Annotated in this window: 40 protein-coding genes and 1 pseudogene (1 of these 41 running past the window's edge); 23 read left to right on the top strand and 18 right to left on the bottom strand. The window is 61.5% G+C overall.

The annotated features are described in order from the left end of the window. The 4 genes from OES25_02290 to OES25_02275 all read left to right on the top strand — a co-directional run. Window positions 1-308, top strand: the 3' portion of a protein-coding gene (locus OES25_02290; protein MDH3626471.1) for an MBL fold metallo-hydrolase. The gene continues 1522 nt to the left of window position 1, outside the view; only the last 308 of its 1830 coding nucleotides appear in the window; the start codon falls outside the window, past its left edge; its stop codon occupies window positions 306-308. Continuing rightward, the gene (locus OES25_02285) at window positions 308-1291 is read left to right on the top strand and encodes a DUF2235 domain-containing protein (GenBank protein ID MDH3626470.1); all 984 of its coding nucleotides are present in this window, start codon (window positions 308-310) and stop codon (window positions 1289-1291) included. The genes OES25_02290 and OES25_02285 overlap by 1 nt, the downstream gene beginning before the upstream one ends. Before the next feature lie 79 nt (window positions 1292-1370). Continuing rightward, on the top strand, window positions 1371-2177 hold the full coding sequence (locus OES25_02280; GenBank protein ID MDH3626469.1) for a GGDEF domain-containing protein: 807 nt from the start codon (window positions 1371-1373) through the stop codon (window positions 2175-2177). Window positions 2178-2309: 132 nt separating this feature from the next. Then, a complete protein-coding gene (locus OES25_02275) occupies window positions 2310-5150 on the top strand; it encodes a hypothetical protein (protein ID MDH3626468.1) in 2841 nt (946 codons plus the stop codon). Window positions 5151-5385: 235 nt separating this feature from the next. On the opposite strand, the gene OES25_02270 is transcribed toward OES25_02275, so the two are convergent. After that, window positions 5386-5823 (bottom strand): hypothetical protein, encoded by a 438-nt coding sequence (locus tag OES25_02270; GenBank protein MDH3626467.1) that lies wholly within the window; start codon window positions 5821-5823, stop codon window positions 5386-5388. 368 nt (window positions 5824-6191) lie between these two features. Between OES25_02270 and OES25_02265 the strand changes: the two genes are divergently transcribed. From OES25_02265 to OES25_02255, 3 genes are read left to right on the top strand one after another with little or no spacing between them, the layout of a single operon-like run. Beyond that, window positions 6192-8609, top strand: coding sequence for a protein kinase (locus OES25_02265; GenBank protein ID MDH3626466.1), 2418 nt, complete (start codon window positions 6192-6194; stop codon window positions 8607-8609). 18 nt (window positions 8610-8627) lie between these two features. Next, a complete protein-coding gene (locus tag OES25_02260; GenBank protein MDH3626465.1) occupies window positions 8628-9095 on the top strand; it encodes a hypothetical protein in 468 nt (155 codons plus the stop codon). 18 nt (window positions 9096-9113) lie between these two features. Next, window positions 9114-9641 (top strand): hypothetical protein, encoded by a 528-nt coding sequence (locus OES25_02255; protein ID MDH3626464.1) that lies wholly within the window; start codon window positions 9114-9116, stop codon window positions 9639-9641. Between the two features lie 18 nt (window positions 9642-9659). On the opposite strand, the gene OES25_02250 is transcribed toward OES25_02255, so the two are convergent. After that, window positions 9660-10178 (bottom strand): hypothetical protein, encoded by a 519-nt coding sequence (locus OES25_02250; protein ID MDH3626463.1) that lies wholly within the window; start codon window positions 10176-10178, stop codon window positions 9660-9662. 372 nt (window positions 10179-10550) lie between these two features. Here OES25_02250 and OES25_02245 point away from each other — a divergent pair, with 372 nt between their 5' ends. The 3 genes from OES25_02245 to OES25_02235 all read left to right on the top strand — a co-directional run bounded on the left by OES25_02245 (window position 10551) and on the right by OES25_02235 (window position 14273). Continuing rightward, window positions 10551-12242: a S8 family peptidase gene (locus OES25_02245; protein MDH3626462.1), complete on the top strand. Its 1692-nt coding sequence runs from the start codon at window positions 10551-10553 to the stop codon at window positions 12240-12242. Window positions 12243-12287: 45 nt separating this feature from the next. Continuing rightward, window positions 12288-12494 carry a hypothetical protein gene (locus OES25_02240; protein ID MDH3626461.1) on the top strand — a complete coding sequence of 69 codons (207 nt, stop codon included), beginning with the start codon at window positions 12288-12290 and terminating at the stop codon, window positions 12492-12494. A 663-nt stretch (window positions 12495-13157) separates the two neighbouring features. Further along, window positions 13158-14273, top strand: a complete 1116-nt coding sequence (locus OES25_02235) for a Fic family protein (GenBank protein MDH3626460.1) — start codon at window positions 13158-13160, stop codon at window positions 14271-14273. A 112-nt stretch (window positions 14274-14385) separates the two neighbouring features. Here the strand turns inward: OES25_02235 and OES25_02230 are convergent, their stop codons facing one another. Together OES25_02230 and OES25_02225 are read right to left on the bottom strand one after the other, a co-directional pair. Next, window positions 14386-14946 (bottom strand): GDYXXLXY domain-containing protein, encoded by a 561-nt coding sequence (locus OES25_02230; protein MDH3626459.1) that lies wholly within the window; start codon window positions 14944-14946, stop codon window positions 14386-14388. Continuing rightward, complete coding sequence (locus OES25_02225) at window positions 14943-16256, bottom strand: DUF2157 domain-containing protein (protein MDH3626458.1); 1314 nt, start codon at window positions 16254-16256, stop codon at window positions 14943-14945. The genes OES25_02230 and OES25_02225 overlap by 4 nt, the downstream gene beginning before the upstream one ends. A 600-nt stretch (window positions 16257-16856) precedes the next feature. Here OES25_02225 and OES25_02220 point away from each other — a divergent pair. Continuing rightward, window positions 16857-18644, top strand: a complete 1788-nt coding sequence (locus tag OES25_02220) for a hypothetical protein (GenBank protein ID MDH3626457.1) — start codon at window positions 16857-16859, stop codon at window positions 18642-18644. Here the strand turns inward: OES25_02220 and OES25_02215 are convergent. Further along, window positions 18587-18847 (bottom strand): hypothetical protein, encoded by a 261-nt coding sequence (locus tag OES25_02215; GenBank protein ID MDH3626456.1) that lies wholly within the window; start codon window positions 18845-18847, stop codon window positions 18587-18589. The genes OES25_02220 and OES25_02215 overlap by 58 nt on opposite strands. Window positions 18848-19087: 240 nt before the next feature. Beyond that, on the bottom strand, window positions 19088-20068 hold the full coding sequence (locus tag OES25_02210) for a M20/M25/M40 family metallo-hydrolase (GenBank protein MDH3626455.1): 981 nt from the start codon (window positions 20066-20068) through the stop codon (window positions 19088-19090). Window positions 20069-20268: 200 nt separating this feature from the next. Between OES25_02210 and OES25_02205 the strand changes: the two genes are divergently transcribed. Beyond that, window positions 20269-22428 carry a protein kinase gene (locus tag OES25_02205; protein MDH3626454.1) on the top strand — a complete coding sequence of 720 codons (2160 nt, stop codon included), beginning with the start codon at window positions 20269-20271 and terminating at the stop codon, window positions 22426-22428. A 125-nt stretch (window positions 22429-22553) separates the two neighbouring features. Further along, window positions 22554-22766, top strand: a complete 213-nt coding sequence (locus OES25_02200) for a site-specific integrase (GenBank protein ID MDH3626453.1) — start codon at window positions 22554-22556, stop codon at window positions 22764-22766. A 378-nt stretch (window positions 22767-23144) separates the two neighbouring features. On the opposite strand, the gene OES25_02195 is transcribed toward OES25_02200, so the two are convergent. Together OES25_02195 and OES25_02190 are read right to left on the bottom strand one after the other, a co-directional pair. Beyond that, window positions 23145-25808, bottom strand: a complete 2664-nt coding sequence (locus OES25_02195) for a hypothetical protein (GenBank protein MDH3626452.1) — start codon at window positions 25806-25808, stop codon at window positions 23145-23147. A gap of 1166 nt (window positions 25809-26974) precedes the next feature. Next, a complete protein-coding gene (locus OES25_02190) occupies window positions 26975-29464 on the bottom strand; it encodes a M14 family zinc carboxypeptidase (GenBank protein ID MDH3626451.1) in 2490 nt (829 codons plus the stop codon). Between the two features lie 445 nt (window positions 29465-29909). Here OES25_02190 and OES25_02185 point away from each other — a divergent pair, with 445 nt between their 5' ends. Together OES25_02185 and OES25_02180 are read left to right on the top strand one after the other, a co-directional pair. Next, complete coding sequence (locus OES25_02185) at window positions 29910-32867, top strand: serine/threonine-protein kinase (protein ID MDH3626450.1); 2958 nt, start codon at window positions 29910-29912, stop codon at window positions 32865-32867. 406 nt (window positions 32868-33273) lie between these two features. After that, a complete protein-coding gene (locus OES25_02180; GenBank protein MDH3626449.1) occupies window positions 33274-33825 on the top strand; it encodes a hypothetical protein in 552 nt (183 codons plus the stop codon). Here OES25_02180 and OES25_02175 read toward each other — a convergent pair. Together OES25_02175 and OES25_02170 are read right to left on the bottom strand one after the other, a co-directional pair. Further along, on the bottom strand, window positions 33822-35393 hold the full coding sequence (locus OES25_02175; GenBank protein MDH3626448.1) for a S8 family serine peptidase: 1572 nt from the start codon (window positions 35391-35393) through the stop codon (window positions 33822-33824). The two genes, OES25_02180 and OES25_02175, sit on opposite strands and share 4 nt — an antisense overlap. Next, window positions 35393-38350 (bottom strand): protein kinase, encoded by a 2958-nt coding sequence (locus OES25_02170; GenBank protein ID MDH3626447.1) that lies wholly within the window; start codon window positions 38348-38350, stop codon window positions 35393-35395. Before OES25_02170 ends, OES25_02175 begins: the two co-directional genes overlap by 1 nt. 498 nt (window positions 38351-38848) lie before the next feature. Here OES25_02170 and OES25_02165 point away from each other — a divergent pair. After that, window positions 38849-39411: pseudogene (locus OES25_02165) on the top strand (integrase core domain-containing protein). A gap of 251 nt (window positions 39412-39662) precedes the next feature. Continuing rightward, window positions 39663-40568 (top strand): cation diffusion facilitator family transporter, encoded by a 906-nt coding sequence (locus OES25_02160; protein MDH3626446.1) that lies wholly within the window; start codon window positions 39663-39665, stop codon window positions 40566-40568. A gap of 306 nt (window positions 40569-40874) precedes the next feature. Here the strand turns inward: OES25_02160 and OES25_02155 are convergent, their stop codons facing one another. Next, the gene (locus tag OES25_02155) at window positions 40875-42581 is read right to left on the bottom strand and encodes a diguanylate cyclase (protein MDH3626445.1); all 1707 of its coding nucleotides are present in this window, start codon (window positions 42579-42581) and stop codon (window positions 40875-40877) included. A gap of 389 nt (window positions 42582-42970) precedes the next feature. Here OES25_02155 and OES25_02150 point away from each other — a divergent pair, with 389 nt between their 5' ends. Continuing rightward, window positions 42971-45661 carry a PKD domain-containing protein gene (locus OES25_02150; protein MDH3626444.1) on the top strand — a complete coding sequence of 897 codons (2691 nt, stop codon included), beginning with the start codon at window positions 42971-42973 and terminating at the stop codon, window positions 45659-45661. Between the two features lie 110 nt (window positions 45662-45771). Beyond that, window positions 45772-47328, top strand: coding sequence for an SLC13 family permease (locus OES25_02145; protein ID MDH3626443.1), 1557 nt, complete (start codon window positions 45772-45774; stop codon window positions 47326-47328). A gap of 277 nt (window positions 47329-47605) precedes the next feature. Here the strand turns inward: OES25_02145 and OES25_02140 are convergent, their stop codons facing one another. Continuing rightward, window positions 47606-48475, bottom strand: coding sequence for a CPBP family intramembrane metalloprotease (locus OES25_02140; GenBank protein MDH3626442.1), 870 nt, complete (start codon window positions 48473-48475; stop codon window positions 47606-47608). A gap of 200 nt (window positions 48476-48675) precedes the next feature. Here OES25_02140 and OES25_02135 point away from each other — a divergent pair, with 200 nt between their 5' ends. Then, on the top strand, window positions 48676-50970 hold the full coding sequence (locus tag OES25_02135; protein ID MDH3626441.1) for a family 10 glycosylhydrolase: 2295 nt from the start codon (window positions 48676-48678) through the stop codon (window positions 50968-50970). 423 nt (window positions 50971-51393) lie between these two features. Here the strand turns inward: OES25_02135 and OES25_02130 are convergent, their stop codons facing one another. Together OES25_02130 and OES25_02125 are read right to left on the bottom strand one after the other, a co-directional pair. Next, a complete protein-coding gene (locus OES25_02130; GenBank protein ID MDH3626440.1) occupies window positions 51394-51729 on the bottom strand; it encodes a hypothetical protein in 336 nt (111 codons plus the stop codon). A gap of 245 nt (window positions 51730-51974) precedes the next feature. Then, window positions 51975-52241 (bottom strand): hypothetical protein, encoded by a 267-nt coding sequence (locus OES25_02125; protein MDH3626439.1) that lies wholly within the window; start codon window positions 52239-52241, stop codon window positions 51975-51977. A gap of 29 nt (window positions 52242-52270) precedes the next feature. Between OES25_02125 and OES25_02120 the strand changes: the two genes are divergently transcribed. After that, window positions 52271-52405, top strand: a complete 135-nt coding sequence (locus tag OES25_02120) for a hypothetical protein (protein MDH3626438.1) — start codon at window positions 52271-52273, stop codon at window positions 52403-52405. A gap of 6 nt (window positions 52406-52411) precedes the next feature. Here OES25_02120 and OES25_02115 read toward each other — a convergent pair whose 3' ends face one another. From OES25_02115 to OES25_02100, 4 genes are all read right to left on the bottom strand, one after another. Then, a complete protein-coding gene (locus OES25_02115; GenBank protein ID MDH3626437.1) occupies window positions 52412-53569 on the bottom strand; it encodes a hypothetical protein in 1158 nt (385 codons plus the stop codon). Further along, the gene (locus OES25_02110; protein MDH3626436.1) at window positions 53569-53952 is read right to left on the bottom strand and encodes a hypothetical protein; all 384 of its coding nucleotides are present in this window, start codon (window positions 53950-53952) and stop codon (window positions 53569-53571) included. The genes OES25_02115 and OES25_02110 overlap by 1 nt, the downstream gene beginning before the upstream one ends. Window positions 53953-53954: 2 nt before the next feature. After that, window positions 53955-54467: an RNA polymerase sigma factor gene (locus tag OES25_02105; protein ID MDH3626435.1), complete on the bottom strand. Its 513-nt coding sequence runs from the start codon at window positions 54465-54467 to the stop codon at window positions 53955-53957. A gap of 775 nt (window positions 54468-55242) precedes the next feature. After that, window positions 55243-55572: a hypothetical protein gene (locus tag OES25_02100; protein ID MDH3626434.1), complete on the bottom strand. Its 330-nt coding sequence runs from the start codon at window positions 55570-55572 to the stop codon at window positions 55243-55245. 227 nt (window positions 55573-55799) lie between these two features. Here OES25_02100 and OES25_02095 point away from each other — a divergent pair, with 227 nt between their 5' ends. Continuing rightward, window positions 55800-56483, top strand: a complete 684-nt coding sequence (locus OES25_02095) for a methyltransferase domain-containing protein (protein MDH3626433.1) — start codon at window positions 55800-55802, stop codon at window positions 56481-56483. 445 nt (window positions 56484-56928) lie between these two features. Then, window positions 56929-57671: integrase core domain-containing protein (locus OES25_02090; protein ID MDH3626432.1), on the top strand; the 743-nt coding region annotated here is incomplete at its 3' end.

Genomic DNA, 57671 nt, shown 5'->3' with positions numbered 1-57671 from the left:
CACGGGATCAGGCGTTTTGTGCGCACGCCATCCACCGGGATGACGTGATGCTCGTACCGGATGCGCTGCAGGACGATCGTTTCGCCGACAACCCGCTCGTCGTCGACGAACCACACGTTCGCTTCTATGCCGGCTGCCCGATTGCGCTGGGTGACGGAAGCCGTGTCGGTACCTTGTGCCTGATCGACCACCGCGCACGGAACCTCGACGACGCGCAGATTCGCATGCTGCGCGATCTCGGAGGGATGGTCGAACGCGAGATCGCGGAGAGTACCTCGGCGGGAGGGGTCCCGCGAGAGGATAGTTGATGAAGCGTCTAGTGATCTGTCTTGATGGGACATGGAACAACGCGGCAAAAGAAAAAGAGCGTAACGATGGATCGCGTGTCTATCGGCCAACCAATGTGCTCAAACTCGCACGAGCCACTCACGCAACCGATGCAAATGGAATTGCCCAGATCACCTACTACGATGCAGGTGTCGGAGCCATGAATCGCGCCCCAAACTTCAGAACCAGAATTATTCGATTTGCGGATAACAAACTCGGCGGTGGATGGGGTGCGGGTTTCGAAGTGAATATTGAGGAGGCCTACACATTCATCGCCAACAACTACGAACCCGATGACCAGTTGTTTGTCTTCGGGTTCAGTCGGGGAGCAGCGCAGGCGCGGAGTCTATGCAACTTCATCGAATGGTGCGGTGGAATTCCTTCGAAGAATGACGTTTACTACGTGCCCAAACTTTTCGGTCAGTACCTGAAAGCGCGAGGCGCAGGTAGCGGGCAGTCACTCATCGCGAAGGTCAACACCCAGAGAGTGGATGCCGGGAAAAAGCCGATTGACCCGTTTCGAATTGCAACCATCGAGTTTCTCGGGGTCTGGGATACCGTCCTGGCACTTGGCTCCCGGATACTGGCTCGCGGGGGATCGACACGGAGAATTAACCGATATCACACACCGCCGACCCCTCCAGCAATCGCAAATAGAGTACGGCACGCACTCGCGATCGACGAGCGAAGACACGACTTCCAACCGGAACTATGGAACGGCCAGGAGCCGACACTAAAGTTCGAGCAGCGCTGGTTTCCCGGTGTTCACTCGAACGTCGGCGGCGGGTTGATCGACGACAGCTTGGCGAACTCCGCTCTGCGGTGGATCTGCGATGAGGCGATCGCGGCAGGCCTGTCAATGAACGCAGAATACTTGCGCTATCTCGCGGACAGGCCTCAGTACGATCGGCAACTTACTGCGGAAATTCTAGAACTGGTGAAGAGTCGCCGCGGTAACGGATAGCCGACGCTTGGCAAGTGGACCTGATCCCAGCCCCGGTCGACTTGACAATCGGGCCAAATCGGAGCGTAATACCCCTATCATGATCGTTCGCGATCATCCCGAGAATCCGCGATCGGGGGACGTCGACCGGGTCCCGACCACCGGACAGGTCGTACTCCGCATCGTGATCATCATCTCCGTCGCCGAGATGTTGATCATGGGGTTCCTCGGCCGCATCCAACTCGAGTTGGATCACGCATCCATCGTCTTCCTCGACGGCGCCATGTTGATTGCGCTATCCACGCTCCCGATCTACTTGTGGGTCATCAAGCCGTTCGTCCGAGCCCACGAACGCAGTTCCCGTCACATCACTCACCTGGCCTATCACGATACGCTGACCGCCCTCCCCAACCGGCGCTTGCTATACGAACATCTCGGCCGCGCGATTGCGGCGTGCCAGCGACACGGCATCTACGGGGCTCTGCTGCTGGTGGACCTGGATGGCTTCAAAGCGGTGAACGACGATCACGGTCATGATGCGGGGGACGTCCTGCTGGCCGAGATCGGTCGCCGACTGGCCGCCGGAAAGCGCAGGGAAGATATCGTCGGCAGGCTGGGCGGCGACGAGTTCCTCTTACTGGTGCAACACCTGGACGCGGATCAGCAGGCCGCGAAATCCAGGGCCGAGACCATCGCACGCAACGTCCAGCAAGCACTGGCCGTTCCCGTAAGATATCGAGAGGAGACGGTGCGCGTGGGGTCCAGCATCGGAATAAGTTTGCTGGGGCCCGAGCGGCAGACGCCGTCCGCCGTGGTTCGGGAGGCTGACGAGGCGATGTACCGCGCCAAGCGAGCCGGGGGCGGCGACGTGATCCTTCACGTCCCGAAGGTCGCCGCCGTATCCTGACAGACGCAACTTTTATGTTGCGCTTCATGTTTCGTTCTTTCAATAATTTGCGTGTCCCCTGCGGATATCATCGTAAGTTGCGGTCAAGCTCGGCAACCACTTCACAGCCTTTCGGACGACAGGAGACACCCGATGCGACGTCGATCAAATCCAGCCCGACCTTCGATTCCCGTCCTCGCCTGTTTGGGACTGTGCGGGCTATTGGCCGTAATCACGAACTCGGCCGCCGACGTACCGGGCGGAACGAACATCGACTTCGCAAGCAAGGCGCTGGTCGGGCCGACCTTTGTCGTCGCCTACAATCCGACGACGCAACACCTGTACGTGGGAAGCCAGCGGGTCGTCAGCGTCTATAACGCGATCAACCCTGCCAGCCTCAGCCTGCTGGGACGCGTCGCGATTCCGCCGTCGACCTACGACGGCGCGATCTTCTCGATGGACTATCCCGGCGGTGATCACGTCATCGTCTCGGTCAGGTCCGATGGGTTGTATTCGATCGACGTCACCGATCCGACTTCGCCGCTGATCGCGGACTCGCTGGCGGTTGGGGGATCGTACATGGACATAGACGGCACCGTGGCCTTCATCGCGGTGAGCCCCCGGACGGTCACCCTCGTCGATGTCAGCGATCCGGAGAATCTTGCGCTGACGGGAAGCTGGACGAAGCCCGGTGGCGAGGGGTTGAACGGCCCCCTGGTGGCCGCCAATGGCCACGCCTACATGATGGCCCAGGACGGGCTGTTCGCTCCTGTCGGCGTGTGGGTCATCGATGGAACGAATCCGTCCGCGCCGACCCAGGTGAACAACCTGCTGTCGGGTTGGGGTGACGTACACGGCATCGGCGGCGACGACAGTCGGCTCTACCTCGCCTCGGGCGGGCTGCGTCTGGAGATTCTCGACCTCAGCACTCCCGCATCGCCGACATTGCTCGGCAGCGATACGCCGGTGATCAGCGGACTGGGCTCGATCTTTCCCGACGGCACGACCGGCTACGCCCCCGTCGGGGACACACTGGCGATCATCGACACCAGCGACCCGAACGACCACGTGCTGCTCGGGTCGACGTCGGACTTCCCGTCCTACGGCGTCGCCGGTGACGTGGCTCTCGGTCCGGCGGGGTTCATCTTCATGGCGGCGGGGGACGGCGGCTTCCAGGTCGTCGACGTGTCGCCCGCGTCGACGCCGTCGGTCGCCGGGTCGTACCCCACCCCCGGTGAAATCTCCGAGGTGACCGTCTCTGGCGCGATCGCCTACTACCTCAGCACCGGCATCGGCATCTTCGCCGTGGACAACACCAACGTCGATCGGTCCGAGATCGTCTCCGTGATCGAGACCTCGGCAAGTACCGTGCATGCCGACGGCGACCGCCTGTACTACGCCGACTCCGCCTTCCGGGTCTCCGACATCACCGATCCGACCAGCCCGACTGAACTGGGAAACCTCACGGTATCGGGAGGGATCCTGGCGATCGACACCGCCGCAGGGCGGGCCTATCTGGCCAAGGGCCTGAGCGGCCTCTCGATCGTGGATGTCAGCGACCCCGCTGCGATGTCCGAGGTAGGAAGCGCGCCGGCGAGCGATGTGGCCGTTGATGTAAAGGTCCTGGGTTCGCACGCCTACGTGGCCAACCGCAGCGACGGTCTGGCCATCTACGACGTCACCAACCCGGCGAGTCCCGCTCTGGTGGGATCGCTGGACACGCCGGACTCCGCCGTCGCGCTGGACGTGGTGGGGCGTTACGCTTACGTGGCCACCGAGTTCTCGGGCCTGCTGCAGATCATCGACGTTCTGGACCCGACCAATCCGATCCTCGTCGGCCAGTACACGACGCCCGGCGCCGGTTTCGCCGGCCGACCCCTGGACGTCGTCGTGGCCGGCGACCTGGCCTACATCGCATCCAATGGCGACGGCTTGCGGGTCGTCGACGTCTTCTCGCCCGTGGCTCCGGTAGAGGTCGCGTCGTACGTCACGGAGGATAATTTTCTCGCCGTCGCGTACCAGCTGGGCTACGCCACGACCGGCGAGCGAGACGGTGGCGCTTCGATCCTGCACTACGTCGGTGGGTGCTTCGACCCCTTCGAGCCCAACGACGACTTCGCCAGCGCGTTTCCCATTTCGGATGCCGCGGTCTACTCGCCGAAGATCTGCGACCAGAACGACCTGGACCACTTCTCGATCGTACCGGTCCCCGGCGACACCCTGGACATCACGATGCAGCCGCCGCCGGGCAGAGACTACAACCTGTTCCTCTACGACGCGCAGGAGACCCTGATCGACGCGTCGGTCACCTCCGGCGACTCCGCGGAAAACATCGTCCAACTCGTCCCGGATGCGGGGCCCTACACCGTTCAGGTCGCCGGCGCAGCCGGGCAGTTCGACTCGTCGTTGTTCTACACGCTGTTCTACTTCCGGCAGGCCTGCGAGCCGCCCGCCCAGGAGGTCTACGTCTACACCAGCGACTTCGACGAGAACTCGAACGTCGTGCTGTTCGTCCAGGACCCGAATCAAGCGGGGACCGTCACCGGCTACAACCTGTACCGCGCGCCCCACCCGATCGGTCCGTACGACCTTATCGGTGAGAATCTAGACGACTTCGACCAGGGCGAGCCGAACATCCAGCTCGTCGACGTCGACTCCGCGTCCTGCGGCTCGCTGTGCTACTACAAGGTCACGGCGGTCAACGGCACCTGCGGCGCCGAGGGCCCCGGCGCGCCCGAACCGCTCGACCTGTGCCCGAGCGTGACGCCGTGCAACGGCGAGTCCTGCGTGAGCAGCGGACCTTCCATCGGCTCGTCAGACACCGGCCTGACGGCGTGCCTGGACAGCCCGGGATCGGCTCTGATTTGCGGGAACCAGACGACCGTACACGTCGCGACGTACGGCTGCGTGGACGCACCTTGTTGCTTCACGGTGCCCGCGTGTCCGTGCTTTATCGGCGGTTGCGCGGACGGCACCTACCTCGAGTGCCAGTGAGGGCGGTGCCTGGTCTGCGCCGGCGATCTTGACGTTTCGAGCGTTTTTGAAACGCTGCCCGTAGTGTCCAAGAACTCGGCCGACCGGCACTGCGGAATCGACGAGTGACAGCAAAAGCACTCTACGCTCTTGATGCCGATTCGGCACGCTCATCCGGTTCGATCAGCCGAAGTCTCTTGCGCCCGAGTTGCTCCTTCAGGACGCGGTTCTCTTCTCGAAGATAGTCGAGTGGAGTCTATTGCATCTCAACGTTTTTGACTGCCGCGTTGACGACGAAGACCCGTGAGTTGTTGCCCGTCGCATCGACCGGCACCATGAAGAAGCCCGACTTGTCCGCGTGGTAACCCATCGTGTACCCGGACATCGTCTCGCCGTCATAGAACGTTACAGTGGCCTTGCGCCCGTGCCCCTTGACATCCTCGAAGCTGTAGACGTTGTCGTGGTGTGGGTCGCCATCGTACGTCCGGACGAAGAACAGGGCCTTCAGTTCCTCGGTCTGAATCTCGACAGCTGAACTCTCGCCGTCAGGGTGGATGTGGAATCGTGCTTTGGTCGGTGCAAAATCCTGGGTCGTTCCCTTGACCCTCCTGCCGTCGCGGAAACGAGCAACAACCATGTTTCCCACGGCGGATGCCGGTTTGGTTGGGGCGGGAGTACCGGTTGGGGTGGTCATGATCGTACCCTCCAAGTGAAGACGCCGCGTTCAGCGGCGGCATATGCCCAATGTGGTGCCTCGCTTCGCAGCACGCAAGTTGGCCGGACCTTCAGGGTCGGCGCCCGGATCGGCCCCAGCCCGTTGCTGATTCGCCAGGGTTTTGATTCGGGTCTGGCCGATGAAGTGGACAGGAGGAAGAGATCGACGCCGGAGGCGCGGCGAAGCCAACCTGGGACCAGCGGATTATGAGTCCGATTCAGCGGTTCGTCGTTGCTGGAGTTTTGCGGTGTCCCTTTGTTCGCGGCGTCCTCGGTGTCCGCTGAAGTGCAGGCTTTCCGTACCCGATGTCACTCTCCGGGCACCTTACGCGTTACGATTGCCCCGACATGAGCATCGTCGGGAATCGCATCCAGCACTATCGCATCATCGAGTCGCTCGGTGCCGGCGGCATGGGCGAGGTTTACATCGCCCGCGACGAGACGCTGCAGCGGGATGTCGCCCTCAAGGCGATCCATCCCGAGCGGCAGATGCATGCCGACGCCCGGCAACGTTTGCTTGGCGAGGCCCGGGCGCTATCGAAGCTCGAGCACCCGTCGATCTGCCGGATCTACGACTACGTCGAGGACGGCGCCATCCACTACCTGGTTCTGGAGTTGATCCGTGGCCGCCCGCTGAACGTCGTGCTCCGGGACGACGTTGCCGACAAGACGAAGTTGCAATGGGCGGCGGAGATCGCCGACGCACTGGTGGCTGCACACGGGGCGGGAATCGTCCACCGTGACCTCAAGCCGTCGAACGTGATGATCGACACGACCGGATGCGCTCGGGTGCTTGACTTCGGTCTGGCCCATGCGGTCGACCCAGGCGTCGCCGTGACAGATGAGCCGGAACCGGTCGCCGCCAAGACGCCGGTCGACAACGACGCGACCGTGACGTCGATGGGGACGCCTGGCCAACACACCGAGGGTACTCCGCTGTACATGAGTCCGGAACAAGCGCGCGGCGAGGCCACGGGCACCCCAAGCGACATGTTTTCGTTCGGCCTGTTGTTGCACGAGATGTTTTGCGGCGAGCGGGCCTACCCGCTGACGACCCACGCAGACTTCCACCGGCTGGTGACCACCGGAGACTCTGCGAGGACGAATACCGACGACGGCGATTTGACGAAGCTGATCGAGCGGTTGAAGACACCGGCGCAAAGCGGCCGACCGACCGCCATCGAGACATTCGAACGGCTGGGCTGGATCCGCGGCAAACCGGCGCGACGGTTGCGACGATTCGTTGCCGCTGCTGTGACCCTCGTCGTCTTTGTGGGCGGCATCAAGTACACGCTGGACGTCCGCCGGGAAAGGGACAAGGCCGAGTTCCATCGCGGCCAGGCCGACGAACTTATCGAGTTCATGATCGGCGACCTGAGGGAGAAGTTGGAGGCGGTCGGCAGACTGGACGTCCTGTCGTCGGTCGGCGATGAGGCACTCGAATACTTCGCAGCCATCGACACCGATGCGCTGTTACCCGCCGACCGCGAGCGTTACGCACGGACCCTGTCGCAACTCGGTTCCGTTCAGGTCGCCGGCGGCGACCTGGACGGGGCGCTGTCGGCCTACTCCGAATCGGTTCGCATCTACCAGTCGCTGGTTGTCACCGACCCGACGAATGCGCCGTGGAAGATTAAGCTCGGCGGCGCTCACTTCGGTGTCGGCAGTGTCCACTGGGAGCGGGACGAACTGGATCCGGCACGCGAAGCTTTCGAGGAGTATCTGGCACTGGCGACCGCTGTTCATCAGCTGGACCCGACGGATCCGACCAATCGCCTCGAACTCGGCTACGCGCTGACGAACGTTGCCGCGGTCAACGAGGCCGTCGACCGCAGCGACGATGCGATGAATCAACTCGAACGGGCGATCGAGATCAAGCGCTCGCTCGTCGAGTCCGATGCCGCCAATCGTGACTATGCGGAGAGCCTCGCCAACACGTTGACCTGGCTGACTTTCTTGCAGCAAGATCGCGGACAGCTTCCGCAGGCGTTGGCGCTTCAAAACGAAACTCTTGCTTTGCGACGCCGTTTCGTGTCACCGGACGATGCACAGACACGGCGATCGTTGTCCGTGACGCTCGGAAACGTCGCACGTATCAACGTCTGGATGGGTCGAATGGAGGCGGCCCGCGATGCATACCGGGAAGACCTACAAATCTCCAGAGCGCTACACGACCTCGATCCGGAAAACGGAGAGTGGACTCGTGGCCTTGTCATCGCCTTGCAGCACTACGCCGAGTTCGTCGCGGAGGATTCTCCGGAGGATAGGACTCGACTCCTAAATGATGCCAACGCACTCGCGGACCGGTTGGTGGCGGCCGAACCGACGAACGTCACCTGGATTAGCGATCGGCTGGCAACCCGTCGATTGCTTGCGAGTGCCGCCTTCGAATCCGGTAACGCGCAGGCTGCCCAACGTTGGCTCGCCGAACACCAGGATGACGAGGCACTCGAACCGGGAACGCCGCTGGCTACCGAACTTGCCTTGGCTCTCGTACTGCGTGCAAAGATTCTCGACAATGCGAATGAGGTCGTAGGGGCACGAGCGGCTCTCGAACGTGCACTCGCTCTCTATGATGACGATGGTTCGTTTGCGTCGCTGCGCGGGAGTTTCTGGGTTCTGGACGCTTTGGATCGCCGTGACGAGGCACGAACGTGTTTGACTCGTCTCGCACAACTCGGTTACGCTCACCGGGCACTTACGGTCTTATTCGAAAAATATGGAGTGGCAGCGCCATCTCATGAAGAGGCGGCGGCGCGACCCTAGGGCCTTGGAGGGCGTAGCATGGGAACCAAGAAGAACACGGATGTTTACATCAACCTCGTCAGTAACGAAGCCGTACTGCAGACGGCAGCCGGCGTCGCCATCGGCAAGGTCACGCTCGATTTTGAGGACACGTTGACGGTGCACGCCGGCACCGGCTTCAGCGGGACCCCCGCCCTGTACAGCGTCGAAGTTTTCAACTGGGTTAGCGGGGCAAAGACGACGAGTGTCGGTTCGTGGACCGGCACGACCACCAACGTCGGCGTACTCAACCTGGCGACCGTCGGCAGCACGGTCGTGATCACCGACAACGACAGCGGTGCCGCGGACAAGGACTACGGCTACTCCGTCACCGCATCCGCGACGAAGAACGGCAATACGACCTACCACTGCGCCGACCCCGAATTGATGGCCAAAAAGAAGAAGACCAGCAGCCGCACGATGGCCGCACGGGATGCATCGACCCGGCCGCCGGAAGCAGGCGCCTAAAACACAAAGGAGAACCAGATGCCAACGACCAACACGGATGTCTATCTCTCACAGGTTAACGTCACCAGAGCGGCACTGGTTAAGCTCGACGGGACTGCGATCGGGGACTTGACGCTCGAGTACGAGGACACGCTGACGATGAAACCCGGCGACTCCAGCGAAGGGAACACGGTCGCTCTGTACGGGATCTACATCCTCAACACCCCAAACTATCTTGACAGCGAAAACGAGATCATCTCAACGGCCCTCGTAGGATCGTGGAGCGGCAGCACTGCTTCCGTCAATATCGGCGTGCTCACCCTGGCGCCTCAAACCGACGGGACTGTCCTGATCACCGACAACGATGCCATCGACCCGAATCAGCCGAACCAACCGGCGGAGGTCGAGTACTGGTATGCGGCTGCGGCGCTGATCACCGATGCCAACGGAGCCGAATCCTATCTGTTCGCCGACCCCGAACTGATGGCCAAGAAACAGCGGACCGGTGGCGGCCGCACGATGGCGGCCCGCAAGGCGACTCGTCGCCCTCCCGAGGCCGACGCCTAGACGATCGGAGCGGAAGCTTCACCGGCGGTCAATCTCCGCAACGTCGGTTCGTTTAAGAACCGCCCGAAACCGCGGCTGGCCGTGACGCTCGAGGTAGTAGGTCAACTCGCTCCCGTCCGCCGACAGCGACAGGAACCACTCGTTAGTTTGAGCCTCGGGGATCAACTTGGCCGTGTGTTCGTCCGCCGGGAACGACTGCGACAGCTCAGTGCCCGCGCTGGCGGAAGTTCCTCCGTACATCGTGACGTCATCCGGCGTCCCGTCTGCGTGTCGATGGTCGTGCTTGAGTTCAAGCCCATCCTCGACGCGAGTCAGGATCCAGGTGCGAGAGGTGTCCTCGCCGACCCGGAACGGGATACGGATGACCTTCTCACCGCAGGTCTCGACCACCGCGACCAACTTCTTGTCCCGGAACGCCTCGCCGGGATCTTCCGGGAACGTCGATCGGCCCTCGAATCGAGCTCCGCAAAGCGCCTGGATCTGCTCGTAGAACGCCGTCTGCGGGTTCTCGACCTCGCCGGCAGCCAGATTTGTCATCAAGAGAAGCGCTAACAGCACAGTCAGTCCTCCACGCGAGTTTAGAGCCTTTGCACTGTAACCAACTGAGCTAGGGGCCCGGCAGACGTGCCGATTCCCGGCCAGTCTAGGCTGAGTTTAGCATCGCGCCGAGTCCTCGTGCGCGGGCAAGTCCAATGGCCATATCCCGGACAACATGACCGATCATCCGACACTCCGACCGATCTCGTGACCACGACACGAAGCCGCGTCCCGATCTCCAAAATGCAGTAAGGCCGGGAATCTCTGACATTACGTGAGGAAATGCGTTTGATCGCGTTCTGGAACGCTTCCTGCAATGCATAGAGGCGAAGTGAAAACTTCGTCCATCCGTCGTGAGCCGGGAGATCGAACATGAGAACTCTCAAAACAACCCTGTTTTTCCTCTTCGTCGCGCTGATCGCGTTGCTACTCGTCGACGCGCCGTCGGAGAAAGACACATCGACGATCTCGACGCAGTCGCTGATCGTTCAGGGCAGCCAAGCGGCCGAACAGGTCCGCGCGGTCGGCGGAGAAATCACGCACGAGCTGGGCATCATCAACGCCGTGGTCGCAGACTTGACTCCGAGCCAGAGAGCTCGTCTGCAATCGTCGAATCCGACCCAACGAATCTACGAGAATCAAGCGGTGGAATCGGCCGGCAAACCTGACAAAGGCGGCTCCACAGATTCGGGCGGACCCGACAAGGATAGCCCGGTCGACACGATCTTTCCGACACAGGTGGGCGCCGATCTTCTTCACTCCGAGGGAATCACCGGCAGCGGCGTAACGATCGCGGTCGTGGATAGCGGCCACTGGCCCTTCAAGGATCTGGACGTGGACACGACGGGCGCGATGCGGCTGCTCGAGGCGCACGTGTCGACGGGCCAAAAAGGAAAGAACGCCTGGGAAGACCACAACGGACACGGGACTCACGTGGCCAGTATTGCCGTCAGCAGCGGCGTCAATTCCGACGGGAAGTTCAACGGGGTGGCCCCGGACGCCAACCTGATCATGGTCAAGGCATTCGACAAGGACGGCATGGGAAGCTACGCGTCCGTCATCGATGGTCTCGACTACATTCTCGCCAACAAAGACACCCACAACATTCGCGTGGCGAACCTCTCGTTCAGTGCCACGCCCTCGTCGTTCTATCGCGACGATCCCCTAGCCCAGGCGGTCATGCGCCTGTGGCAGGAAGGCATCGTGGTCGTGGCGTCCGCGGGCAACACTGGACCCGATCCGATGACGATCGGCGTTCCCGGCAACGTCCCGTACATCATCACGGTCGGCGCGATGTCAGACAACTACACCGCAACCGATCCGAGCGACGACTTGCTGACCAGCTTCTCGGCGACCGGGCCGACCCACTCCGGTTTCATCAAGCCCGATCTCGTGGCCCCGGGTGGTCACATTCTCGGCCTGATGGAGCGCGGCTGGTCCACCATCGCGATGGCGCATCCGGAATTCCACGACACCAAGAGTCACTACCAGATGTCGGGAACCTCGCAGGCCACGGCGATCGTCAGCGGTATTGCGGCGTTGCTGTTGCAGAGCGAGCCGACGTTGACCCCGGACGAGGTTAAATACCGGCTGATGGCCAACGCCCACCGCGCCGAGGACTCTGCGGGAGGTCTGGGCTATAGCGTTTTGCAGCAGGGCGCCGGAATGGTCAATTCCTACGACGCGGTGCACTCCGCGGCGCAGGGCTTCGCCAACGGCGGGCTCGACATCGCCCGTGATCTCGACGGATCCGAGTCTTACGCGGGTCCGGTCCGGGAGAGACCTGACGGAAGTTTCTACATCTACGGTCTGCCGGCGGAATACGACTGGGACGGCGGCTACAGCAGCACCAACGCGGTGCTGTGGAGCGACGCGATTCTATGGAGCGACGCGATTCTGTGGAGCGACGCCATCCTCTGGAGCGACGCGGTGCTGTGGAGTGACGCCGTGCTGTGGAGCGACGCCGTGCTGTGGAGCGACGCTGTACTGTGGAGTGACGCCATTCTCTGGAGTGACGCACTCACCGAGGCGGCCGCCGTCAACGTCTGGGTCGATCAGGAATAGAACTCTGTTACCCGACTCTGGACAAGAGAAGCAAGGTAATAGGCCATGGCAAGTGCAATCCCAACAGGAACGACCGCCGGTACCGTGGTAGAGGGTAAGGGGCTACGAGCTTTTACCCTACTCGTCGTCGTCGCCTCGCTGGGCGTCGCAACGGCGCTGCCCGCGGTGGGTTTGTTCGACCACCCCGGCACCCTGGCGGCCTTGCTGGTCCTGGCCGCAGTCGCGGGATCGCGAACGGTGCAGAGGGGGTAGAGGACGCCGAGAATCGCCCCGGGTGCATCCAGCGAAGCCCTGGCTTCATCGGCTCCATGCTGAAGGCCCGACTCGGCCTCGTTGCTGCACCCCATAGCCAGTGCACCAAGATCGACAGTAGACAGAATCGCAAGTTCGTCCATGAAGTAGCGGAACAATCGACTGACCTCTTCGGCCTAACCGATTCTACCCTGCTGAAATCATTGGTGCCGGAGCCGAGATTCGAACTCGGAAGGAGCAAGTTCCGGGGGATTTTAAGTACTCTCGAGAAGGGCGGCGAACCAATCTTTATTTGATTCGTTGCCCTTTCCCTTTTACGAGGAGTACGAGGAGTGCTCTACAGTCCGAGGGTTATGGACACCCAGGTGGACACCTGAGTCGGCGGAGTTTCGCTATCTAGCCGTTTGCTCACCGAGGTCCGCACACTCAGACCTTAGGCCGAGTACATCGCGTGGGTGCTGGAGTTTTGCGGACTGTCACCCGCTCCCGCTTTAGACGCCACCGCTTTTGGGCCATGCGTTTTGGCGACGATGACAGGACGACTGGAACTATTTGTAATTCTTTGCGGAGAATAAGAGCTCCAATCTCCGCATTTGAGGCGGATTTAACTTGCCAAAGGCGACAAGACAAACTAATCTACGCATATATTGCGGAGGCTAAGTCTTGTATCTGTGGGAAAGGCCAGGCTGGCCATTACTTACATGGGACGAGAGCATCTTGTCCGAGCCGCTGGCGGCTGTCGCACGCCGACAAGGTCTCCTGCTGGGGAGGATGGAGGCCCTCGGCTTCGACCTACGCGACGAAGCTCATCTTAAGACCTTGACGGAGGACGTGGTCAAGTCGAGCGAAATCGAAGGCGAACTACTGGATCGTGACCAGGTCCGCTCCTCCATCGCACGGCGACTGGGAATGGACGTCGGCGGGCTCGTCCCCGCCGACCGCGAGGTCGAGGGCATCGTCGAGATGATGCTGGACGCAACCGGGAAGTTCCAGGAGCCGCTGACCGAAGAGCGCCTCTTCGCGTGGCACGCCTCCCTCTTCCCTTCCGGTCGGAGTGGCATGCGCAAGATCCTTGTCGGTAGTTGGCGCAATGATCGCACCGGACCCATGCAGGTGGTTTCCGGGCCGGCCGGCCGCGAAACGGTTCACTACGAAGCGCCCCCCGCCGAGCGGCTTCCAGACGAGATGGCGAAGTTCCTGAACTGGGTTGAAACTCCCGGCGACGTCGACCCGCTTCTCACGGCAGGGCTCGCGCATCTTTGGTTCGTGACGATCCATCCGTTTGACGACGGCAACGGACGAATAGCTCGTGCCATTGCCGACATGGTGCTATCTCGCTCGGAATCGAGCCGTCGCCGCTTCTACAGCATGTCGGAACAGATCCGTCGCGAACGGAAGAACTACTACGCGACGCTCGAGTCAACGCAGAAAGGCGACGTGGACGTCACTCATTGGCAGAGATGGTTTCTTGGTTGCTTATCGCGAGCGATCGAAGGCGCGCACGACACTCTGGGTTCTGTTCTGGCGAAGGCACGCTTCTGGGAACGCTTCGCTACAGAGCCGCTGAACGAACGCCAGATCGCGATCCTGAACAGATTGCTGGATGGCATCGAAGGCAAACTCACGACGTCCAAATGGGCGAAGATGGCGAAGTGCTCACAGGACACCGCATACCGTGACATCCTCGATCTAGTCCGGCGCGGCGCGCTGAGAAAGGACGCTGGAGGCGGACGCAGCACCAGTTACTCACTCACATGGGGTGAGCCAGACTCAGGTTGATCGACGCGGAATTTCGTTGGTGCCGGAGACAGGACTCGAACCTGAACTCCTTCCCGGCTGGGTGATCTTTCGGTAGAACTGGAACCGCTCCGCAGCACTGCGAGACGACCGATTAGTTAAGCTGACCCCTTAACTCCGACGCCGGCTTTCCGTTGATGTAAAGTTCCACCGGTACGGCCCGGCCGTCCAGGATTCGAACCTCCAGGTACGCCTCCCTCGCGCCTCTGCCTCTCCGGCGCATCGCAGCCTCCGCCTCCGGAGCCACGTTCTCATCCATGTAGAACCGATCGAACGGGAGATCGATGTGGATTTCGCCGTTAGCGAGAGACCGCCAGGCGTATTTCCCGATTTTGAGATGGGGAGAATCCTCCGGCGGATCTGCGAAGGCGCCGGCTACCTGTGCAAATCCGTCCTCTCCTGTTTCGAAGGTAACGAACAGTTCATCGATCCCATGATCCAGATCAGGGATCCCGTCCGCCTGCATTTCGGAGAACCGCAGGGCTACGAACCGTCCACGCAGCAGGTCCACCGGGTCCACCGGCATGCATTCGAAGCGATAAGCTTCGCCGTTCCGGAGGACGGTTTCGTGCCGGGCCAGGAGCCACCCCGGAACCGCCAGCTGGGCGATGACGGCGATGGCGAAAAGAGCGATCATCAGATTACGTGTGTTCATGACGCCACCTCCTTACGGGAGCGCTGATACAACCAACCGTTCACCGCCAGGAACCCGGCGCCTACCACCATGAAGGCGACGCCGCGAACCAGGAACGTCAGGTCAATATCCATGAACCTCGCGAGGAACACCGCCAGCAGCAGCACCAGGCCACCGTTGACCGTACCCAGCTTGTGGTGCTGGAAGCCGTGAATGCACAGGGTCAACCCGACGGCCAGCACCGCCAGGTTGGCCAGAACCGCCATGATCGACGGCGTGTTGGTGAACCGACCCGCCAACAAGCCGATCAGAGCCAGCGCCGGTGTCAGCAGCAGGGCAGCCTGGTGGTAGCGTTGATCCCGGATCAGGCGGTAGCCGCCGAACAGGGCTAGCGCGCACAAGGCGATGCCGATCAGGAACACCGTGAGCACATCGGAAGTTTCGGTTCCGCCCATATCATCGCCCCACATCTCCCGGAACGTGAACAGGAACAGCATCACCGTGAGGCCGATGGCTCCGATGCTGCGGAACGGTGCCCGCCACCATGCGCCGCTTTCCCCATCGATCTCAAGAGACACGCCGAACAGAAACAGCAGGCCGAACAGTCCACTGAGCACCAGCCTCCACGGATCTCCAGACTCGACACCGATCCGGATCGCTCCCAGTGCCAGGGCGAGACCGGCGGTCCAGTTCAACAGCAGCGTCCGCCCTTCATCCCGGTGACTGCGGAACTGTTGCACCATGAACGGCACCGCCAGTGCGGCCAGCGCCAGGTACGCCAGGCCATAGACCAGGTCATCCCGGATCTCCATCTTTGCGAACAGCCACCATGTCGATCCGACCCAGACCAGCGCCGCCGTCATGCGGGAGAGCAGGGCATAGACCAGAGGCGCCATCAGCAGCACCCAGGCCAGCAGGATCTGATCGATCTCCCAGACGATCTGATAGGTCTGGGCGATCAGGGCGATGGAAGCGACCACCGCCCCGGACAGGAACACCGCCGCCCCTTCGGTCCATGCCGCCGAGTCCCGTTTCTTCAGCACGGCGAAGCCGGCAAACAACTGGGCCATGATCAGCAGGGCGAACGCCAGAGCAGCCTTGGTCGGCCGGGTAAGCGCCTCCCAGTTATGGGCGAACAGTAAGATGATGCCGCCGCCAAGGAGCATGGAGCCCAGGGTGCCGAGAAGCACCATCGCCCCGGTTTTCCACGGCGAGCGGGGCGGGGGGCCGTAATGCTGCTTCAGCCGGTCGGCGGCGGCGGGATCCAGAATCCCGCCCTGGACCAGTTTGGGCAACTCTTCATGAAGCCAGCGAACCGGGTGCATGGTCATATCGGTTCCTCCGATCGGTCAGAAGAGCAATCCGCTTGCCATACGATTGTGCCCTAAAACAGAGACAGATCTATTTACCAGGTGCGAACCAGCCTGCGCACTCGCGCATTTCGGGGAGGGTTCCCGATGGGTGTTTCCTTTGGCCCGTTTGGAAGCCTGAGGGGGCTGCACATCATGCCGAACTGTGTCTCATTCCATGCCCTCCGGGCCCGTGCTGTCCAAGTCCTCGGCCGAGCCTCAATCGTTGGTATTCTAGCCCACTCATCATCGCGTCGATCGCTGTCGATCAGTTCTCGATCTGGCTACGATCAGCGAATGTCGACGGTGTGGAGTGCACCACAACGACTTCGAATGGTGGGCCCAGCAGGACTCGACGCCAAAGGCGCGGCGAAGCCAACCTGCGACCAGCGGATCATGAGGGCAAAACATCAGGGCGGCGTTTCAAGCTCTTTAAAGACGTTGCCCTGTTGTTTTGTCCAGGGTTTCCACCAGTGTCCAGGGCTTCCATGGCGTTGCGTAGAGTTTGAGTAGAGTCGCCCGCCATCCTTACATCCTCTCTCTTCGAGTTAACATAACCGCGCTGATAGGCGGAGGCGACTGATGGGCCTGATAAGACGGCATCCGATCTTGCTGGCTCTTGCGGTTGCCGCCGTGCTCTCGATCCAACTCGTGCCGCAGAGTACCTTCTTCGGCGACGACTACATCCAGCTCGGCATCCTGGAGGAAACCACGGAGGGCATCCACGCGACGCCGTTCGATCTCTACGGCTTCATGGACGGTTCGACCGAAAGTGTCAGGAAGAGCATGGAGACCGGACCGATTCCGTGGTTCGTGCACCCGCAGTTCAAGGTCAACTTCTTCCGGCCGGTCAGTTCGGCCTTGCTGGCGCTCGACCATGCGACTTTCGGCCTTCGTTCCTGGGGTTACAGGATCCAGGCGATCCTGTGGTACCTGCTGATCGTCGGGGTCTACGGCATCTGGTTGCGACTCGTGATGCCCGCGGTCGGTAGCGGCAGCGACGTGGAGCGGCCGCGGGGGGCTTTCGGCTCAGCGGCCCTGCTGGCGCTCTTCATCTTCGCCGTCTCCGATCCTCACTGGGTCAATGTCGCCTGGACTGCGGGCCGCTGGGTGCTGGTGACAACCGCGCTGACCCTGACGGGTTGCGTCGCGCACTTCCGCTGGCGGCACGAGGGATGGCGACCGGGCCTTTTTCTCTCGCTCATCCTGTTCGTCCTCGGGTTCCTGGCAGGCGAGCTCGCCCTCGCGATCCTCGCGTATCCGGTCGCTTTCGAGATCGTCGCACCGAAGGCGAAGATCGGGGAGCGGGTCCGAGGCCTCGCCCCCCTCGCGATGGTCACCGGCGCGTACCTCGTCGTCTACAAGGTGCTCGGGCGCGGCGCGTACGGCGGCGCGGAATACCCCGACCCCTCTTCCGACCCACTCGGGTACGTCGCGGAACTGCCGGGCAAGATGTTGGCGATGTTCGGAGAGGTTTTCCTTTGGATACCGGCCGGATGGTGGAACTCCGACCCCCTGCGGGTGTACAGCCTGGCCGCGGGTGCCGGTGGTCTGGTCCTGATGGCCCTGCTCTTGGTGCCCATCTTTCGAAATGGGACGAACGAGATTCGGGTTCTTCTCGGCCGTCTCGCGCTCGGCACCGTCGGCTCAATGCTGCCATTGGCAGCGGGCACGCCCGGAGGGCGTAACCTGATCGTTCCGACCATCGGCGCCGCACTCGTCACGGGGATCACCCTCCATTACTGGTGGACGGAGCCGCGGTCGAGGGGCGCCGCGCTTCGCTGGTTCGCGACCCTTGTCTGTTTGTTCATCGGGTTCATCCATCTGGCCCTGGCCCCCTACCGCTGGGTCACCGGCCCGATCGAATTCCGCCAGAATTCGGAACGGCTCGCCGACCTCGTTCGCTCGACGCCGTTCGTCGACGAAGGAGTACCCGACCAGAGAACCGTCTTCCTCACCGTCCACTTCGAAGTCTGCTGGAACGGACACTTCCTGCGCCGGCTCGAGCGATTACCGATGCCCGAGCGTTGGTGGATGCTTTCGGCGGCGGACGCCGAACACCATTACCATCGGACGGGACCCGACCGCCTTGTTCTCGAGACGGTCGGCGGCGAGATGATGGCCACACGTTTTGAGTCAATGATACGCAGCCGCGAGGCGCCCATTCCGGTGGGTTACGAGGTCGACCTCGACGGTATGCGCGTTCGCGTACTCGAGGTTGGCCGGTTCGGGCCGACGCGGGTCGAGTTCACCTTCGACCGCTCACTCGATGACCGTTCGATGGTTCTGATGGCCGTCCGCGACGGCCGCCTTCAACGGGTGGAGTCGCCGCCGGTCGGAACGACGCTTCGATTACCGAGCTCGTGGTGATCGTGACGTTTGAAGCTCTGCCTCATGTGCTCGTAGATCGACGCGTGCTCGGCGAGGTCTGGATCCGAGGGGGCGGATCCCGTGTAGCTGATCTCGTAGATCGTCCGGCCACGGACAAACGCCACGACGATTCGCGTCGTGTTCAATACCGTCGCAGAGGTTGAGATCTCGATGTGCACCGTCGGCCCCAAACGAGCTGCCACTCATGAACACCGATACGAAAAGAAGATAAGACTGCCATCGACAAACAGCTTCCCCACATTTGCGCTGGATTCCCACCAAGCTATGTATAGGGCGACGGTCGACGCTTGCACGAGAGGCGAAGATGGACCCGTCGGACGTCGTTTTCCGGTGGAAGTGTGAGTTTGCGTAGAGTTGGGCACCGCCTTAGCGCCACACCTGACCGGAAGCTCGCCACCTCGGATTGTCCGATACGTCCCCGGTTACCCGCCAGCCAGCGCTCGCACCGTGCCGACAAAACCCTCGCCCATCCGTGCCATGGCGTCGAGATCCAACGTCGCCGGCTCATCGGTGCTGCGGTGATAGTTGGGATTCCGGAACTCCGACGTATCGGAGATCGCCAGCGCCGGATACCCGCGCCACAGGAACGACGCGTGGTCCCCACGATTGATCTGTCCCGAATCCGTCGCCACGCCGATCGTCGGGAACCGGCATTGCTCTTGATACAACGCCACGACCCGGTCCAGAACCCGCCGGTGCGCCTTGTCGGTGGCGAACACCACGAAGTTGCCGCGCGACGGGAACAGCGCCCGGAGGATCCTCGGGTATTTCTGGCTTCCCTTGTCGTGCTTGTAATATCCAACGGAATCCACGTTGAGCATGAGGACGATGTCGTCACCGCGTTCACGGCTGCGGTCGGCGTGAACACGACTGCCCATCTGCATGCCGCCGGTGAACGGGTCCTCCTCGTTGACGAAGAACACGATCCGCACCGTGCGTTCCATCGGCGTCTCGACTAGCCGCGCGGCCATCGCCAACAGCAGGGCAACACCCGAGGCGTTGTCGTCCGCTCCCGGCGAGCCGATCACCGTGTCGTAGTGCGCGCCGACCAGCACGACCTCGTCCGGACGCGTCGTGCCCGGCAGGATCGCCACCACGTTGGCCACGATCGTCCCCGCCACGTCGATCTCGTCGCGTTCCGGCTCGAGCCCCGCGTCGCGCAGCCGCTCCACGATCCACCGCTCGGCCTCGAGCACCGCGGCGATCGATTGGCCGGCGTGCCGCGGGCCTATGCCGGCGGCCAGCGCGTCTACGTCCCGGGCCAAGTCGTCGCGAAGGCTCGCTTGCGATCGGCTGAGCGCCCCTGCCGGTGATTCATGGCGGGTGACCGAAGAGCGGTGGATGCAGGCCGTGGATAGTAGACAGACGGCGACGAGGGTGAGGACGTGTTGTCGGTTGGCCATCCCTGAGTTTAACTCGTCGAGAGGTGGATTGTTGTATGGCGTAGAAGCCAACCAGGGACTAGCGGATTATGAGGGCAAAACATCAGGGCGGCGTAACACTCGCCGGGCAGGTTCGGGCCCGGGTCAGTGACCTATTGTAGAGGCAGTCCAATAAATGGACCCCACGAGATCCAAATTTAGCCGGTACACTGGATGGGACCATGCACGCTGAACCAGGTCAGACATTCTTGCACTACCGCCTGATCGAAAAGATCGGCGAAGGCGGCATGGGCGCCGTGTGGAAAGCCACCGACACCAACCTCGATCGCGAGGTGGCGATTAAGATCCTCGCCTCCGACGTCGAAGAAAATCCCGCTCGTTTGTCCATGTTCGAGACCGAAGCCAAGGCGGTCGCGGCCCTCAGCCACCCCAACATTGTCACGATCCACTCCATCGAAGAGGCCGCGGGCCTGCGATTCATCACCATGGAGTTGGTCCGTGGGACCACGCTGAACGAAGTTATCCCGTCGAACGGATTGCCGTTGAAGCGATTCTATCGACTGGCCATTCCCATCAGCGACGCCATCAGTGCCGCCCACGAGCGTGGCGTAATTCATGGCGACCTGAAGCCGAACAATTTGATTCTGGGCGAAAACGACACGATCAAAATCCTCGACTTCGGTCTGGCGCGTTTCAAACAACCGACGTCCGCCAAAGACCCGAGCGAACTCACAACCGCTCCCCTTGGCCTCGAGGGCCGCTTCGCCGGAACGATGGCCTACATGTCACCGGAGCAGATCGAGGGCAAGCCCGTCGATCACCGCTCAGATATTTTTACTCTAGGCATCCTTTTCTATGAGATGGCGACGGGACAGCTTCCGTTCCGTGGTGAGAGTTTCGCCGAGTTGCTCGCTTCCATCTTGAAAGACGCCCCGGCACCGTTGACCGTTCTCAAGGGCGACCTGCCGCGTCACCTGGACCGGGTCATTCGACGCTGCCTGGAGAAGGCCCCCTCGCGGAGGGTGCAGACGGCCCTGGACCTGCGCAACGAATTCCAGTTACTGCAGCGCGAAACGGATCCGTGCGGTATCGAATCCTCCCCCTCAGTGGCGGTGCTCCCCTTCGCCGACCTCAGCCCGGAAAAAGACCAGGAGTACTTCTGCGACGGTATTGCCGAGGAGATCATTAATGCTCTGATGCGAATCGAGAATCTCCAGGTCGCTTCGAGAACTTCGAGCTTTCGATTCAAGCGCACCGAAATGAGTAGTCGTGAACTGGGAGATCGGCTCGGCGTACGCAACCTGCTCGAGGGCAGCGTCAGGAAAGCCGGCGATAAGATTCGCATTTCGGTTGAACTGGTCAATGCGGCCGATGGCTATCAGAGATGGGCTGAGCACTACGATCGCGAGTTGAGGGACATCTTCGCGATTCAGGATGAGATCGCCCAACGCACGGTCGAGGCGCTGGAGGTCACCTTGAGTCCCAAAGAGCGCCGCGCCATTCGGCAGGTCGCCACGACTAACGTCCAGGCGTACGACTACTACCTTCGAGGGCGAGATTTCTTCTTCCAGTACCGCACGCGTGGCATCGAGTTCGCTCTGCAAATGTTCTCGAAGGCCATCGAGCTGGACCCGTCCTACGCGCTGGCTTACGCCGGGATCGCGGACTGTTGCTCGTATCTCTATATGAACGTCGAGCGGATCGACGCGAACCGTATGCAGGCCGACGCGGCCAGCCGCAAGGCTCTGGCACTCGATCCCGAACTGGCCGAGGCGCACACCGCCCGTGGGGTCTCGCTGTCGTTGGATGGGCGGCACGATGCGGCCGAGCAGTCGTTCGAAACCGCCATCCGACTCAATCCAAAGTTGTTTGACGCCCATTACTTCTATGCCCGTGACTGCTATACGAATGGAAGTACGGAAAAGGCAATCCGCCTCTACGAGCAGGCCTCCGCCCTCCGCCCCGACGATTACCAGTCCCTACTGCTCGTCGGACAGATCTACGCGGATCTCGGCCACGAAGAGAACTCGCGAGCGGCTCGCCTACGGGGCGTCAACGCCGCGGAGGAGCGCCTGGACCTCAACCCAGACGATGTCCGCGCACTCTACCTAGGGGCCAACGGCCTGGTGGCGCTGGGACAAACCGATAAAGGGCTCGCCTGGGCCAAGCGCGCGATGGAGATCGAACCTAACGAGCCGATGCTGCTCTACAACCTGGCCTGCATCTACTCCCTCGCAGGTAAGCGCGACACGGCAGTTAATTGCCTGGAGACGGCCATCGCTGGCGGCTTTGCGCATCGGCCGTGGTTGGAGAAGGACAGCAACCTCGACGCGCTGCGCGACGACGCTCGCTTTCAGGCCATGATCGAAAAGATCGCCTAGTCTTGAATGGGGACGTGTACGAAAACGGGGCTTCGGGGACAGGAACGCCCAAAGCGCACATGTCGCCGCACGATGACACGATCCCTGAGAACTGGCCCACGGAGTTAGGTTAGTTTCGGCACTCCATGGCCCGTCTGGCAATCAACCACGGAGTCCCGGCGTCGACCGTGCAGCAGATGGGTAACTGGAAGTCGCGGGTCATGGTTCAGCGCTACGCGCACCTCGCCGACGAAGAACTTTGCAAGGCTGCAGCCAAAGTCGCCAATCTGGTCGACATCCGCAACGCCAAGAAACCGGTGCAGAAAAAGAAGAAAGCCGGCAAGACCGGCTCGAACTAATTCGAGGCTGCGTAGACCTCGCCTGGAAGCTCTCATGATTGCAGCTTGGTCAGCAACGACAAGTAGAACAACTGCAATCACTTAGGTTGGTGGGCCCACCAGGACTCGACGCCGCAGGCGCGGCGAAGCCAACCAGGGACCCGCGGATTATGAGTCCGCTCGCGGCGTTTGTGGTTGCTAGGGTTGCTCGAAAAGCCTTTATTAATGATGTCCGTGGTGTCCGTTGAGGTCCAGGTTTTCCGTCCTCAATGTCACTTCTTGGACACCTTTATTAGCCTTCACCAGCGTCCAAGGTTTCCATGGCGTTGCGTAGAGTTGCGCGGCATCTCTATCACCTCTCGACGATCTCGTAGGAACCAAGCTGATCTTTTTAAGCCGTCACTCGCAGGCGTACTGCAGATTCTGCACCGCCGGGCAGGTGACCGAACTCACGTCCTCCGCTCGCTCGAACCCATCGCTCGACTTGCCGTAGGAGCCCTCCTCTGCGCCATTGTTGGCAACTACGACGAAGAAGATCGTCGCCGGGGTTCCGTTGGAAAGCCAGTCGTAGGTTCCGGAGGCACCGAGTGAACATTCCTGTCCGCTCCAGTTGTGAGCTTCCAGATTCGGGCGATTCAGTTCGGAGTATTGAATCGTGTGATCCACGGCCGAACATGTGGAGCCGAAACTGATCGAAAGCATCCCGGTTCCAGTGTCATAGTTGGTGACCAGAAGCGAGTTACCGCTGCCGGCTTCCCCGGGGACCGGAAGCGTGCAATCCGCCGGGCAGTTACCGGCTGTCTCGATATCTTCACATGTGCTGTCTCCGCAACAGTAGGCCAGGACAGGATCCACCTCGCACGTGTTCCCATCACCGGTGCAACGTCCATCGGTGCAGGTGACCGGGCCTTCGCCGGCAATGCCGTCACCGCAACAGTATCGCGCCGAAGGATTGCCGCTCTGTGCGTTGTTGCAGTCCGCCGGGCAACTGACGCAAGTCTCGCCGTCGGCAACCTCGCAGATGTTGTTGCCGCAAACCGGATAGCTGCCGCTGATGCAATCGTTCGGGCAGTTGGCGCAGGTCTCACCCGGCTCGCAACTTCCGTCGTTGTCGCAGACGATACAGGCGTCCCCCACGTCGTCGCATGTCGTCCACGGGCAGGGGACCGGTCCCGGCTGGCAGCTGTAATCCGGACCGCATTGTTCCACACCATTGCAATACAGTCCGTCATCGCAGTCGAGATCGGCGACACAGTCGACACACGAATTGGTCGCCTCGAGGCAGATACTGCCGGCGCAGGGGTCGCCGCTGGATTCGCAGACGCCGAACGCATTACAGGTTTCGAGGCCGTTGCAGAACAGAGCGTCGTCGCATTCGTTGTCCGCCAAACATTGGCAAGCGGGGCAGGGGCCGCCGCAGTCGATTCGGATCTCGCCCGGTCCCAACACGCCGTCGAAGCAAGCGGCGCCGCCGCATGAGCTCGTGCCGGAGTGATCAATCTCAAAGAAGTCCGGTGACAGGCCGGTGCCGGCGGAGAGGCCGACGATGCCGTCGGCTGCGGTGACGTCGAGGTAACTGATGGCGATCACGCTGTTGAAGAAGAGCTCGATCTGGAAGTCGTTGGTAGTGGTCTCGCTGTATTCCGGGACCCCTTCCCAGGTCACGACAACGCGGTCGGCCAGCTGCTTCCAGCTGACCGTTCCCAGTGAGGCCGGGTTGAGATCGTCGAACAACGCAGAGATTCGCGGCGTGTCGAAGTGCTCACCGAGTGTCTCGGTGTAGTCGCTGTCGCCAACCCCGAATGTGATGTAACCGTTACTTCCGACAAAGAACGAACCGTAGCTCGTGCCGTAGATCGAAACCGTGGCACCACCGGTCAGGTCGATCTGAGCAGAGGAGTCGTCGGTAAGGGTGATTGCCGTTCCGCCCGTCGGGTCTGTGGGGAACGAGGCGATCGGATCGTTGCACTCCGAATAGAAGTCTGCCGAACCGTTGGGCATGAACACGAACCGCAGGAAGTCGGTATCGTTGTCGCCCACGAACTCTTCGGTGAAGAAGTTCGGAACCTCGGGTGTTGTGAATGAGTAGCAGGCGCCGCTGTTGTCGTCAGTGGCGATGTTCCCCGCTTCATCCTGGGCTTCGACCGTAAAGTTGTAGGTCGTGTTGAACTGCAGCGGTGAAACCGTGACGTCGTGTTGCGTCTGCAAGGTCGAGCTCATCGCCGTGTTCTCGGGGACGCCGCAGACCTGTCCGTACGGGATGCTTACTTGAGCGTCCTCGTCCACGTCGACGGTTACCACAGCACTGGAAGGATTGACCTCAGATACCGTCACGCCGAGGATCAATGGATCCTGGCAATCAATAACCGAATTGTCCTTGATCGTGACGTTGAAATTTCCGTCGCCGTCATCCGCGTCGAGGTAGTTCGCGGTGATCGCGTCGCCGTCCGTGACGGAGAGCAGGCCGTCGCCATTGGCAGGCGGAAGCGTACTGGTCGGGATCGACCCGGTGTAGCGTCCGACGCCGGGCATGATCTGTGTCAGTGTGACCGTCTCGTCCATGGTTTCTGTGGCCGATGAGACGAGGATGTCGAAAGTTGCCGGGTCTCCCGGAATATTATCGTCTCGCAGCGATATCCCGATCGTATCGGAACAACCGTACTCGTCCCGATCGAACAGGGCCGCTCCTGCCGGTTGGTAGAGGCAGATCGCATGGTCAATGCCATCGACGAACATGGCTCCGCTATTGACCGGGTCAGCCGCCAGCGGGTCAAGCCAATCGGCCAGTCGCGAGGCCGGAGTGCCACCGCCGACCCAGGATGCGTCAATCTTGCCGTATTCGTCATACGTATCGCTGCTACAGGAGGCGGTTCCGCCGTGTAACTGGCCGATGATGCGATGGTTCTGGTCCATAAGCGGTGACCCCGACGAGGCGGGCTCCGTGGTGCCGACCTCATAGGCCAGATGGGCGGGATCCGGGTTACTGTCGTCGATGCGCCAGTGGTTTGGCCCCCAGTTGCTGCCGTCGACCGGCGGGTCGAAATCGTGGGCGATCTTTCGCACGTCGCCCCGGGGATAACTGATGACCGTGCTGGCCGATGCGGGGTTGGGATCCCGACTCCATCCGACGAAGAACGCGTTGTACGACTCGGGGGCGTCTGGTCCATCTCGATCAGGGTGAAGTCGCTGGACGAGAAGCTACCCAGCAACGTGCCACCGGTGAGGGTCTCGGTCGTGATGTTGCCGGGATCCGTCGTGCAGCCGCACGTGGGGCATTCGTAGTTGAAGCCGATTGTTGTGCTAGGACCGTTCTCGCCGCAGTGGGCCGCGGTGAGCATGTAGGTCCGGCAGTCGCCGGCCGTGGTGTTAATCAGTGCGCCGGAACAGTTTCCGGAGCCACCGACCAGGACCATCACCGCGCCGCGCTTCTCGTCCTGCCAGTCGTCTGCTTCTGGACTGCAGGTCGTGTCGATGTTGCAAGAACCGGAATCTCCGAACGCGCGCATCGGATCCTGGTCCATCCCGATATTGCCCCAGGGTTTGTAGCCGTGGGAGACGGTGCCGAGATGAATCGACGGTGTGAGATCGGCCAGTCTTTTGGGCCAGTAGATCTCGACGATCAGTTTGCCGCCGGCGATCGGAGGGAACCAGAGTTCACCGTGCTTGCGGATGTCCGCCGACCCATAGGGTCCCATCACCGTTCCTTGAGTCGAGTTGTAGACGGTCATCAGGCCGCCCGATTGAATTCGGAACTGGTCGAATCCGAGCACGGTCCAGAGTGCGTCCTCGGTCGTAACGCGTAGGCGCCAGAGCCGGTCGCCCCCCGGTAGCTCTTCCCAGGTTCCGCTGTTGGCGGTCGTCAGGTCTACCTGCATCGGGTATCCCACTCGCCAGGGAATTTCAGGGTCGTCTCTATTCTCGTTGTCCTCGCTCAGTAGTTCGTTGACGTCGACGGGGGGCGCTAGCCACTGGTTGACCGTGTCCAGCGGCCGGATCTGTGATCGGTCGCCGGTCCAGGCCAGTTCACCGGCGTCGGTCGCAGCGATGACCGGTAAGCTGAGAAGAAAGCTGAAAAAGCAGGTCAGCCCCAGAATGATGCGTACGTTCGATTGGATCTGGAGCCTGAACATATCGGTGCCTCCCCCCCGGTGGTCATCGTTGATACTGGCGATTACGCTGTCGAACCTCAACTTTTTTAATATACGGTGATTGAGGCCTGTTCGATTGAATTACTCGCCGAAATGGCCCTTCAAACCCTCACCCTGCGGGCCGACGCCCGTCACCAGGAAGTAGGAAATTGGCGCGACGGAACCGTCCTGGAACAAGGTGTCGGTCGCATCGGGATCTTCCGCCGTGACATCGATGAAAGCGACTGCAGAGCTCGGATCGGTGGAGCGATAGACGCGGTAGGAATTCAGTCCAGGATAGGGCCACCAGCGCAGTTGAACTCCGCCGGGCTCAAGGCTGACTTCGCGGAAGAGCATCTGCGGCGGCGCCGCCTCCAGCGGCCGGCCGCAGATCTCAAGGTTCCACTCGTTGAGCGTGCCACTGTCACCTCCTGCACCATCGCTGACAGTGAGTTTCCAGGTGCCGGTCGAGGATTCGTTATTGAGCAACGCCAGCGACTCGGCCGATGTTAAGTCGAGACCGTAGCTCCCGAGGATGTCGTCGGTTCCACCGCCCGTGCGATTGTGAAGCAGAACCGTGGTCCCCTGGGGCGACATCAGCTCCAGCGTCAGGTCGCCGATAAAAGTGTGTGTGATGTCGACGAAGACCTGGAGGTCGTCGATCTCGACGCCGGTCGCAATCGGGATCTCACTGATCGTTGACTGGTAGTCGATGATCGACTGCGGTATGTCTGTCGGTACGCTCGTGTCGCATGCGGTTCCGCCGAGAGCGACGAAGATCGGATCAGAGATGCCGCCACCCTGTGCAGCACTCCACTCCACGGCGAGACCGATTTTATGTCCCGCCGGTGTCGCCGGGTCGATCTGGATCGTGTGGTGTGGCGCGTACGATTCCGACTCCGCCTGATTCGCCATATCCGGGTAAGTCGACTCTGCCTGAAACAGCTCGGCGTACCAGCCGGTCGGGATCAAGCGTCCACCGATCGACGTCGCCAGGCTGCCGAGGTTCTTGAGTGTGATGGCAAGCTCGACCGTCTCCCCGGGGTCGATCCAGCCGTTGCCCGACGGCTCGCTTGCGACTCGTGTCGACACAGGCTGCAGGTCGGAAGGAAGCGGTTGTAGTCCCAGATCGTAGCGCGCCGCGGGGCCGGCCGCGATCACGATCGGCACGCTCGTCGGATAGTACCCGGGTGCCGAGATCTCCAGCGTGTAGCTACCAGGCATCACGATGCGGTGGTAGTCGCCCAGATCCGGGTCGGTATAAACCGCGAACGGATCGGCGTCGACCCGAATTTCCGCGGCGACCGGAACTCCAGTCGCGGAATCGCTGATGACCCCGCGCACGCCCTCGTGCGCTCGCTCGAGATAGGAGAGCATCGATTCCTGGTTTTCACTCCAGAAGGTCGGCAGTTCGGTAGCTGCGGGCCACTTGATGTCGCTGATCTCGAGTGTGACGTCGAACTTTCCGTACCAGGCGTAACCCCAGTCCTGCATGCCTCCGGAGATCGCATACCACTCGGCACCGTTCGTAACGCCGTCGGCAAACGAACTGCTCGCATCCATCGGTGGGTTGTTCTGGGCGTAGGTTCTCGAGATTGAGTAGAACGCATCGTGGTCCGGCACCGGCGTCGGGCTGTACACACTGCTCGCGGTCGCGTTGCTGTCCCAGGGATAGTTGACGACAAGCGCGCCACCGTGAAAGTTCGCCGAGAGGTTGATGCTTTGTTCCGCGACCCAGTTCATCACGGCGAAAGTTTCCGGCTGCCGGCCGGCAGTCGTATTGACCGGATCGTCAAACCAGTCGGGGAAGTCCCGATTCAGGTCGAAGCCATTGTAGTTATATCGCTCGCCCGCTTCGGTACCGTCCGGATTCATCGATGGCAGGATCCAGATCTCGGTGTTGTCGACGAGGTTGGTCACGCGAGAATCGGTGCCGTAGTTGTCGAGAAGATAATGGATGAACTCGATGCATAGCTCCTTGCCGACCACTTCGTCGCCATGCATCGCGGCGATAAAGGCCACTTCGGGCTCGTCTTCTTCAGCGTCCGGGTTGTCCGAGATCTTCATCATCCAGAGTTCGCGTATCGGATCCGGCGGTCGCGAGGCGGTCTGTCCCAGGCTAGTCAGCCGGGTCAGGGTCGGATGTGCCGTCGCAATCGCATTCAATTCGGACGTTAGCGTGTCGTAGGTATGGTAGGCGGATGAGATCCCTCGGTCCGTCGTTTCGTCGGTCTGGGAAGGAGTCGAGAGTTCGACGGCTCTCGATGGCGGGAGCGGGGAGAGGGCGTAGCCCATTCGCCGCAACTTCGTCTCTTCTTCCTCGGTCAGGTAGAGCCGTGCCCAATTCTCGAAAACCGCATCCACGTCGAGGTCCATCGTATGGAACAGCTGGAGGTCGGTAGGTCGATCAGCCAACTCTACGCGCGTCGCCCGGACCGGCCCGGTCTCCCCTTTACCGGCGGCCTTACTGCCGGGTGACACCGTAATCAGCAGGGCGAATAGCAGGGTGAGAACGGCTCCGACACCGATCGGCGTTCGAGTGCTTTGACGGCTTCGCTGCATCACATCGCGTTCGGTGGTCAGGAAGTGCAAGCCCACCTGTCCCTATTTACGGAAAAGCGCCGGGCCACGCAAGCATCGGGGCGGAAAAGTAGCTTATCGTGGAGATAAATGGAGCGGAAATGCGCGCCCGTATAGCTGTCGATCAGTCCCCGACCCGGCTACGAGCGGCAGCTGGCCACGGTGCTCTATGCATGGCAGATCCTCGTAGCCATCATGGCCGGTTGGATCACGCGTCAACAAGACGCGGTCATCGATTATCTTCGGGAAGAGAACCGTGTCCTGAAGGAGCAACTCGGGTGCAAGACATAAGGATGGTGGGCCCACCAGGGACCAGCGGTTTATGAAGGCCTGGCGTGAGGGCGATGCGGACGATGGCACGAGATTGCGTGGGCTGGGTTGCTGATTCTCGGTTCTTTGGGATCAGCCAGCCCCTCGGCTACAATCAGCCTCAAAAACGTAGACTGGAGGCCTGGCCGTGGACGACGACAAGCCCGCTACCGGGGACCAACACCCAACCGAGGCGGAGGACACCGCTCAGGTGTCACTGACCGATCCCGCGCGGTCACGATGCGTCGGTCCCTACCGGGTCCTACAGAAACTTGGCGAGGGTGGCATGGGCGAGGTCTGGCTCGCCGAGCAGACCGAGCCGGTGCGCCGCCGCGTCGCGCTGAAGATCATCAAGCGCGGTATGGACACCAACCAGGTCATCGCTCGCTTCGAGGCTGAGCGCCAAGCGCTGGCGCTGATGGACCATCCATGTGTCGCCAGGGTGTTCGATGCGGGGTCCACCGCAAACGGCCGCCCGTTCTTCGCGATGGAATACATCAAGGGAGTGCCGATCACTGAGCATTGCGACCGCCAGAAGCTGAACACGCCCGAGCGGCTGGAGTTGTTCCAGCGGGTCTGTGAAGGTGTGCAGCACGCCCACCAGAAAGCGATCATCCACCGGGATTTGAAACCCTCCAATGTCCTGGTGACGGAGAGCGGAGGTGAGCGCACTCCGAAGATCATTGACTTCGGTGTGGCCAAGGCAACGGGGCAGCGTCTGACCGAGAAGACGCTATTCACGGAACTCGGCGTGTTGATCGGGACGCCGGAGTACATGAGCCCCGAACAGGCCGAGATGACCGGCGAAGACGTGGATACGCGGACCGACGTGTATTCGCTGGGAGTAATGCTGTACGAGCTGCTCACCGGAGCGCTGCCGTTCGACTCGAAGGAGCTACGAGAGGCGGGCTTCGAGGGCATCCGGTCCAAGATCCGCGAGGAAGAGCCGTCACGGCCGTCGACCCGTGTTTCGACACTGGGCGACCGGGCCACGGAGTCGGCGAAGCGCCGCAAGACGGATCCTTCAACTCTCCAGCGTCTTCTCCGCGGCGATCTGGATTGGATCGTGATGAAGTCGTTGGAGAAGGATCGGGCGCGGCGCTACGGATCGACGTCGGAACTTGCCGCCGACCTCGAGCGGCACCTGAAGCACCAGCCGGTGCTGGCCGGCCCGCCGTCGATGGCCTACTGGGTCGGAAAGTTCTTGCGTAGGCACCGGGTGGGAGTGGCAGCCGCGGCAGTCCTGACCCTGGGCCTGGTCGCCGGCGTCATCGGCACGACGCTGGGGTTGGTACGCGCGAAGCGTGCTGCTGAAACGTCGGAACGTGTTTCCGAGTTCTTGACGCAAACGCTCGGCACGGTCGATCCATACCGTCTGGGAATTGCTCTACGTCAGGACTTTGCCGAGCGGATAAGGGAATCCGCTGAGGGGCGAGGGCTCTCGACGGAGGAGGTCTCTGCGAGACTCGACGCCCTGGTCGGGGTGAATACGACAGATGCCGGCCTGCGCCTCATCGAGGATGAGATTCTGGCCCGAGCGGGCGAGCGAATCGATGACGCGTTCGCGGGTGATCCGCTCCTCGCTGCTCGCCTCGAACACTCACTTGGCCTCACCTACAAGAGCCTCGATATGCTCGAGGCTGCCGAGCGGCACTCGAGGCGCGCCGTGGAGATCCGCGAGCGTGAGCTTGGCAGAGACGATCCGGTGACTCTTCGTTCGATGAACAATCTGGCCAATGTTTACGTCAGTTTGCGGCGCCGCGACGAGGCGATTGCACTCACTCTCGAGACGTTTGAGACTCGCAAGCGCGTCCTCGGTGAAGAACACCCGGACACACTGATCTCCATGCACAACCTCGGCAATGTCTACCAGCGCCAGGGACGCCTCGACGACGCTGAGACGCTCCTTCTGAACACTCTCGGGGCGCGCAGGCGCGTGCTCGGCGGCGAGCACGAGTTGACTCTCTCCACGATGAACCTCCTGGGCATTTTGTACGACAAACAACGGCGGTTTGACGAAGCTGAAGAAATTTATCGGGACACTCTCGACGCTCGCAGGCGAACGTTGGGGGATCGGCATCGGGATACGCTGCAGTCCATTCACAACCTGGCCCTCAGATACCAGAGAAGCCTCAAACCGGGCGCAGAGCCACTGTACGTGGAAGCGATCGAAACGGGCCGTGAGGTCTTGGGGTCCGAACATCCCTCAACGCTGATTTCCATGCAGAACCTGGTGAATCTCTACGTACGGCAAAAGCGGTACGAGAAAGCCCGACGCCTGGCGACCCTCTGGCTGACCGCTCAGAAGAGGCGAGCCGAGGCTTCACTCGACGCGGAACCAAGCAACTATTTTGCCTGGCATGCGCTAACTTGCCAGCCGGAGGATCTTCAGGACCCCACCGCGGCATTGCGGTTCGCGATCGTGGCTAACGAGAGAAGCAACTACGAGAACCCGCAACACCTGGACACGCTCGCGCTGGCCTATCAACGTACGGGGGAGGCAGTCAGGGCGATCGAAATTGCGAAAAAGGCGCTCGCGCTTATCCCCGAGGGAGAAACGGGGCGGGCAAATATGGAGTGGCGCTTGGCCGACCTGTATGCATCCGCCGGCCAGTATGACGAAGCGGAATCGCTTCTCCTGGCGACCCTTCGACAACTCGTGGAGACTCGCAGCGATGGGGATCGGTGGACGAACACGGCGAGGTCGAACCTGATCAACTTCTACGCGGACAACGGCGATTACGAAAAGGCCCGCCCACACGTACTCGAGCAGCTCGAGTCGCTAAGGGACCTGGCCAGTGAGACCAACGACGTCCATGTGGCCAACCTTTACGCGTGGATGGCGCTGACTTGCGAGCCAGCCGATTTACAGGACCCGGAATCGGCCCTTGAGTTCGCCCTAAAAGCCAACGAGAAGACCGGTCACAACAACCCTGTATACCTCGATACTCTCGCTCTTGCGTATTACCGCACGGGTGACACGGTCAAGGCCATCGAGACCGAGAAGAAGGCGATCGCGTTGACTGCGGAGGAGGAGACGGCGACTCGTGGCGAGTACCGGCAGCGCCTGGTCGAGTTCGAGGCGGCGTTGGACGGCGTGGAGTAGAGGCGAGCCTCGGCTTTCCCTGTATGCTCCGGCGCCGTGCTGTCCAAGTACTCAGCCGAACCTGAATCCTTGGAATTCTAGCCCGTACACCGTCACGTCGACAGCTGTCGATCCGTGCTCGACCTGGCTACGATCGCTGGATGGCAACGGTGCTCTATCCCTGGCAGATCCTGGTCGCCGCGATGGCCGACTGGATCACTCCGCCAGCAAGATGCTGCGATCGATTACCTGCGAGAGGAGAACCGCATCCTCATCGGCATCGAGTGCCGGGTCGCCGTGCTAGCGGGTGGAACGTAACGAATAGCGGTGCGACGGCCGGTTGTCGCTTGTCTGTCCCCTCTCCAATGGTAGACAATGCACGGATAGCAGAGCCGCAAGCCCCAGAGCGGCCTCAAGGGGGTCAACGATGAGCCATCGCCGTTTCCGTATCATCTATGTAACCGTCTGCGCGTCGATCGTTGTCGCGCTGTCGTTCTCCGGGGCGCTGGCCTACGTCGATCAGGACGACGTCATCCTCGATCCCACGGGTGGCAAGCACCGGATCGTCGCTAGCGACGCGCAGGGGCGCGAGGGCTTCGGCAGATCGGGGACGCTTCGCGACGACCTGCTGACCGAGAAGTACTACATGTGCATCTCGAACGACGCGGGGTCCGAGCGGGTCAGATCGGTGTTCATCGTGACGGATCGCTGGAACACCTCGCCGCGGGTGCTCACCCTGCACGAGGAAGACGAGTACGTTCGCTTCTACCTCAACGGTGTAAAGATCGACAACGACTGCGACCACCGCTTGGCCGAGGGCGACTGTAAGAACGCCGGCATCCCGGACGAGTTCGACGGCGAGATCGAATCGGAGAAGATCCACTGGATCACCGAGGACGGCGAACTCGGCAGCGGCCTCGACCACACGGTCGTCCTGCTGGTCCTGACGGAGGATCGCATGGAGCGACCCTGCCCCTAGTCCACGACCTCCTCGGCGTCCGGCGGACAGTTGAAGGCCTTCGCGCTCGCGACGGCGGACTCCGCGTTGACCTCACCGTTTCCGAACAGGCGATCGGGGCTGACGGCGTCGCTGCAGTCCGGCCCGGTCGACTTGACCCCGACGGCGTCCCGTAGGAGCGCACGAACCTCGGCGGGGTGGTCCTTCAGGCAGGGATTTGCGTCGAGCATCAGCGCGACCACGCCGCTGACGATCGGCGCGGCGAGGCTGGTGCCGCTCACCCCACCACACGTCCCGTCCTCGTCGGCCGGACCGCGGAACGCCGTCCGCACGCTCTTGCCGGGGGCGACCAGGTCGGGCTTCGAGGGCGTCGCCTGGGCAGAGCACAGACTCTTGAACCACCTGCCCTCCTCGTCGACCGCGCCGACCGTCAGCGCCTGATCGAGCGAACTCGGTGGGGCGTCGAAGGCGTCGCACAGATCCAGGGTCGGGCACTCGACGTCGATGTTGCCGACGCTGTGGACGAAGACGATCCCCGCGTCCTCCAGGTTCTGATGCATCACCTCGACCTCGACCGCGAGGTCCTTGTCCATCTCGTCGAAGTGCCCGGAGAACTGGATCACGTCGGGACTCATCGTGGGGTTCGGTTCGCCGTCCAACGTCGGGCTCCACATCCACTCGAGGCACTTGAAGTACTGGTCGGCGCCGATCATGTCCCCGGAGAGTTCCTTCGCGGCCCGACACGCGATCCACTGCGCGCCGGGTGCGACCCCGACCGTGGAGTCGAGATACTTCGACGTGCAGCCTCCGCCGACGACGACGCCGGTCACCTTGGTCCCGTGGCCCTTGGCGTCGGCTGGTGTCGCGCTCGGCTCGTCGGCAAAGTCGGCCCAGTTGTAGTCGTGATCGAGTCCGTCGGGATCGTAGCCACGGTAGTTCGAGGAGAACGTGTGGTGGTTCGCCTTCGCCCCGGTATCGATGATGCCGACGACCACTCCGTTCCCGTTGACTTCCAGGTCCCATGCTCCGGGAACGTTCGCCTGGGTCAGGTGGTCCTCGATCGTCGCCTCCTCTGAATCGACCACGACGGCGTCGACGCCCGTGATGACGTCGGGCCCCTCGCTCGCGTGCGGTTCGGCGGCGCCGGGGAGGGGCCCGAAAACGAGGCGCGGTACATGGATCACGTGGCGCACCGAGACCTTCTTCTCGTCGACCAGCGTCTTCAGGTGTCCCCTTTTGGCCCGCACGTAGACCAGATCCGCGATGCGGTAGTGGTACGAGTCGTCGACGTCCTCGGCCTTGAGGTCCAGATCCTGGACCGCCGAGCTCTTGCGCCCACCGGGGCCGCTCGACATCCTTCGCTGTTCGTCGCTCGTCGTGTCGTCGGGAACGCGCACGAACACCTCGATCACCTCGTCGTCGGGGCCGTCGAGGATCTTGGTGGCAACGTATTTCGGCGACGTACCCGACGGCGCGTCCGGCGGCTCGCCCTTGCACGCCGGTATCACGGCCACCGCCACCGCGAGCAGCAGCACCGCGATGCGGTCCGGTCGTCGGATTCCGTCTGCGACGTTCGCCATGTCGTTCATCACGCCTCCTCTCGCAGTTGCGACCGCTCGTAATCGGTCACCCAGGGAGACGCCGCGAGGGTGTCGCGGCGTTCCCGGGCTTCGTCGAAGCGGCCGAGCTGCTGCAGCGCCCGGATGCGGACGCGCCAGGTTTCGAAACTCTCTCTTCCGGGGGTCGGCGGGGTGACCGACAGCGCGACGACGTCCGCCCATCGCCCCTCGGCGGCGAGCAATTCGGCGGACGCCCACTCGCGGGTCATGACGTGGATCGGTCCGTGCGGATTTGCGGCGAGCAGCGCGCGGGACTCCGCGGCCCGTTCGCTCCCCTCGCGCGCGCTCCCCACCCGCGCGGCCGCGATCGCGGCCAGGTCGAGCGTGTAGGCCAGCCGGGCCGGGTTGTCGATCGCGCGCGCCGCGTCGATTGCGCGCGCGGCAACCTCCGACGCGTCGGCACCGGTCTCGAGCGTCAGGGCGACCAGACGCTGCAGCCGCGACAGCTCGTGCGGCGCTCGCGGGAAGCCCTCTTCGAGATCAAGGATCGCGATCGCGTCGTCGAGCCGACCCTCGCCGCGCGCGAGGTCGGACTCGCGCAGCAGTACATCCGGCTGGCTCGGGTCGAGGTCCGATTGTTCGAGCAGCCCCCGGGTCAGCTCGATCTGTCGTCGGGCGCGGTCGAGGTCGCCGAGCTTGACGTAGCCGGATGCGGCGTTGAGGTTGGCCGAGTAACGATAACGAAAGCTGTCGATCCGTTTCGCGATCTCGTCCGAGGCGGCGTAGTCGGCGAGCGCGTCGTCGAGCCGGCGCAGGCGCAGGTTGACCGAGCCGAGGCTGTTGAGGATGCGCGCCTCGGTGTGGAAATCGCCCGCCTCGCGCACGAGCGGCAGCGCCTCGAGCAGGTCCTCACGCGCCCGGTCGAGTTGCCAGAGCTGGATCCTCGCGTCGCCGCTCGACTTGAGCGGCCCGTACGCCAGCAACGCCAGGCCGGAGCGCTCGTACGCGACGCGCGCGTCCTCGTAGAGCGCGAGCGCCTCCTCGTAGTCGCCCCTGCGGTAGGTCGTGTAGGCGCGCTTCTCGATCAGGAATCCGTCCATCGCGTGCAGCGACAGCAGGCGGCCGGTCTCTTCCAATCGGTCGGCGTCGGCGAGGGCGTCGGCGTAGCGCTTCAGGTCGGCGAGCGTCGTGATCCGGTCGAGCCGCAGCCGCAGGTCGAGCGGATAGCGCTCGAGCAGCCGGTCGGTACGCTCGAGCGACTGCTCGTAAAGCCCGCGCGCCTCGAGCGCCGAGAGCAACACCGTGCACGCCTCGAGATCCGACGGATCCGCGTCGCACAGGCTCTCGAGCTCGACGACCGCCTCCTCGCCCGAAAGCGTCAGGTAGAGGTAGAGCGCCGTGACGAAGCGGCCGAAGCGACCGTCGCGCGAGCGGCCGTGAGCTTCGAGGGAGTCGTGCAGCTCGGTGACCTCGCGACGGGCGTCGGCGGCCAGGCCGATCGCGTCGTGCGTCCGCGCCCGCAGCAGCCGCGCCTCGAGGAAGTCGGGGTCGGCGTCGATCGCGTCGTCGAGGGATGCGAGCGCGTCGCGGTAGCGCAGGTTGCGGCGGTGCTCCTGCGCCTGCCCGAAGTCGCGGATCGCGCTCTCGATCTCGGTGAAGACCGCGCCGTCGTCGCTCGCATCGCCGAATCCGAAGTGCGCGGATAGCTCGATGCTGGCCTGCCGCGCGAGCGAGAACAGGCTCGCTCCCTGCACCGTGAGGACAGTCTCGTCGCCGTCGTCGATTCGGAACGTCGCCACCCGGGGCGAGCCCTCCCCTTCCAGGTCGACCGCGATCACCGCGGCCGCGCCGAGCGACTGCCGGAACGTCGTTTGGTCGCCGCGACTGCCGGCGCCGAGCTGTGCCAGCAGCGGCCGGATGCGATCGAACGGCATCACGTGCGCGTCCTCGAAGTTCGCGAGGTAGCCCGAGGTCGCCATCGCGAGCATGCGCGCCTCGCCGTCGCTCGTCGTCGGGATCACGGCGACGACGTTGCCGACGTCGTCGCCGCTGCCGGAGAGCAGCACCCACGCGACCGCGGCGACGACCAGGACCGCCAGCGCGACCCCCGCCAGGACGCGCGGTGCGGTCTTCCGTGTCTCCTGCGACGGCACCGCGGTGTGGTGCACTTCTTGTAGGAGCTGTCGTGCCGACTGCGGCCGTTCGACCGACTCGCGACGCAGGCAGCGTGCGAGCGTCCGCTGCCACGGATGCCCGGCGAGCGACGTGTGGAGCGACGCCTCGGTCGGCTCGGGACCGATGACGCGCGCGGTCGTCGACGCCACCGTCGGCCCGTGGAACGGATGCTCGCCCGTCCACACCTCGTGCGCGACGACGCCCAGCGCCCACAGGTCGCTGACGGCGGTCGGCGTCGCGCCGTGCATCAACTCGGGCGCCATGTACGGCAACGTTCCGCCGGGCGGCCGGTCGGACTGGGTCGAGACCTGGCTGCGCTCGACCTCGCGCGAGATCGTGATCTCGGCACGCCGCGCGAGCCCGAAGTCCATCACCTTGATGTGCCCGTCGTCGCCGACCATCACGTTCGACGGCTTGAGGTCGCCGTGGACCAGTTCGGCGTCGTGGATCGCCGACAGCGCCTCGGCGAGCTCGGCTGTGACGCGCAGCTTGTCGTCGTCGCTCAGCGATCGTTCGCGGATCCTTTTCGAGAGCGTCGTGCCGGTGACGTACTCCATGACGAGGTAGAGTTGCGAGTCGTGCTCGGCGACGTCGAAGACTCGACAGACGTACGGGTGCGTGACCGAGGCGGCGAGCTGGGCCTCTTTCTGGAGGCGGCGACGCGAGTCCTCGCTCGTCGCGTCGTCGTCGAGCACCGCCTTGATGGCGGCGCGCGAGCCGAGGCGGGTGTGGCGCGCCTCGTAGACGACGCCCATCCCGCCGTAGCCGGCCTGGGCGACGACCTCGTAGTTTCCGACGACGGTTCCGATCATCGGCACCTCGCTCGCGGGGTCCTGTCGGAGACGGTATGGGCGGATTCTCTTACGAAAGCGGGGCGGCTGTCCAACGTGGGCAGAGCGGGTCCCACTCGTTCGGGCTGGCTCGTGCAGTTCAGCACGGGCCGGAGCCCTTGAATACCGCGTGGGAATGGGCTTCACACCCTCGGCGCGCCGTGCCGCTCGCGACGCGCCCGGCTTGTTTGTACGCGGCGAAGCCAACCGGGGACCCGCGGATTATGAGGGCAAAACATCACGGCGCCATTTCAAGGTTTTTCTTGAGATGGCGCCTAACTTGTTGTCCAGGGTTTCCACCAGTGTCCAGGGTTTCCATGGCGTTGCGTAGAGTTTGCGTAGAGTTGAACTCGTAGGGTTCCTTTTATTGGAACGTCCCGACGATCATGCCGTCACCGACTGACACTAGTAATGATAAGAAGTGCCGGTCGGCTGAGGATTTGGACAGCACGGGAACGCCTGGTCGATCAGATGACCGAGCTTGCCACCAAGTACGGGCGATACGGTTATCGACGGATCACCGGCATGCTCCTCTGGGCTGGCTGGAAGGTGAATCACAAGCGGATCGAGCGTTTGTGGAGACGAGAAGGACTGAAAGTGCCGAAGAAACAGCCGAAGCGGCGTCGACTATGGCTGGACGATGGATCGTGTATTCGACGTCGACCGGAGCATCGGAATCACGTCTGGGCCTACGACTTCGTGGCAGACAGGACACGGGACGGACGTCCACTGAAGATGCTGACCATCGTCGATGGTTAGAGCGGGTCGATGTCGAGACGCTCTTCATCGCACCCGGCAGTCCGTGGGAGAATGGCTACGTGGAATCGTTCAACGGCAAACTGAGAGACGAGCTACTGGACGGAGAGATCTTCTACACGCTGCACGAAGCCAAGGTCCTCACCGGTCGATGGCGCAGGGAGTACAACACGATCAGACCGCATAGCTCGCTGGGATACAGACCGCCGGCACCAGAGGCAATCCGGCCGATTCCGCCGTCTTTCGCTACGCTCAAGTCGACGAAATCGGTGTTAGTAGTAACTTAGAAAGTGGTACAACCATTGGGGGCGGGTCAGTTCGAAGAATACCAAAAATAGATCTGTCCCCGTTTGGAGGATGGTGGGCCCACCAGGGCGACCATGCAGTTCCGTTTTGCTCGATGCGGAATTTGAACTGTAGTTGAGACTAGACGTCCTTCCGGGCGGTCGAACACACGAACCATTCCTGCCCCTGGACGAACCGGTTCGCTACTCCGCTTCCTTACACCGCGCGGGAAGTGGTTTACCATTGCAGGGCGATGCACGAACCGGACACGATCAGGACAAGAGTCTCCAGGGGAATCAGGGCCACGATCCAGACTGTGGTCGTGAGCACACTTCTGGCGATCGTTAAGATCGCTTCGGGTTGGATCGGTAATTCCTATGCTCTGATTGCCGACGGGATCGAGTCTCTGCTCGACATCATCAGTTCCCTAGTGGTGTGGGGCGGCCTTCAAATCGCGGGGCTCCCGGCGGATCGGAATCACCCCTACGGACACGGCAAGGCGGAGGCTCTGGCGGCGATTGTGGTCGCTCTGGGACTTGTGGCGGCGGCCGTCGGCCTAGCGGTGCAGAGCGTTCGCGAGATCCTCACGCCGCACCATACGCCCGCTCCATTCACACTCGCGGTGCTAATCTGCGTCGTGGCAACCAAGGCGGTGTTGTACCGGCGCATGGCCCGAATCGGACGCGAAACGTCGAGTTCTGCTCTGACCGCAGATGCATGGCACCACAGGTCGGACGCACTGACATCGGCCGCCGCGTTCATCGGCATTTCCGTGGCACTGCTGGGCGGAGATGGTTACGAATCTGCCGACGATTGGGCGGCTCTCGTCGCCTGCGGGATCATTGCATGGAACGGTGGCCGCTTGCTGTTGCGCCCGATCGGAGAAGTGATGGACGCCGCGGGGCCGGAGTCGCTTCACTCGGCGGTATGTGAGTTGGCAGGGAGTGTCCCCGGAGTCATCGCCATCGAAAAGTGTCTTACCCGCAAGAGCGGACCTGGCTGGCTAGTCGATCTTCATGTGGAGGTGGATGGCCGACTGCCCGTCATCGAAGGTCATGCCATCGGACATCGCGTTCGGGAGACGCTCTGCAATTCCTCACTCGGGATCCTTGACGTACTGGTGCACTTGGAACCGGCGCGAGTTCCCGCGAGCGACTGAGTCCTCTTCGTGCGTTGCAGGCATAGGAATCGCTTGTTTCGATGATTTGCAGTGGTGGGCCCACCAGGACTCGACGCCGCAGGCGCGGCGAAGCCAACCGGGGACCAGCGGATTATGAGGGCAAAACATCAGGACGGCGTTTCAAGCTGTTTTAAAACGTTGCCCTGTTTTTTTGTCCAGGGTTTCCACCCGTGTCCAGGGGTTCCATGGCGTTGCGTAGAGTTTGCGTAGAGTTAAACGACCTCTCGCAACGGCAATCCGAAAAGAAGCGGAGACCCTTACCAAGGCCCCTCGGCACCACAAGCGTTATTCCAAGTCATCGAAGTGGGTGACTCTGTTTCTACCGCTCTCCTTTGAATGATAAAGGGCCTTATCAGCTTGTTCTATGATTTGCTCCCCAATCACTTCCACATCGAAGGACTTGTCTTGTTCCATCTTCGGTGTGGCGACACCGATGCTGATCGTAACGTCGCGATCCAATCCGGAAATAGTCGCGACAGCTCTTCTAAGCTTGTCCCCTGCCAAGATCGCCCCCTCGTGACCTGTCTCTGGAAGCAACACAGCAAACTCTTCACCGCCGTAACGTGCAACGAAATCGGTAACACGGGCCTCATCTTTCAATGTTTGCGCGATTGTTTTCAGCGCCCTGTCACCAGCGGGATGTCCCAGATCATCATTGTATTTCTTGAAATGATCAACGTCCGCCAGCAAGATCGAGAAGGGGCGACGATGTCTTCGGGAGTACAGCAATACTGCTTGTAATTGATTAAACAAACTGCGCCGGTTGGCTACGTTGGTTAAGCTATCGGTCGTAGCCAACTCCTCTAGAAGAGTATTTGCCGTTTGCAGCTGATTCGCTTGTTCCAATATCGTGTCTACGGATTTCTTGCGTTCAGTCAAGTCAACAATAGAGCAAAGCACGACTATTCCATCGGGGGTATCGATCGGGTTAAGGCGTATTTCTGCCGGGAATATCTCTCCCTGTTTCTTCTCAGCAAGAAGATCGAGCCCGCCCATCCGACGGGCGGTGGGATGGCCAATATAATCTGCGCGATTCAACGGGTGGTGGGCACGCTTCTCGTTGGGTACCAGTTTGTCGACTAGTTGGCCAACAAGTTGTCCGGCTGGATAACCGAATAATTCTTCGGCCTCATGATTGGCGTGCGCGATGGTCCCCTCTTGATCAACCATGATCATTGCCGCCGGGGCAGCCTCGATCGCCTGACGGAAGCGCTCCTCCGTTTTCTTGCGTCGGAGTATTTCAGATTCCAGATCTGCCGTTCGCTCCCTAACTCTATGCGACAGTTCTTCAGACTGCTGGCGTAGCCTGATGATCACCAGGCCAAGGATAGCGGCGATTCCAGCACCAACGGCGGCATAGACAATTGCGGTTTGTCTTACGTCATCCCTGGTTTGGGCAGCGATAGCGTGCAGTGGCAAAGTGACCACAAGCACCCCACGGACATCCCCCGTTTTCCAGTCTGTTTTCGGCGAATCCGGGTGACTGTTGTGGCACGCTATGCACTGAGGTCGCATGACGTCAGCCGTTGCATACTTTAATAGTGGGCCATCATCCTGCTGTTCAAATCGATAGTACCGTTCTTGCGGGTTTGCGGTGAGGAAGTCCCAGGCCTTGCTGTTAAACTCGTCAAGAAGAAGATTGCTCTCTCTGATTTTGAATGGGTAGGGACTGTATAAATACGACGTTGCACCAGAAGCCTGCTTACCGATTTCCTCACCAAGCATCATACTCAAGGTCGCCGGCAGCGGTATGGCATCGTCGCGTGACGCAAACTCATGCGTAACCTCGAGTCCGTGCTTCCTCGCCTTTTCTACAATCTCTGCGGTATATAGCGTGCGGAACTGCTCTAGCGCTACTGAGTAAAGCTCCGACGTTCTTACTGCCGTTGACTCCATCATCCGTGATTGAAGCTGAGACAAGTGCCAAATCATGGCAGCCACGACACTGCCGCATAGAATTGTCAGGACCAATATGATTGGCAGTCTTTTCATCTATCAGCGATCCGTTGAACTGCTAAGACTGGCGCTTTCTCGATGAAGCGGTAGTGAAATAGTTGTTGCCCGGCCTTGATGGCGACCTTGCAGTTTCCCTATGCCGAACAACGAGTAGAGTCTATCCTACTGCTGCCGTGTGGTGGGCCCACCAGGACTCGACGCCGCAGGCGCGGCGACGCCAACCAGGGACCCGCGGATTATGAGTCCGCTTCAGAGGTTCGTGGTTTCTGGAGTTTTGCGTAACGCCTTTGTTCTTGATGTCCAGGGTGTCCGTTGACGTCCAGGTTTTCCATCCTCAATGTCACTTTTTGGACGGCACGGGCGGCGGATCGACCTATCGGTCCAATCGCGGTATACATGGGTGAACGGATCCAGGAGGAGAACTCATGACGCGATTCTCGAGACTTCTCGGTATCTGCCTCTGGGTGGTCGTCGGCACGATCCACGCGGCTCCGCCCGCGCCCCAACAACAAACAGATTCCTGGTGCCCGAGCGGAAGAGACATGGACTCCTTCCTCGAGGCGCAGGCCAAACGAGCTCCGACCGGGACCGCGTCCGGACGCTCGCACCATCTCCCGTCACCGATGGTGAGCTTTCAGGACGGCGTGCTGCTGATCGAAGACTCCGGAGTCATCCTGCTCAACGACCGGGTCTTCGACCTGCCCCTGCCCATGCAATCGATCGAGTTCGTCCCGTCGGGGGACGGCTACGCCGTCTCGTTCATCCCGCCGGCGTACGAACCGGTGACGGGCCAGGCCGTGTGGACGGGCCAGTCGGGCTGGCGTGCAGAGCAGATCTCGCTCGGCGTCTTCGCGTTTCCATTCGGTGGTGTGGACCGCACGACTTTCTGGATGACAACCTCCAACATGATCTCCTTCGAGGCACCGACCCAGCCGGTCAAGGTCGGGCTGTGCACGGAAGGCTGCTTCTTCGCCGAGGGCAACGTCCTGCTGGACCGGTTGCCGCGCATCTCCCCGCTCGAGCACGGCTCGTTCCTCTACGGTCGCAACGCATACATCCAGGGGGACGCAACCCACGCCGTGATCACCTGGCAGTACGACAATCCGGCGAACCTCGACGTCCAGGTGGTGCTCTTTCCCGACGGACGCATCCGGCTGAACTACAACGCCGTCTCCGGGATCGAACACGGCGCGCCGGTCGTGGTGACGGGCAACGACGCGTTCTGGAGTGACCTGCGGCTCGGCGGTAGCGTGGTGGACCCGGCGGGCGACCTGCCCATCCCGCCGCCGGAGGATACCGCGATGGATTTCCTCGGTGCAACGGTCCGACAGGTCGGCACCTCGGAGTTGCTGCAGGTCGAGATCGAACTGGCCGGACCGCCACCCTCGACCACAGCGCCGGAGCGCTTCTTCTACCAGGTCGAACTGAGGGACCACGCGGCGGCTGCCCCCCTCGACACGATCCTGCTGCAGTGGCAACGGGGCCAGTTCTATTACGTGACGGAGCAGGTGAAACTCGAGGGCAACACGCTACGGATGAACCTGCGTCTGTGGAACCTACCGTTGACCGGCAACGACATTCATCTGACGTTCACCACGTTCCGCGGAGACACGCCGTTCGAGGACGGCGACTCGATGGAGCTGACGGCCACGTTCGCCCCACCCGACGGTCGTATGATGCTCGATCTCACCGCGGATCTTCCCACCACCGTCGGCGACCGGCCGATCTACGAGGCCTTCACACTTCCCGCGCTGCAGCCCGGTGAGGTGCTTGCCGCCGTCGCCCCGCTGTTTGAGGACCCCTCCGTGATCGAGGCCTTCCCCGCCTTGCAAAACCTGCAGACGGACCTGTTCTTCTTCGGTGGCGGATATCACGCCGGGGGTAACAACGGAGCCGACGGGATCGGTTACGGATCGAGTGCGGAACCTCGCTCGCCGGGCCTGCTGCATCTGAACCAGTTGGCGGTGCACGGCGACGAGATCGCCAGCATGCAGGTGCTCAACCACGAGTTGGCGCATCGTTGGCTCTACCAGTTTTCCATCGACGAGGGCGCCGGACCCGTGCGAGTTCTGGACCCGGCGGACAGTCACCCCGCCGGCTGGGTTCACACGCCGGCGGTGCGCGCGGTCTACAAGCCCGCCGACTACTCGGTGATGGGAGGATCCTTCTGGAAGGACAACAACGACGGGACGTTCAGCTCCCCCACCGTGATCAAGGGTGGCGGAAACGGATTCTCGTCACACGAGTTGTACATCATGGGGCTCATCCCGCCGGAGAGTACCGAGGACTGGTGGTACATCCGCGATTCGAATCCGCCGTTGCCGGACCGCTACTGGGCGCCCAACGACACCCTCGTCAGCGGCGTGCGGGTGCCGGTGACCGTCGATCAGATCATCGCCGCCGAGGGCCCCCGCGTGCCGGCCTACCCCGACGCGATTCAGGACTTTCTCGCGCCGATGGTGCTGATCGTGCGCCCTGGCGAGTTCTCGACCGACAACATCGATACCGTGAACGACATGTGCGACACCTGGCAGACGCGGTTCGGCGAGGCGACCGACTTTCAGGGTAGCCTGCGCTGCCGCTTCCACCCCCCGGTCGCATCGATCGTCTCGCCGGCGCCCAATCCGACCGTGTCGGCGGGAGATACGGTCCAGTTCAGCGGCAGTTCGTCTGACGCGGACGGCGATTCGGTGGAGCTGCGCTGGAGCTTTCCTGGAGCCGCGCCGGATGTCACGGGTGACGGCCCGCACCCGGTCGTCTTCAGTTCCACCGGCACCTACACCGCCAGAGTCACGGCGGTGGACCAGACCGGGATGTTTGCGGAGAACGACGACTCGCTCCAGGTCACGGTGACCTGCCCCACCACACCTCCGGTTGACGTCGTGGAGAATCTGACGTTGAGCGTTGAGGGAACGGAGTTGCGTTTTACCTGGACGGACCTGATCACGCCACCCACCGACTACGTCGTTCTCAGCAGCGAGACGGCGGATGGGATCGTTCTACCTGAAGGCGCAGCGACCGGCGGCACACCGGGGTTGTTGCTTCCGACACCGACCGGCACAGCCTACTATCAGGTTGCCGCGCGGGAGGATCCCGGATGTCTGGGGCCGTACTGACGCAAAGGCCGCTTGTCCATTCCAGTGCGACGGCGAGTCCTGCCTCCGGCACCGAGCAGTCCATCGCGGTGACGAGTCGCGTAGAATGACCTGCGTCGGAGGGACGCTTCTTGACGGAGCCGGCCACAGAATCCTCGGGATCCGACGGTGCGATGGGGCGTCGTATCGGTCTATGGTTGGGTCCCGCCCTGTTCCTCGTCGTCGTTGGGTTTGCCGATCTGCAGCCCGGCGAGCCGCAGGTGACCCGCATGGCCGCGGTGGCGACGCTGATGGCGGTGTGGTGGATCAGCGAGGCGATCCCGCTGGCGGCCACTTCCCTGCTGCCGCTCGTTCTCTACCCGCTTCTGGGGATCATGGACGGCCGGCAGACCGCCCCGATCTACGTCAACCACGTCATCTTCCTGTTCGTCGGAGGATTCATGATCGCGCTGGCCATGGAACGCTGGGGCTTGCACGAGCGGATTGCCCTGTGGATCATCCGGTTGATCGGCGGGGGACCCTCGCGGCTGGTGCTCAGCTTCATGCTCGCTTCGGCAATGCTGTCGATGTGGATCTCCAACACGGCCACGTCGATCATGATGCTGGCCATCGGCCTGGCGATCATCGGTGAGCTGGAGCGCACGCTGGGCCAGGAACGGGTCCGGCCGTTGAGCACTGCCATGTTACTCGCCATCGCCTACGGGGCGAGCGTGGGGGGCATGGCCACGCTGGTGGGGACGCCTCCCAATCTCTCGTTCGTGCGCATCTTCGAGATCGTCTTTCCGGACGCCGAACCGATCGGCTTCGGCCAGTGGATGCTGATCGGCCTACCGTTGAGCGCCGGCATGCTGCTCGTGATCTGGCTGCTATTGACCCGGGTGTTCTTCCGCTCGCCCCCGAGCCTACGGTTGTCGCGAGAGGTGGTTCTGCAAAACTATCGACGGCTGGGTCCGCTGCGCTTTGCGGAAGCGGTGGTGCTGGTCGTCTTCCTGTGCACCGCAGTGCTGTGGGTCTTCCGCCAAGACCTTCAGCTCGGGGGGCTCACGGTACCTGGCTGGGCCGGGCTGCTTCCGTTTCCAGAGTTGATCGATGATGGGACGGTGGCGATGGCGATGGCCTTGCTGCTGTTCCTGATCCCTTCGCGGGCCTCGGACCCGCAGGCAGGCCGCGCCGTGCTCGACGTCGGCGTTTTTCGCCGTGTCCCCTGGCACATCGTGCTGCTGTTCGGCGGCGGCTTCGCCCTGGCGAGCGGCTTTCAGAGCACCGGGCTTTCCGGCTACGTTGGACAACAGTTCGCCGGACTCGAAGGGTTCTCGCCGCCTTTGATGATTGCCGGCGTGTGCACCGTCCTGACCTTTCTTACCGAACTCACGTCCAACACCGCGACGACCGAGCTGTTTCTGCCCATCCTGGCATCGGCCGCCACCACGCTGGGGCTCAACCCGCTGATGCTGATGGTGCCGGCCACGCTCGCGGCGTCCTGTGCGTTCATGATGCCGGTGGCGACGCCCCCCAACGCCGTCATCTTCGCGAGCGGACGGGTTCGGATCGCCGAGATGGCGAAGGTCGGTCTGGTGCTCAACCTGATCGCAGTCGTGTTGATCACACTCATGTTCTACACCTTGGGCGTCACGGTCTTCGCTATCGAGCCCGGCGTGCTACCGGACTGGGCCGTCGGCGCGAAGTAACGGGATCCGTTGCGCGGTACGACGTAAGACGAGCGTGCTGTCCAGGTACTCGGCCGAGCCTGAATCCGGGCAGTTCTAACCCGTACACCGTCACGTCGATAGCTGTCGATCGGTCTTTCCCATTTCAGTTTGAGCACTTTTTGGACACTTTTCGGAATCGCGCCCTGCAGTCGTGCTCGCCCTCATCACCCCAACCCATTGCACTACAACCACTTGAAATGGTGGGCCCACCAGGACTCGACGCCGCAGGCGCGGCGACGCTCGCCCATGACGCGCGCTAGAAAAACCAACGAGCAACCTGGCTATCGAGATCACTGTAGATGAGGTAGATGGCGAAGAGATCGAAACACGCGTGCATGACAATCAACAGCCAGAGGTTTCCGTGGTTCTTGAAGTACATGACCCCGATAATCACACCCATCAATGTCGCTTGAATGGCACCATTCACACCTTGGTAGATATGCGGTATGCCGAAGATCAGACTGCCGAGCAAGACCGTCGAGACTTTGATCGTTCGAGTAGAACCGAACATTTGCGCTACTCGCGAAAAGAAATACCCACGGTAAACGAGCTCCTCTCCGAACCCCGCAGAAAAGATCACAAACAGCCCGAAACCGAGTGCGGCACTCAGATTACCCTCGAGGAAGTCAAACGTGCCTCCTGACGATTCAACTCCGACCAGGGGTATGACCAGGGACTTGAAGATCAGCTTGAGGAATACTCCGAGGACTATCCCGAAAGCTATGGTCTTGACCCAACTCCGAGGTCTCCAGAACCCCAGCTCTTTCATCTTGGTCTTTGTCAGAAACTTCCAGATGAAGATCAGCAGTATTCCGGCTGGCGTTATCCAGACGCCTAGTGCCGTGATGATGATCAGTGCGGTCAATCGGCCGGCTCTGGAATCTGCCAACCAAGCTCCGACCCGTGTCAGGCTTTGAGTCATTGTTTTAGTCCACCTTCCAATGCGGCACGCGTCCGAACTTCCGCAGCGCGCCGGCTGATCCGTCGAGGCCTCGATCCCCGCAAGATCGCCGTCGATCAGCGGGCGTATTGTCGGACCCAGGACGGAGCCGATATTCGGATGCTCGGTGGAAAGGCCGCTTGTCCATTTTACCGACGGAACGATAAGTAAAACAACAGCAATCACATAAGCATGGTGGATCGAGTGCGCCCAGCGGCTCGGCGGAATGTTGCGCTTCTACCATCGCGCCGCTGCGTAGATCGATTTGCGAGTCGCGCATCAACTCGAAATGTCGGTCGGCCCAATAAATGGACAGCACGCGATTCAGAATCGACCTCTCCGAGGATCCTTATATAATGATGTCTTTCCTACATTCGGAGGTGCTCATGCGATCTCATGCGACCCAGGGAACACTCGTCGCCTGGCTGGTCGTCCTTTGGATCGCCGGCGCCGTCTGCCAGCCGTCGGTTGCCGGGGACGGCGTGACACTGACCGTGAGCCGCGGACCCGCGGCCTCGCAGGTCACCTTGTCGTGGAGCGGCAAGCAACCGGACTACGAAATCTATCGGTCCGTCGACCCGGGGGCGCTGCCTGGGGTTGCGGCCGAAATCGCCCAGACCCTCCTGACAACCTGGACCGACAGTCCTCCCGCAGGCGATCTGTGGTTCTACAACGTGACGAGTCGACCGCAGGTCCTCGACGACCTGCTGGCCTCGTCGACGGATCTTGCGGGTTCGATGGAAACGTTGCGCATGCTGGACGAGAGCATCCTCTACGGTGGACAATTCATTAACTCGGCTGAGTTCCTGCACCTGTCGTCGAGATCCCTTCTAGCGATGACGTCCGAGGATCCGTTTCCCCCGCCCCAGGCCCCGGCCGGGCTGATCCCACCCAACAACCCCTACCCCGGCATCACGCTCGAGGACACGTATTACGATCGTCCCTTCACCCGTGACGAGTACTTAGCTCTGCTGCGACAACTGGACGACGTCTACATCGCAAGCGGCGAATACCCGTCGAGCCTGACGGTCCAGGGGACGACCGCCGAGGTCCGTTACGCCGAGCTGGTCTACTACGCCGCGGGGTTGTTACGCGCGCGGGAATTCCAGGGCTACCTTCCCGAGCTGTGGAATCGGTACATCATTTCCGCCGAAGGTCTGGTCCCCTGGTCGACGCCGGCAGGTTTCGAGGACTACACGTCCGCTCTCGAGCAGTCCGACGGCACCGCGTTCTTCCCCAACCATTCACGGCGTTACTACGGATCGTCGGCGCATCAGTACAGCATGCTCAAACTGGCACGTGACATTTACGGCAACACGCACAACGCGTATCAGGCCGGCGAGAAGTTCTACGATTGGTGTCTCGATCAGTGGTTGAACACCGTGGGCTATACCAGTGGCAAGACCCAATTCTGGGGGGATCGCTCAGGGTGGGAGATCGAGAACCACTTCTTCCACACCAGCGGCGTTCCACGGAAGATCATCTCTCACCTATTTCGTACCGTGGGTATTCCGTCGTCTACCGCGGGCGCCGCTTATTTTTCAAACCAGGGCTGGATCAACATCGACACCCATGCTCCGTACGGATCCGACCCGCTCGACAATTCGTTCTACTACGACCCGGTCCCGCCGGGGACCAAGAACATGCCGCATCCCACTTCCGGTGACGACTTCATCGCTCGCATCAACGCCGTCAGCGGCCTCGAACCGGTTCCCGCCGCCGTCGAGGAACGGACGAGCGTCTACATCAACCCGCGGGACGTGCTGGACTACGGCGCTCCCTACGTCGTGGACCAATCGGGGGACTTCGACACGTTGGTCCTGACCGTGAAGAGTCTGAAGGGCTATCTCTATTTCAGTTCCAGCGGCTGGGCGGTGAGAGAGCAGTCCGACGCCCTGGGTCCGCTGATCCAGGAGGCCCACGCCCGGGGGAAAAAGGTCTACGCCGGTTTTGCCACGCTGGCGGACCGTCAGACCGCCGGGGAACAACCCGACTGGTTACAAAAACTGAACGAGTACAGCAGCGGCGGGTACCCGAACCTGAACCTATCACCGTGCGTCCAGGCGTACGAGGACCAACTCGTCACCCTGCTGCAGAACCTGGTCTCGAACTACGAAGTTGACGGTGTCGTTCTCGACTACCTGTTCTTTGCCAATCTCTTCGGGAATACCGACACGATGGGGCACGCCGACTGTCCGAACGGACCGTCGTGGATGGCGGACGAGATCACCGACTATGCCACGACGTTGATCAACACGATCAAGGCCGTCGACCCGGACGTGGAGACGGTTGTGACCGGTTATCCCTTCGCCATCGAGAACCGCTACTACGGGCTGAGCCCGGTGGAGGTCGGGCATCAGGACCTGCAGGCCCTGGCGCAGGTCGCCGACGAGATCATGCTGGTCTTCCCCGGCACTTACTGGGTTCCCATCGCTTCGCCGTACTGGCAGACCGCTATTTTCGACATCCGTGCGCTGACCGGGACCGATCCCTGGGTGTCGTTCCAGATCGTCGACGAGTGGGAGTACACGCCGCGCTTTTACCGGGGGCTGGCCCGGTTCGTCCGGCAGAGCGGTATCTCGGGCTTCAATCTGCACACCACGCTCTCCGGCCTGGGCGAGCTCAGTCCGGCTCTGACCCGCTCGCAGTGGGAAAAGATCCGCGCGGCCGAGTTGCACTAGTCGTCGGTCCCTCCGGGCCGCCCGGGGCCCGTTTCAGCCTCATCGCGAAGTCTTGGAGTTCACGTAAGGGCATATTATCGGACCTTGACGCCGCGCTGATTTCTTCGATCAGACGGTAGTGGAGCAGTTGTTGTCCGGACTCGATAGCCACTTTGCCGTTCCCCTTTTTTCGAACAAGGAGCAGAGCATACCCTGACGGGGTTGCGGTGTGGTGGGCCCACCAGGACTCGACGCCGAAGGCGCGGCGAAGCCAACCTGGGACCAGCGGATCATGAGTCCGCTTCAGATGTTCTTGGATGTTGGAGTTTTGCGGAACACCGTTGTATTTGATGTCCATGGTGTCCGTTGAGGTCCAGGGTATCCGTCCCCAATGTCACTTTTTGGACACTAGCCAGCGCTCCAGATTGAATCGTGAAAATGGGTCTAGGAGTTTCGCCCTTCGCGCATTGCGCGGTCGAGTAAATCGACAACTCCCAATTTCTTGGCGCCGTCCTGTAAGTATGCATCATCCAATCCCGACTGAACGAGGATGATCCCCAGGATGTCCCGCCACTGTCGATCGGAGTGTTCGTTCCCCGCGCGATACCAGTTCAACTTCTGGAGCAGAATATCCTCGGCGGTGTAGAAATACAGGTAGCGATCGGGATCGGATGCAACCTGGACTCGTTGCCGTCGTTTCATCTGCTGCTCATCGAGGACAGAACCACCTACGATGAATAGATCGACTTTCATCGATGATCCGTAGTGGATGATGTTCATACTCGATCTATCGCGGATTGCACGCCGGAGGGAGTCCGGCTCAGCGTAGAACTCGTCGCCTAGTCTGTCGATGAATGGCTGGACGTCGCTCTCGGAGATTGAGACGACAAGGTCAACGTCTAAAGTGGAACGTGGTTCGCCACTGAGTGAACTTGCAAGCGATCCGCCGACCAGGTAACACAAACCACAACTCTCAAGTGCATTCGCTACTTCCAGTGCGACCTGAATGGGGTCTGCCGGCAACTTCAGTATCCGGTCAACTTGGAGGATTCAGGATATGCCCGATTGGCCAGTTCGGGGCCCAGGGTGAGCCGAGCGAGACGAATCTTGCATTCGCGATCCGTTGCTTCAGGAAAACGCTGGCGAATCCCAGTAAGCGATAACTGCAAAACGGAACGCGAAAGTGCACTCACCGTCTGGATCTTCGAAAGTTGAGACATCCGGCGCCACAGTTCGACCTGGAGATCCTCTGCTTGCCGGGATGTGTCATGGTTGAGTACAGAACGATCCATGAGTCGATTATACCGTCTAATACCGGGCAGTGGTGGACCCACCAGGACTCGACGCCGTAGGCGCGGCAACGACGTTGTTGCCGGGGTTCCGGTGGGTCATCGTGGAAGCCATTCTCGCGGCGGCCGACGCGTGGGTGCTGCGGCGCTCGGTCAAGGCCGTCTGAAGCGGCTCACGGAACGGCACCCGTGACACTCTCCTCGTCATCGTCCAACAAAGTGGCCGTCACGAAGATCGACATGCTGCGCTCGGCGAAAAAAGAACCGAACTTGACCCGGACGGTATTCTCGGCCACCGCGATCCCCTCGGCGTCGGGTTCGGATTCGACCTGTCCGCGCTTGCCCGCCGGGTCGATCCGCTCCGTACTCCAGCCCTGCGGTTTTGGCATCACTAGTTCGATCGTCTCTCCGGGTCGAATGTTGAACATGCGATGTCCTCCGCCGCCGACGCCCCCCCGGGGCGCCAGGCCCGGTCGAGCGACACCGATCTTTCGGCGGGCTCCGAGATACAGGTCGATCGATCCGTCGACACGCTTGCGACCGCGTAGAGACGCCCGGATCTCGGCGACCACGTCGGCCGTTTTCCCGTCGGGTGTCCGTCGTACGATGGGCCAGCGGAGCGACACGGGCTCGACCTCCACCTGTTCGCCCTGCGTCCCGCTGGCGTAAACCGTGTGGAACTGCCGATTGCCGTCCTCGTAATCGAAGACCCAGAAGAAATACTGCAACCGCGTATCGGCGAGCTTCGGATCCTCGATCACGCTGGCGCTCAGTTCGTACAGGACGTTCAGGCCACAGCGGCCGGCGGCCTCGGGGTCGACATCGGGCTCGAGGAAGTCGATCACGTGACTCTGCTCCTCCTCGAGCACGATCGTGCGCCGACCCTCACGGGCAACGCGCGAGTTTCCCGCGTCGTCCCGATCGTGGCGGTTCCAGTCGATCGCCAGCTCGATCCGCTGTGTCGTGGCCTCCACGACCTCGACATCGACCCACCACAGGTGAGCGGAACCGTCGAGCAACTCCCGGTGATCGCCGCCCCCGCCGATCGAGTTGCTGCACAACGGGTCGAGCACCGCTCCGTCGTCACGCACGAAACCGGTGGAGGCATGGATACTCCCGCGCTCGCGTACCCTCAGCGCGATGTCGGCGGAGCCTGTCTCGCGCTTGGCGCCGTCGGCGTCGGTCGTCCAGCGCACCAGGGTGACGGCGACGGCCTCGTCATGCAATCGACCGGGAGTCCGCTGTTGTACATCTTGCGCCGAGACGGTTCCCGCCACGACGATCATCAAAAGCGTCGAGAGTCCTTTCATGCGATCCCCTTTCTTGTTCATCAGCCCTGCCCTTCCCAGTCCACGCCGCGTTCGAAGTGCAACGTGCGCGACGCCTCGGGAGCCGGCGTCGGTGGATCGATCTGGACCGTCTCGGTCGGACGCAGCGACCACACACCCAGCGCCAGGAACGCGACCACTGCCGCCGCGGCGGCAAGCGTCCGCCACGGGCGTTTCCGCGCCTGCGGCTCCAGCAGCGCATCCATGTTCTTGTAGAACTCTGCGCCGGGCCGATCCGCGGCCGACGTCATCGCACCGCGCAGCAAGACGAAATCGACGAGCGTCTCACGCCCACCGGGAGCGGCGAGCGCCTCGGCGAGCGCCAGATCCTCGACGGCCTCACCGTCCAGGAACGCTGACAGAATCTCGTTCGGTTCGCGGGTCATGATCAGGCCTCCTTGAGGACGTTCGAACGAACTTTGCTCAGTTTGGTCGAGAGCAACCGGCGCAACGAGCCCCGTGCCCGATGGATCCGGTTGCGCACGGCGTCGGGGGTCGCCTCGACGGCGGCGGCGATTTCCACATAGCTCATCCCGGACACCTCGCGCATCAGGAACGCTTCACGTTCGGGCTCCGCCAGATGCTGTAGCGCTTCGACGATGCTGCGCGACAGATGCTGCACGGGATCGATCGGGACCGGACCGGCAACCTCGAGGCTGACCGGTTCGGGCCGGCGCGCTGCGTTGCGTTGGTGGTCGCGGTAAACGTTTCGGGCGATGGTGAAGACCCAGGCTGCTTCACGTTCCTCGACACGATAGGATTCGATGCCGCGGACGACCCGGAGAAAGACCTCCTGGGTCAGGTCCTCGGCTTGCTGATGGCCACCGACGAGCCGGCGCAAGAAGCGGAATACCGGCAAGTGGTGGCGATCGAACAGGTCTCGCGGCGTCGGTTGCTTCATGTCTGGCCCTCACCCACGGATAACGCCGCCGACGCTCCAGGCTCTCGAAAAATAGTCGATCACGAGAAAATGGTGGCGGTTTTTCGGCCCAAGACGGATTTTGGGCCGGTTCTGTCGCACATCCGATCCGCTCTTCAATCCGTTACGGGGCTGGTGCGCGTACTGTCCAATTACTGGGCCGAACCTGAATCCTTGGGATTCTAGCCCGTACACCGTCACGTCGATAGCTGCCGATCAGTTCTCGATCTGGCTACGATCACTAGATGGCGACGGCGTGGCATGTCGGAACTCCTGGAAGACGGTCACTAAGTCTCTTGCACAGGGCCACGCACTGCAGTTGTGATCGGTCTTTCCCGTTTCAGTTTGGACACTTTTCCTAGTCGCGTCCTTCGACCGTGTCCGCCCTCAACGCCCCAACCCATTGCCTCACAACAACTTGAAATGGTGGGCCCACCAGGACTCGACGCCGCAGGCGCGGCGAAGCCAACCAGGGACCAGCGGATTATGAGTCCGATTCAGATGTTCGTGGTTACTGGAGTTTTGCGGAACACCTTTGTTTTTGATGTCCATGGTGTCCGTTGAGGTCCAGGTTTTCCGTCCTCTATGTCACTTTTTGGACACCTTTATTAGCCTTCAGCAGTGTCCAGGAATTCCATGGCGTTGCGTAGAGTTTGCGAAGAGTAGAACTACCAACGACGGGTGGCGTGACACTTGCCAGACAGGTTCGTGCCCGGTTCAGTGACCTTATTCGCGGGAGCAATCCAATAAATGGACCCTACGGGATTCCAAGTTCTCCACTGCGTTCAGGAATCTCCTGAACGATGCCGGCATCGAAGTCGTCCGACTGCCCCACCGTTCCCCCAACCTGAACGCCTATGCCGAGCGATTTGTCAGGTCGATCAAGGATGAGTGTCTCAATCGAATGATCTTCTTCGGCGAACGGTCGCTTCGGAAAGCAACTCGCGAGTACCCCGCTCACTATCACCGGGAGCAGAATCATCAAGGGATCGAAAATCGCCTCATCGAGCCGGATGACCGTGCCGAATCGGCATCGAGTGCCACCGAATGCGCCCAGCGGCTCGGCGGGATGCTTCGTTTCTACCATCGGGTCGCAGCGTAGATCGATTTACCTGACACTCGTCAACTCGAAGTGACGGTCGGCCGAGTTTTTGGACAGTACGCCCACGAAGCAGTTTAGTCTGTTCGTTCAGCAATCGAGACTTTGTTGACAGGCATTTTTGACGAGTTTATCTTAATGTCAGCGTGGGAAAGTGCCCGTCAAGATCTCTTCAAATACGTTATGCAGCGGCGCTAGGAAGTGGAAACAACAAATTGAAAAAGCATATCAAGAACGTAATCAAGGCGATTGCCTTTCGGCTGCCATTGTCGATTTACGTGCCGCTCTGCTACGCGCTCCACAAGAAAGCGATTGAGCGGGCACAAGAACACGGCAACCTAAGGCTTCACCTTGGCTGCGGATGGACGATTTTGGATGAGTGGATCAATATCGACTTGAAGCGGAACCGCGAAATCCTCACGATTCGATTGCCCGGCGGGCTGCGAAAATTCGGCGACAACTCGACGAGCTACATTTATTCCTCTCACTTCCTTGAACACCTTGACTACAGAACCGAAGCTCTCGATTTCGTTACAGAATGCTACCGACTCCTGGACGACGGAGGAGTTCTGCGCGTTGCCGTTCCGGACATTGAAAAGATTATCAACGCTTATACTCGAAAGAACCGAGAGTTTTTTAACGTCCAGAGTGAATTGCATCCGTCGTGGTGTACGACAAATCTTGATCACCTAATGTACGCCCTGCAGCAGCAGGGAGAGCACAAATACGGCTATGATTTCGAAACGGCGAAAATACTCTTGAAGAAAGGTGGATTCCAGAAGATAGTCAAAAGCGATTTCAAGAAGAGCGATGTTAAAGAGCTTGTTGATATCGACTACTGGCCGTACACGGACCATAACGGTGAAAACCTTTCTCTTTTTATCGATGCTTACAAGTAAAGGATTTCACCGGCGACACGCAGTCGGTGACGGTTGATCCCTGACTCCGGGTTCCTACACGGTGCCCGTGCTGTCCAAGTACTCAGCCGAACCTCAATCCTTGGAATTCTAGCCCGTACACCGTCACGTCGATAGCTGTCGATCCGTGCTCGACCTGGCTACGATCGCTGGATGGCAACCGTGATCAATCCCTGGCAGATCCTCGTGGCCGCGATGGCCGGATGGATCACGCGTCAACAAGACGCAGTCATTGACTATCTTCGAGAAGAAAACTGCGTCTTGAAGGAGCAACTTGGACGCAAGAGACTCCGGCTGAGTAATTGGGCGACGGGCGCTCACCGAGGTAGCGTCGCTCGTCACGCCCGACACGATCCTCCGCTGGCACCGGCAACTCGTTGCCCAGAAGTGGACCCACGAGCGCCGATCTCCCGGTCGGCCTCGGGTCATGGAGATCATCACCGAACTGGTCGTCCGCATGGCCAGCGAAAATCCTCGCTGGGGGTACACGCGAATCCAGGGGGCACTTCAGAACGTCGGCCATCGAGTCGGGCGCACCACGATCAGTAACATCCTGGAGAATCATGGAATCGACCCTGCTCCGGAGCGGGGCAAGCGAACGACGTGGGGCCAGTTCCTTGAAGCCCATTGGAGTGTCATCGCCGCTGCCGACTTCTTCACCGTCGAAGTCTGGGCACCACGTGGTCTCGTTACGTTCTATGTCTTCTTCGTGATCGAACTCGCGACACGCCGCATCGACATTGCTGGAATCACTCCCAGCCCAGCTGAGCCATGGATGATGCAGATCGGTCGCAATCTCACTGATCCGCTTGATGGATCTCTAGCTGAGAAGCGGTTCCTCATCCTCGACAGGGATTCCAAGTTCTCCACTGCGTTCAGGAATCTCTTGAACGATGCCGGCATCGAAGTCGTCCGACTGCCCTACCGTTCCCCCAACCTGAACGCCTATGCCGAGCGATTTGTCAGGTCGATCAAGGATGAGTGTCTCAATCGAATGATCTTCTTCGGCGAACGGTCGCTTCGGAAAGCAACTCGCGAGTACGCCGCTCACTATCACCGGGAGCAGAATCATCAAGGGATCGAAAATCGCCTCATCGAGCCGGATGACCGTGCCGAATCGGCATCGAGTGCCACCGAATGCGCCCAGCGGCTCGGCGGGATGCTTCGTTT

The organism is Acidobacteriota bacterium (genome assembly GCA_029861955.1).
Lineage (GTDB): Bacteria > Acidobacteriota > Polarisedimenticolia > Polarisedimenticolales > Polarisedimenticolaceae > JAOTYK01.
This window is presented reverse-complemented; position numbering and strand designations above follow the sequence as displayed.

What these genes read in the sequence shown, in the direction of transcription:
- OES25_02175 (MDH3626448.1), bottom strand. Translation starts at nt 35,393, where the DNA reads ATGAACGACATGGCGAACGTCGCAGACGGAATCCGACGACCGGACCGC.
- OES25_02115 (MDH3626437.1), bottom strand. Translation starts at nt 53,569, where the DNA reads ATGAACAAGAAAGGGGATCGCATGAAAGGACTCTCGACGCTTTTGATG.
- OES25_02200 (MDH3626453.1), top strand. Translation starts at nt 22,554, where the DNA reads ATGGCCCGTCTGGCAATCAACCACGGAGTCCCGGCGTCGACCGTGCAG.
- OES25_02225 (MDH3626458.1), bottom strand. Translation starts at nt 16,256, where the DNA reads ATGACCATGCACCCGGTTCGCTGGCTTCATGAAGAGTTGCCCAAACTG.
- OES25_02260 (MDH3626465.1), top strand. Translation starts at nt 8,628, where the DNA reads ATGGGAACCAAGAAGAACACGGATGTTTACATCAACCTCGTCAGTAAC.
- OES25_02150 (MDH3626444.1), top strand. Translation starts at nt 42,971, where the DNA reads ATGACGCGATTCTCGAGACTTCTCGGTATCTGCCTCTGGGTGGTCGTC.
- OES25_02275 (MDH3626468.1), top strand. Translation starts at nt 2,310, where the DNA reads ATGCGACGTCGATCAAATCCAGCCCGACCTTCGATTCCCGTCCTCGCC.
- OES25_02230 (MDH3626459.1), bottom strand. Translation starts at nt 14,946, where the DNA reads ATGAACACACGTAATCTGATGATCGCTCTTTTCGCCATCGCCGTCATC.
- OES25_02130 (MDH3626440.1), bottom strand. Translation starts at nt 51,729, where the DNA reads ATGAACATCATCCACTACGGATCATCGATGAAAGTCGATCTATTCATC.
- OES25_02160 (MDH3626446.1), top strand. Translation starts at nt 39,663, where the DNA reads ATGCACGAACCGGACACGATCAGGACAAGAGTCTCCAGGGGAATCAGG.
- OES25_02205 (MDH3626454.1), top strand. Translation starts at nt 20,269, where the DNA reads ATGCACGCTGAACCAGGTCAGACATTCTTGCACTACCGCCTGATCGAA.
- OES25_02155 (MDH3626445.1), bottom strand. Translation starts at nt 42,581, where the DNA reads ATGAAAAGACTGCCAATCATATTGGTCCTGACAATTCTATGCGGCAGT.
- OES25_02125 (MDH3626439.1), bottom strand. Translation starts at nt 52,241, where the DNA reads ATGGATCGTTCTGTACTCAACCATGACACATCCCGGCAAGCAGAGGAT.
- OES25_02255 (MDH3626464.1), top strand. Translation starts at nt 9,114, where the DNA reads ATGCCAACGACCAACACGGATGTCTATCTCTCACAGGTTAACGTCACC.
- OES25_02170 (MDH3626447.1), bottom strand. Translation starts at nt 38,350, where the DNA reads ATGATCGGAACCGTCGTCGGAAACTACGAGGTCGTCGCCCAGGCCGGC.
- OES25_02135 (MDH3626441.1), top strand. Translation starts at nt 48,676, where the DNA reads ATGCGATCTCATGCGACCCAGGGAACACTCGTCGCCTGGCTGGTCGTC.
- OES25_02280 (MDH3626469.1), top strand. Translation starts at nt 1,371, where the DNA reads ATGATCGTTCGCGATCATCCCGAGAATCCGCGATCGGGGGACGTCGAC.
- OES25_02110 (MDH3626436.1), bottom strand. Translation starts at nt 53,952, where the DNA reads ATGACCCGCGAACCGAACGAGATTCTGTCAGCGTTCCTGGACGGTGAG.
- OES25_02220 (MDH3626457.1), top strand. Translation starts at nt 16,857, where the DNA reads ATGGGCCTGATAAGACGGCATCCGATCTTGCTGGCTCTTGCGGTTGCC.
- OES25_02265 (MDH3626466.1), top strand. Translation starts at nt 6,192, where the DNA reads ATGAGCATCGTCGGGAATCGCATCCAGCACTATCGCATCATCGAGTCG.
- OES25_02100 (MDH3626434.1), bottom strand. Translation starts at nt 55,572, where the DNA reads ATGGTAGAAACGAAGCATCCCGCCGAGCCGCTGGGCGCATTCGGTGGC.
- OES25_02270 (MDH3626467.1), bottom strand. Translation starts at nt 5,823, where the DNA reads ATGACCACCCCAACCGGTACTCCCGCCCCAACCAAACCGGCATCCGCC.
- OES25_02250 (MDH3626463.1), bottom strand. Translation starts at nt 10,178, where the DNA reads ATGACAAATCTGGCTGCCGGCGAGGTCGAGAACCCGCAGACGGCGTTC.
- OES25_02105 (MDH3626435.1), bottom strand. Translation starts at nt 54,467, where the DNA reads ATGAAGCAACCGACGCCGCGAGACCTGTTCGATCGCCACCACTTGCCG.
- OES25_02240 (MDH3626461.1), top strand. Translation starts at nt 12,288, where the DNA reads ATGGCAAGTGCAATCCCAACAGGAACGACCGCCGGTACCGTGGTAGAG.
- OES25_02210 (MDH3626455.1), bottom strand. Translation starts at nt 20,068, where the DNA reads ATGGCCAACCGACAACACGTCCTCACCCTCGTCGCCGTCTGTCTACTA.
- OES25_02180 (MDH3626449.1), top strand. Translation starts at nt 33,274, where the DNA reads ATGAGCCATCGCCGTTTCCGTATCATCTATGTAACCGTCTGCGCGTCG.
- OES25_02245 (MDH3626462.1), top strand. Translation starts at nt 10,551, where the DNA reads ATGAGAACTCTCAAAACAACCCTGTTTTTCCTCTTCGTCGCGCTGATC.
- OES25_02285 (MDH3626470.1), top strand. Translation starts at nt 308, where the DNA reads ATGAAGCGTCTAGTGATCTGTCTTGATGGGACATGGAACAACGCGGCA.